Origin of the sequence: Blautia sp. AF32-4BH (assembly GCF_003460565.1) — a bacterium.
In the GTDB taxonomy this organism is placed as follows: Bacteria; Bacillota; Clostridia; order Lachnospirales; family Lachnospiraceae; genus Fusicatenibacter; species Fusicatenibacter saccharivorans.
This window is the reverse complement of sequence record NZ_QTVL01000019.1, coordinates 1-57,671: the sequence shown is the minus strand read 5'-3', so window position 1 is coordinate 57,671 and position 57,671 is coordinate 1. Positions and strand designations below refer to the sequence as shown.

Annotated in this window: 47 protein-coding genes, 2 tRNA genes, 1 pseudogene and 1 riboswitch (1 of these 51 running past the window's edge); of the genes and pseudogenes, 14 read left to right on the top strand and 36 right to left on the bottom strand. The window is 47.1% G+C overall.

Translation table 11 applies throughout. The annotated features are described in order from the left end of the window. The 3 genes from DWZ44_RS16350 to DWZ44_RS16340 form a co-directional block, all read right to left on the bottom strand. Nucleotides 1-101, bottom strand: partial view of a glutamate synthase subunit beta gene (locus DWZ44_RS16350; protein WP_022462356.1) — the 5' end (the start) only. It extends 1,384 nt beyond the left edge of the window; only the first 101 of its 1,485 coding nucleotides appear in the window; its start codon is at nt 99-101; the stop codon falls past the left edge of the window. 14 nt (nt 102-115) lie between these two features. Then, nucleotides 116-4,654 carry a glutamate synthase large subunit gene (gene gltB, locus DWZ44_RS16345; protein ID WP_117761555.1) on the bottom strand — a complete coding sequence of 1,513 codons (4,539 nt, stop codon included), beginning with the start codon at nt 4,652-4,654 and terminating at the stop codon, nt 116-118. Between the two features lie 229 nt (nt 4,655-4,883). Further along, nucleotides 4,884-6,494 (bottom strand): CTP synthase, encoded by a 1,611-nt coding sequence (locus DWZ44_RS16340; protein ID WP_117761556.1) that lies wholly within the window; start codon nt 6,492-6,494, stop codon nt 4,884-4,886. 464 nt (nt 6,495-6,958) lie between these two features. Here DWZ44_RS16340 and purF point away from each other — a divergent pair, with 464 nt between their 5' ends. The 4 genes from purF (at nt 6,959) to DWZ44_RS16320 (ending at nt 10,982) form a co-directional block, all read left to right on the top strand. Next, on the top strand, nt 6,959-8,395 hold the full coding sequence (gene purF / locus DWZ44_RS16335) for an amidophosphoribosyltransferase (RefSeq protein ID WP_117761558.1): 1,437 nt from the start codon (nt 6,959-6,961) through the stop codon (nt 8,393-8,395). Nucleotides 8,396-8,515: 120 nt separating this feature from the next. Further along, on the top strand, nt 8,516-10,216 hold the full coding sequence (locus DWZ44_RS16330; protein ID WP_158565941.1) for a S8 family peptidase: 1,701 nt from the start codon (nt 8,516-8,518) through the stop codon (nt 10,214-10,216). 146 nt (nt 10,217-10,362) lie between these two features. Further along, entirely contained in the window at nt 10,363-10,605 is a 243-nt protein-coding gene (locus tag DWZ44_RS16325) for a helix-turn-helix transcriptional regulator (protein ID WP_022462361.1), read from the top strand. A 92-nt stretch (nt 10,606-10,697) separates the two neighbouring features. After that, nucleotides 10,698-10,982, top strand: coding sequence for a hypothetical protein (locus tag DWZ44_RS16320; protein ID WP_055228247.1), 285 nt, complete (start codon nt 10,698-10,700; stop codon nt 10,980-10,982). Nucleotides 10,983-11,070: 88 nt separating this feature from the next. Here the strand turns inward: DWZ44_RS16320 and DWZ44_RS18505 are convergent, their stop codons facing one another. Further along, nucleotides 11,071-11,220, bottom strand: coding sequence for a hypothetical protein (locus tag DWZ44_RS18505; RefSeq protein WP_172680771.1), 150 nt, complete (start codon nt 11,218-11,220; stop codon nt 11,071-11,073). Between the two features lie 137 nt (nt 11,221-11,357). On the opposite strand from DWZ44_RS18505, the gene DWZ44_RS16310 reads away from it, so the two are divergent. Next, nucleotides 11,358-11,720, top strand: a complete 363-nt coding sequence (locus DWZ44_RS16310) for a hypothetical protein (RefSeq protein WP_055217741.1) — start codon at nt 11,358-11,360, stop codon at nt 11,718-11,720. Further along, nucleotides 11,717-12,016 (top strand): hypothetical protein, encoded by a 300-nt coding sequence (locus DWZ44_RS16305; RefSeq protein ID WP_022461427.1) that lies wholly within the window; start codon nt 11,717-11,719, stop codon nt 12,014-12,016. The genes DWZ44_RS16310 and DWZ44_RS16305 overlap by 4 nt, the downstream gene beginning before the upstream one ends. Nucleotides 12,017-12,092: 76 nt before the next feature. Here the strand turns inward: DWZ44_RS16305 and pgsA are convergent, their stop codons facing one another. The 5 genes from pgsA to DWZ44_RS16280 are packed head-to-tail and all read right to left on the bottom strand — an operon-like array spanning nt 12,093 to nt 15,132. Continuing rightward, nucleotides 12,093-12,629 carry a CDP-diacylglycerol--glycerol-3-phosphate 3-phosphatidyltransferase gene (gene pgsA, locus DWZ44_RS16300; RefSeq protein WP_055228244.1) on the bottom strand — a complete coding sequence of 179 codons (537 nt, stop codon included), beginning with the start codon at nt 12,627-12,629 and terminating at the stop codon, nt 12,093-12,095. Next, nucleotides 12,626-13,951 (bottom strand): 30S ribosomal protein S12 methylthiotransferase RimO, encoded by a 1,326-nt coding sequence (gene rimO, locus DWZ44_RS16295; protein WP_055217739.1) that lies wholly within the window; start codon nt 13,949-13,951, stop codon nt 12,626-12,628. The genes pgsA and rimO overlap by 4 nt, the downstream gene beginning before the upstream one ends. 1 nt (nt 13,952) lies before the next feature. Further along, on the bottom strand, nt 13,953-14,231 hold the full coding sequence (gene rpoZ, locus DWZ44_RS16290; protein WP_022461424.1) for a DNA-directed RNA polymerase subunit omega: 279 nt from the start codon (nt 14,229-14,231) through the stop codon (nt 13,953-13,955). 15 nt (nt 14,232-14,246) lie between these two features. Further along, entirely contained in the window at nt 14,247-14,861 is a 615-nt protein-coding gene (gene gmk / locus DWZ44_RS16285; RefSeq protein ID WP_022461423.1) for a guanylate kinase, read from the bottom strand. Further along, nucleotides 14,854-15,132: a DUF370 domain-containing protein gene (locus DWZ44_RS16280; RefSeq protein ID WP_055218332.1), complete on the bottom strand. Its 279-nt coding sequence runs from the start codon at nt 15,130-15,132 to the stop codon at nt 14,854-14,856. Before DWZ44_RS16280 ends, gmk begins: the two co-directional genes overlap by 8 nt. Nucleotides 15,133-15,283: 151 nt before the next feature. Between DWZ44_RS16280 and DWZ44_RS16275 the strand changes: the two genes are divergently transcribed. Together DWZ44_RS16275 and DWZ44_RS16270 are read left to right on the top strand one after the other, a co-directional pair. After that, nucleotides 15,284-17,026, top strand: coding sequence for an Rqc2 family fibronectin-binding protein (locus DWZ44_RS16275; RefSeq protein ID WP_117761560.1), 1,743 nt, complete (start codon nt 15,284-15,286; stop codon nt 17,024-17,026). Nucleotides 17,027-17,241: 215 nt separating this feature from the next. Next, complete coding sequence (locus DWZ44_RS16270; RefSeq protein ID WP_117761561.1) at nt 17,242-19,710, top strand: cation-translocating P-type ATPase; 2,469 nt, start codon at nt 17,242-17,244, stop codon at nt 19,708-19,710. 90 nt (nt 19,711-19,800) lie between these two features. Here DWZ44_RS16270 and DWZ44_RS16265 read toward each other — a convergent pair whose 3' ends face one another. From DWZ44_RS16265 to DWZ44_RS16255, 3 genes are all read right to left on the bottom strand, one after another. Beyond that, nucleotides 19,801-20,364 carry a TIGR01440 family protein gene (locus DWZ44_RS16265; protein WP_117761562.1) on the bottom strand — a complete coding sequence of 188 codons (564 nt, stop codon included), beginning with the start codon at nt 20,362-20,364 and terminating at the stop codon, nt 19,801-19,803. Nucleotides 20,365-20,458: 94 nt separating this feature from the next. Continuing rightward, on the bottom strand, nt 20,459-22,864 hold the full coding sequence (gene leuS / locus DWZ44_RS16260; RefSeq protein WP_117761563.1) for a leucine--tRNA ligase: 2,406 nt from the start codon (nt 22,862-22,864) through the stop codon (nt 20,459-20,461). A 232-nt stretch (nt 22,865-23,096) separates the two neighbouring features. After that, nucleotides 23,097-25,187, bottom strand: coding sequence for an elongation factor G (locus tag DWZ44_RS16255; RefSeq protein WP_022461417.1), 2,091 nt, complete (start codon nt 25,185-25,187; stop codon nt 23,097-23,099). Nucleotides 25,188-25,585: 398 nt separating this feature from the next. Here DWZ44_RS16255 and DWZ44_RS16250 point away from each other — a divergent pair, with 398 nt between their 5' ends. After that, nucleotides 25,586-26,698 carry a prephenate dehydrogenase gene (locus DWZ44_RS16250; RefSeq protein WP_117761564.1) on the top strand — a complete coding sequence of 371 codons (1,113 nt, stop codon included), beginning with the start codon at nt 25,586-25,588 and terminating at the stop codon, nt 26,696-26,698. A gap of 34 nt (nt 26,699-26,732) precedes the next feature. Further along, a complete protein-coding gene (gene aroA, locus DWZ44_RS16245) occupies nt 26,733-28,016 on the top strand; it encodes a 3-phosphoshikimate 1-carboxyvinyltransferase (protein WP_117805347.1) in 1,284 nt (427 codons plus the stop codon). A gap of 61 nt (nt 28,017-28,077) precedes the next feature. On the opposite strand, the gene DWZ44_RS16240 is transcribed toward aroA, so the two are convergent. The 18 genes and pseudogenes from DWZ44_RS16240 to DWZ44_RS19370 form a co-directional block, all read right to left on the bottom strand. Beyond that, the gene (locus DWZ44_RS16240; protein WP_243002131.1) at nt 28,078-28,989 is read right to left on the bottom strand and encodes a phosphatidylserine decarboxylase; all 912 of its coding nucleotides are present in this window, start codon (nt 28,987-28,989) and stop codon (nt 28,078-28,080) included. Continuing rightward, nucleotides 28,986-29,621 (bottom strand): CDP-alcohol phosphatidyltransferase family protein, encoded by a 636-nt coding sequence (locus DWZ44_RS16235; RefSeq protein WP_022461413.1) that lies wholly within the window; start codon nt 29,619-29,621, stop codon nt 28,986-28,988. Before DWZ44_RS16235 ends, DWZ44_RS16240 begins: the two co-directional genes overlap by 4 nt. Next, nucleotides 29,605-30,666, bottom strand: coding sequence for a lysylphosphatidylglycerol synthase transmembrane domain-containing protein (locus DWZ44_RS16230; protein ID WP_117805346.1), 1,062 nt, complete (start codon nt 30,664-30,666; stop codon nt 29,605-29,607). The genes DWZ44_RS16235 and DWZ44_RS16230 overlap by 17 nt, the downstream gene beginning before the upstream one ends. Then, nucleotides 30,656-31,330, bottom strand: coding sequence for a phosphatase PAP2 family protein (locus DWZ44_RS16225; RefSeq protein WP_022461411.1), 675 nt, complete (start codon nt 31,328-31,330; stop codon nt 30,656-30,658). The genes DWZ44_RS16230 and DWZ44_RS16225 overlap by 11 nt, the downstream gene beginning before the upstream one ends. 228 nt (nt 31,331-31,558) lie before the next feature. Then, on the bottom strand, nt 31,559-32,584 hold the full coding sequence (gene queA, locus DWZ44_RS16220) for a tRNA preQ1(34) S-adenosylmethionine ribosyltransferase-isomerase QueA (RefSeq protein ID WP_117805345.1): 1,026 nt from the start codon (nt 32,582-32,584) through the stop codon (nt 31,559-31,561). Nucleotides 32,585-32,729: 145 nt separating this feature from the next. Further along, on the bottom strand, nt 32,730-36,671 hold the full coding sequence (locus tag DWZ44_RS16215; protein WP_117805344.1) for an SbcC/MukB-like Walker B domain-containing protein: 3,942 nt from the start codon (nt 36,669-36,671) through the stop codon (nt 32,730-32,732). Continuing rightward, complete coding sequence (locus DWZ44_RS16210; protein ID WP_055228284.1) at nt 36,668-37,801, bottom strand: exonuclease SbcCD subunit D; 1,134 nt, start codon at nt 37,799-37,801, stop codon at nt 36,668-36,670. Before DWZ44_RS16210 ends, DWZ44_RS16215 begins: the two co-directional genes overlap by 4 nt. Nucleotides 37,802-37,915: 114 nt before the next feature. Next, a tRNA-Met gene (locus DWZ44_RS16205) sits at nt 37,916-37,989 on the bottom strand. 20 nt (nt 37,990-38,009) lie between these two features. Beyond that, a tRNA-Val gene (locus DWZ44_RS16200) sits at nt 38,010-38,082 on the bottom strand. Nucleotides 38,083-38,259: 177 nt separating this feature from the next. Further along, nucleotides 38,260-38,703: a DUF3021 family protein gene (locus DWZ44_RS16195; RefSeq protein ID WP_117805343.1), complete on the bottom strand. Its 444-nt coding sequence runs from the start codon at nt 38,701-38,703 to the stop codon at nt 38,260-38,262. 13 nt (nt 38,704-38,716) lie between these two features. Continuing rightward, on the bottom strand, nt 38,717-39,154 hold the full coding sequence (locus DWZ44_RS16190; RefSeq protein WP_117805342.1) for a LytTR family DNA-binding domain-containing protein: 438 nt from the start codon (nt 39,152-39,154) through the stop codon (nt 38,717-38,719). Nucleotides 39,155-39,256: 102 nt separating this feature from the next. Further along, entirely contained in the window at nt 39,257-39,733 is a 477-nt protein-coding gene (locus DWZ44_RS16185; protein WP_330411488.1) for an aldehyde dehydrogenase family protein, read from the bottom strand. A gap of 90 nt (nt 39,734-39,823) precedes the next feature. Then, nucleotides 39,824-39,955 (bottom strand): LytTR family DNA-binding domain-containing protein, encoded by a 132-nt coding sequence (locus DWZ44_RS19585; RefSeq protein WP_117802413.1) that lies wholly within the window; start codon nt 39,953-39,955, stop codon nt 39,824-39,826. Between the two features lie 9 nt (nt 39,956-39,964). After that, entirely contained in the window at nt 39,965-40,111 is a 147-nt protein-coding gene (locus DWZ44_RS18290; RefSeq protein ID WP_158565937.1) for a hypothetical protein, read from the bottom strand. Between the two features lie 49 nt (nt 40,112-40,160). After that, nucleotides 40,161-41,060 (bottom strand): ABC transporter permease, encoded by a 900-nt coding sequence (locus tag DWZ44_RS16175; RefSeq protein WP_117510201.1) that lies wholly within the window; start codon nt 41,058-41,060, stop codon nt 40,161-40,163. After that, complete coding sequence (locus tag DWZ44_RS16170; RefSeq protein WP_117510202.1) at nt 41,057-41,971, bottom strand: ABC transporter ATP-binding protein; 915 nt, start codon at nt 41,969-41,971, stop codon at nt 41,057-41,059. The genes DWZ44_RS16175 and DWZ44_RS16170 overlap by 4 nt, the downstream gene beginning before the upstream one ends. After that, nucleotides 41,971-42,174 (bottom strand): hypothetical protein, encoded by a 204-nt coding sequence (locus DWZ44_RS16165; protein ID WP_147326118.1) that lies wholly within the window; start codon nt 42,172-42,174, stop codon nt 41,971-41,973. The genes DWZ44_RS16170 and DWZ44_RS16165 overlap by 1 nt, the downstream gene beginning before the upstream one ends. 256 nt (nt 42,175-42,430) lie before the next feature. Continuing rightward, a pseudogene (locus tag DWZ44_RS19370) lies at nt 42,431-42,595 on the bottom strand (response regulator transcription factor); the annotation flags it as partial. Between the two features lie 45 nt (nt 42,596-42,640). Here DWZ44_RS19370 and DWZ44_RS16155 point away from each other — a divergent pair. Genes DWZ44_RS16155 through DWZ44_RS16145 form a run of 3 tightly spaced genes read left to right on the top strand, consistent with a single transcriptional unit; the run spans nt 42,641 to nt 44,642 of the window. Then, nucleotides 42,641-42,781, top strand: a complete 141-nt coding sequence (locus tag DWZ44_RS16155) for a CD1871A family CXXC motif-containing protein (RefSeq protein WP_117805340.1) — start codon at nt 42,641-42,643, stop codon at nt 42,779-42,781. After that, nucleotides 42,774-43,664 carry a 4Fe-4S binding protein gene (locus DWZ44_RS16150; RefSeq protein ID WP_117805339.1) on the top strand — a complete coding sequence of 297 codons (891 nt, stop codon included), beginning with the start codon at nt 42,774-42,776 and terminating at the stop codon, nt 43,662-43,664. The genes DWZ44_RS16155 and DWZ44_RS16150 overlap by 8 nt, the downstream gene beginning before the upstream one ends. Before the next feature lie 30 nt (nt 43,665-43,694). Continuing rightward, the gene (locus tag DWZ44_RS16145; protein ID WP_117805338.1) at nt 43,695-44,642 is read left to right on the top strand and encodes a TlpA disulfide reductase family protein; all 948 of its coding nucleotides are present in this window, start codon (nt 43,695-43,697) and stop codon (nt 44,640-44,642) included. A 72-nt stretch (nt 44,643-44,714) separates the two neighbouring features. On the opposite strand, the gene DWZ44_RS16140 is transcribed toward DWZ44_RS16145, so the two are convergent. The 4 genes from DWZ44_RS16140 to DWZ44_RS16125 form a co-directional block, all read right to left on the bottom strand. Continuing rightward, nucleotides 44,715-46,877, bottom strand: coding sequence for an ATP-binding protein (locus DWZ44_RS16140; protein ID WP_117805337.1), 2,163 nt, complete (start codon nt 46,875-46,877; stop codon nt 44,715-44,717). Continuing rightward, on the bottom strand, nt 46,861-47,676 hold the full coding sequence (locus DWZ44_RS16135; protein WP_117805336.1) for a substrate-binding periplasmic protein: 816 nt from the start codon (nt 47,674-47,676) through the stop codon (nt 46,861-46,863). The genes DWZ44_RS16140 and DWZ44_RS16135 overlap by 17 nt, the downstream gene beginning before the upstream one ends. 59 nt (nt 47,677-47,735) lie before the next feature. Beyond that, nucleotides 47,736-49,889, bottom strand: a complete 2,154-nt coding sequence (locus DWZ44_RS16130; RefSeq protein ID WP_117805335.1) for an ATP-binding protein — start codon at nt 49,887-49,889, stop codon at nt 47,736-47,738. 146 nt (nt 49,890-50,035) lie between these two features. Further along, nucleotides 50,036-51,880 (bottom strand): ABC transporter substrate-binding protein, encoded by a 1,845-nt coding sequence (locus tag DWZ44_RS16125; RefSeq protein ID WP_117805334.1) that lies wholly within the window; start codon nt 51,878-51,880, stop codon nt 50,036-50,038. Nucleotides 51,881-51,979: 99 nt separating this feature from the next. Continuing rightward, nucleotides 51,980-52,055, bottom strand: a riboswitch (cyclic di-GMP riboswitch). A 446-nt stretch (nt 52,056-52,501) separates the two neighbouring features. Between DWZ44_RS16125 and DWZ44_RS19580 the strand changes: the two genes are divergently transcribed. Continuing rightward, on the top strand, nt 52,502-52,708 hold the full coding sequence (locus DWZ44_RS19580; RefSeq protein ID WP_117510210.1) for a helix-turn-helix domain-containing protein: 207 nt from the start codon (nt 52,502-52,504) through the stop codon (nt 52,706-52,708). Between the two features lie 23 nt (nt 52,709-52,731). Here DWZ44_RS19580 and DWZ44_RS16110 read toward each other — a convergent pair whose 3' ends face one another. Both DWZ44_RS16110 and DWZ44_RS16105 read right to left on the bottom strand, forming a co-directional pair. Then, complete coding sequence (locus DWZ44_RS16110) at nt 52,732-55,146, bottom strand: glycoside hydrolase family 3 N-terminal domain-containing protein (RefSeq protein WP_117805333.1); 2,415 nt, start codon at nt 55,144-55,146, stop codon at nt 52,732-52,734. Then, nucleotides 55,147-57,570 carry a glycoside hydrolase family 3 protein gene (locus DWZ44_RS16105; RefSeq protein WP_117805332.1) on the bottom strand — a complete coding sequence of 808 codons (2,424 nt, stop codon included), beginning with the start codon at nt 57,568-57,570 and terminating at the stop codon, nt 55,147-55,149. Nucleotides 57,571-57,671 lie beyond the last annotated feature (101 nt).

Here is a 57,671-nt window from a genome sequence, read left to right as displayed (position 1 = left end):
AGCTGCAGATGAAATTCCTTAAAGTTTTTGATACGCTCAAGCGGGGCAACGGTGTTTCCCGTCTTGCGCTGATATTCCATAAATCCAGTTGGCTTACCCATAATTCTTCTTCCTCCTACTTACGCATGCTTTCGTAAAATGCTTCAATCTGTGCCTGTTCGCTGCTAAGGCCCTTGTCTTCCATCTGGGCACTCAGCATCATCATGCGCTTATAGTCATTCGGAATGATCTTCTTGAATTTCGGCAGATATTCGTCAAAGTGTGTGAGAATTTCTTTACCTTTTTCAGAGCCGGTGTGTGCGACGTGTTTTTCAATCATGTTTTTCAGCTCTGCAATATCGTATTTGCTTTCTACCAGTTCAATCGAAATCATTTCCTTGTTCAAATTGCGGTACAGGTTGCTCTTTTCATCCAGGACATAAGCGATACCGCCGCTCATGCCGGCTGCAAAGTTCTTTCCGGTTGCGCCGAGGACAACGACACGGCCGCCGGTCATATACTCGCATCCATGCTCACCGACACCCTCGACAACGGCGTAAGCACCGGAGTTTCTGACACAGAAACGCTCTCCTGCGATACCGTTGATGTACGCCTCACCGCTCGTTGCGCCGTAGAGGGCAACGTTTCCGACGATGATGTTTTCTTCCGGTTTATACTTTCTTGCTTTCGGCGGGTAGACAACCAGTTTTCCGCCAGAGAGGCCTTTTCCGAAGTAATCGTTCGAATCGCCCTCAAGTTCCAGGGTCAGTCCTTTTGGAATAAATGCTCCGAAGCTCTGTCCGCCGGCACCCTTGCACTGTACGGTGTACGTATCCGGCTCCAGAGAGGTGCCGAATTTTCTGGTGATCTCGGCACCAAGAATCGTTCCCACGGTACGATCGGTGTTGGTGATCTCGACTTTGACGGTCTTCTTCTCTTTCTTATCCATTGCCGGACCGAATTTCTTTAAGAGTACCTTCTCATCCAGGGTTGCGCCAAGTTTGAAGTCGTAAACATCTTTCGGATCGAACGTTACCTTCTCGCCTGCTTTTGCAAACGGATTGTTCAGGATCTGGCTTAAGTCTACGCGGTCTGCGTGCTCGTTCGTCACTTTATCATTTCTCTTTAAGAAGTCGGAACGGCCGACCATCTCGTCAACGGTGCGGAAGCCAAGTTTTGCCATGTATTCCCGCATCTCTTCTGCGATGAAGCGCATGAAGTTGATGACGTACTCCGGTTTGCCGCGGAAACGTTTGCGCAGCTCCGGGTTCTGGGTTGCAATACCCATCGGGCAGGTATCGAGGTTGCAGACACGCATCATAACGCATCCCATCGTTACAAGCGGTGCGGTCGCAAAACCGAATTCCTCGGCGCCAAGGAGTGCTGCAATCACAACGTCACGGCCGCTCATCAGCTTACCATCGGTCTCGATCATGACACGGTTACGGAGGCCGTTTTTGATCAGCGTCTGATGGGTCTCGGCAAGGCCTAACTCCCATGGAAGTCCTGCATTGTGGATGGAACTTCTCGGTGCTGCTCCCGTTCCTCCATCATATCCGGAAATCAGGATAACCTGTGCTCCGGCTTTTGCAACACCGGCTGCGACAGTACCAACACCTGCTTCGGATACCAGTTTAACGGAGATTCTTGCATTCACATTCGAGTTTTTCAGGTCATAAATCAGCTGTGCAAGGTCCTCGATGGAGTAGATGTCGTGGTGCGGCGGCGGGGAAATCAGGGATACACCCGGTGTGGAGTGACGTGTTTTTGCAATCCACGGGTAAACCTTTCCGGCCGGTAAGTGGCCGCCCTCGCCCGGTTTTGCACCCTGAGCCATCTTGATCTGGATCTCTTTTGCACTGACAAGGTATTTGCTGGTAACGCCGAATCTTCCCGATGCTACCTGTTTGATCGCGGAGCATCTCTCCGGGGATTCGAGACGGTCATCACTCTCACCGCCCTCACCAGTGTTGGATTTTCCATGCAGACGGTTCATGGCAATTGCCAGTGTCTCATGTGCCTCCTGAGAAATAGAACCGTAGGACATCGCACCTGTTTTGAATCGTTTTACGATAGAATCTACGCTCTCAACTTCTTCGAGCGGAACGCCCTGCTCCGGATAATCGAAGTCCATCAGGCTCCGCAGATAGCCGCTCTCCTCGCTGTCGACCATTGCTGTGTACTCTTTGAACATCTTGTAGTCGCCGCGTCTTGTGGACTCCTGCAGTGTATGAATGGTGCGCGGATTGTAGCGGTGCTCCTCGCCCTGGCTTCTCGATTTATGACGGCCGATACTGTCCAGTGTCAGATCGGTAGACAGCTCCAGCGGATCGAATGCCTGGGAATGACGCTCATCGACATCTTTTGCAATGTCTTCCAGGGTAATACCGCCGACACGGCTGACCGTACCGGTGAAGTATTTGTCGATGACATCTGCTGAGATACCGATGGCCTCGAAGATCTGGGAACCCTGATACGACTGGATCGTGGAGATACCCATCTTCGCTGCGATTTTTACGATACCAGAGATGACTGCGTGGTTGTAATCTTCAACGGCTGCGTAGTAATCTTTCTTGATCATGCCCTCTTCGATCAGCTCATGGATCGTGTCGAGTGCCAGATACGGGTTGATTGCGCAGGCACCGTAGCCGAGCAGTGTTGCGAAATGGTGCACCTCGCGCGGCTCGCCGGACTCCAGAATAATCGCAAGAGAAGTTCTCTTTTTCGTTTTTACCAGATGCTGATGAACCGCAGATACAGCCAGGAGGGATGGAATCGCCACATGGTTCTCATCGACGCCGCGGTCAGAGAGAATCAGGATGTTGGCTCCTGCCCGGTGTGCACGGTCAACCTCGACGAAAAGGCGGTCCATCGCACGGTCAAGCGGTGCGCTCTTGTAGTAGGTGATCGGAACGGTCACTGCCTTGAAGCCTTCGACTTTCATGTTCTTGATCTTCAGCATATCGGTATTGGTCAGGATCGGATTGTTGATCTTTAATACCTGGCAGTTCTTCGGCTCCTCCTCAAGCAGATTTCCGTCACGTCCGACGTAAACGCTTGTGGAAGTTACGATCTCCTCACGGATGCAGTCGATCGGCGGGTTCGTTACCTGTGCGAAGAGCTGTTTGAAATAGTTGAACAGCGGCTGATGCTCATGGGAGAGAACGGCAAGCGGGGTATCGATACCCATCGAAGCGGTTGCCTCGACACCGTTTAATGCCATCTTTCCGATGGAGGAACGGTACTCCTCGTAGGTGTAGCCGAACGCTTTCTGCAGGCGCATCCGCTCTTCTTTCGTGTACTCTTCGACCGGCAGATTCGGGATTTTGATATCCTTTAACTGTACCAGATAACTGTCGAGCCATTCGCCGTACGGCTGTTTCTTTGCGTAATATTCTTTGACTTCCTCATCGTTTAAGACTTTTCCCTGTACGGTGTTGACGAGAAGCATCTTGCCCGGATGGAGACGCTCTTTTAAGACGATTTTTTCTTCCGGAACTTCCAGAACACCGACCTCAGAGGAAAGGATCAGGAATCCATCGTTGGTGATGTAGTAACGGGAAGGACGAAGACCGTTGCGGTCGAGCACTGCTCCCATCACATCTCCGTCGGAGAACAGGATCGATGCCGGTCCGTCCCACGGCTCCATCATCGTTGCATAATACTGATAGAAATCACGTTTCTCCTGGGAAATCGTATCGTTGTTTGCCCATGGCTCCGGGATCGTGATCATGACAGCCAGCGGAAGATCCATACCGCTCATGGTCAGGAACTCGAGTGTATTGTCGAGCATTGCAGAGTCAGAACCCTGGGTGTTGACAACCGGCAGAACCTTGTGCAGTTCATCCTGCAGCATCGGAGAGGACATCGTCTCCTCACGGGCCAGCATCTTGTCGGCGTTTCCGCGGATGGTGTTGATCTCGCCGTTGTGTACGATGAAACGGTTCGGATGGGCTCTCTCCCAACTTGGGTTCGTGTTCGTGCTGAACCGGGAATGCACCATGGCGATTGCAGATTCATAATCGACATCCTGCAGATCGCGGAAGAAGGTGCGGAGCTGTCCTACGAGGAACATACCTTTGTATACGATGGTACGGCTGGAAAGGGATGGCACGTAGGTGTTGTCGTTGCTCTGTTCGAAAACACGGCGTACGACGTACAGACGACGGTCGAAAGCGATTCCCTTTTCCACATCCTCCGGTTTTTTGATGAATGCCTGCATGATGTAAGGCATACACTCTCTTGCCTTATGGCCGAGAACTTCCGGAACGGTCGGCACGTTTCTCCATCCAAGGAGTTCCAGTCCCTCTTTTTCCACGATGATCTCAAACATCTTTTTTGCCTGGTTCCGTTTCAGCTCATTTTGTGGGAAGAAGAATACGCCGACGCCGTATTCCCGTTCTCCGCCTAATGAAAAACCGAGGGTCGAACAGGCTTTGGAAAAGAATTTGTGCGATATCTGCAACAAGATTCCTACTCCGTCTCCTGTTTTACCCTCGGCGTCTTTGCCGGCTCTATGTTCAAGATTTTCTACGATTTTTAATGCGTTTTCTACGGTCGCATGGGATTTTTCACCTTTGATATTCACGACGGCTCCGATACCGCAGTTGTCGTGTTCAAAGGAAGAACGGTACAGCCCTTCTTCTCCCATGACACGCTCTTTGCTCTGTGTCATACGGCTTCCCTTCCTTTACTTTCCTTATTTTCGGTTATCCTTTGTCTTTTCTGAAAAGAATGGAGGGGAATCTTTTGTTCCCCGCCGTTCTTTCTGGATTGCCCTTACTATACTCTATTTTTTTCGTCCTGTAAAGAGCAAATTTAATTTTTATATAATTTTTTATATTTTTTCTTAACTTTCTTAGGTTATTACTGCATTTTACCTAATTTTTCATACCATTTATCGATTATTTTGCCGCATGGTACTCGGCTGCTGCTGCGATCAGGCCGCGGAACAGCGGATGCGGACGGTTCGGACGGGATTTGAACTCCGGATGTGCCTGCGTTGCGATGTAGAACGGATGATCTGAAAGTTCTACCATCTCAACGATTCTTCCGTCCGGAGAAACACCGGAGAGAACCATGCCGTTTTCGGTCAGTGCTTTCCGGAAATCGTTGTTTACTTCATAGCGGTGGCGGTGACGCTCGGAAATCTCTTTCTCACCGTACAACTCCTGTGCTTTCGATCCGTCTGCCAGGACGCATGGATATGCGCCGAGACGTAACGTACCGCCGATATCCTCGATTCCATCCTGATCCGGCATCAGTGCGATCACCGGGTGCATGGTGTTCGGGTTCATCTCGATGCTGTGTGCGTCGTGGTAACCGAGAATGTTTCTTGCATATTCAACAATCGTCAGCTGCATGCCGAGGCAGAGGCCGAGGAACGGAATCTTGTTCTCTCTTGCATATCGAATCGCTGTGATCATGCCTTCGATACCGCGGTTTCCGAATCCGCCCGGTACCAGAACACCGTCCACATCGCTCAGATACTCTGCCACGTTCTCCTCGGTTACCAGCTCGGAATCCACCCATTTCAGGTGTACGTTTGCATGGCTTGCAATTCCGCCGTGTTTTAATGCCTCAACAACGCTCAGGTATGCATCATGCAGCTGGATATACTTTCCGACGAGCGCAATCGTCACCTCTTTGTTCGGATGGCGGAGTGCTTCTACCATATGGGTCCAGTCGGACAGATCCGGTTCCGGGCATGGAAGGTGAAGGCTCTCGCAGACAACCTGCGCCAGGTTCTCTTTCTCCATGGCAAGCGGAGCTTCATACAGATACTCCACGTCCAGGTTCTGCAGAACATGGCTTGACGGAACGTTGCAGAACAGAGCAATTTTATCTTTGATCTCGGTGGTCAGCGGATGCTCGGACCGACATACGATGACATCCGGCTGAATACCGATTCCCTGCAGCTCTTTTACGCTCGCCTGCGTCGGTTTTGTTTTCATTTCACCGGAAGCTTTCAGATATGGAATCAGGGTAACGTGGATCAGAATGGCGTTCTCGTGTCCGACGTCATGCTGGAACTGGCGGATTGCCTCCAAAAACGGCTGGCTCTCGATATCGCCGACGGTTCCGCCGACCTCAATGATGGCAATACGCTCCTCGTCTACTTCTTTTCCGCGGTAGAAACGGCTCTTGATTTCGTTTGTAATGTGCGGAATGACCTGTACGGTGCCTCCGCCGAAATCACCGTGGCGTTCTTTCTGCAGAACAGACCAGTATACTTTTCCGGTCGTCACGTTGGAATTTTTATCCAGGCTCTCGTCGATGAAACGCTCGTAGTGGCCGAGATCGAGGTCTGTCTCTGTGCCGTCATCGGTAACGAAAACCTCGCCGTGCTGAATCGGGTTCATCGTACCCGGGTCAACGTTGATGTACGGGTCAAATTTCTGCATCGTCACTTTGTATCCTCGGGCTTTTAAAAGCCGTCCAAGGGACGCCGCCGTGATTCCCTTTCCAAGGCCGGAGACTACTCCGCCTGTCACAAAGACATATTTTACTGCCATATTGATTTCCTCCTGTTTTTCTCTTCTGATATTTTCTTTTCCGTCACAAGTTTCTCTAAAAGGAAATGTCGCCTGCCGGCGACATCTCTATGATGAAAGCCAGTTACTCCGCGCCTGCGTCGCTCCCGCAACTGCTGACAACATTCGTAATCCGGGCTATCGCCCTACTTACTCATGTCGTCTTGCCCGGCCAATATCTATGAATTCGCTCATGCAAGCATGGCTCATCCATAGCTGCTGTCCGGGGCTTTCATTCAAAATCAAAAACGATTATAACACATCTCGAATTTCCTGCAACTTTTTTTTACTATTTTTTATTATTTTCGACATTTTCCACGAAATCCTAAATTTCTGCACCATATTTTATACATATCACGATTTTCTTGACATCATCCGCAAAAATGAGTATGATAATCAATGTTTTTAAAACATGCAGGTCTACAACTGAAAAAAGGAGAATACCTATGCAGCCATCGTCAAACAATTGTTATGATACCGGTCTCCGGGAGGAATGTGGTGTTTTCGGCATTTACGATCTGGATGGTGCCGACGTCAGTCCTTCGATCTACTATGGCCTTTCCGCCCTGCAGCACAGAGGACAAGAGTCCTGCGGAATTGCCGTCTCTGACACCAGCGGTCCAAAGGGCCATGTGAAATCCTACAAAGGCCTTGGCCTTGTCAACGAAGTTTTCAAAGAATCCAAATTAGAAGAGCTGTCCGGCAATATCGGCATCGGCCATGTCCGGTACTCTACCACCGGTTCCACTACCGTAGAGAATGCACAGCCGCTCGTTCTGAATTATCTGAAAGGCTCCCTCGCCCTTGCGCACAACGGAAATCTGGTCAACGCTATGGAACTGCGCGAGCAGATGGAAAACACCGGCGCAATTTTTCACACTTCGATTGACTCTGAAATCATCGCCTACGGCATTGCGCGGGAACGCGTTCATTCCAAAACGGTAGAAGAAGCGATTCTGCGCACGGTAAAAGAAATCCGCGGCGCCTATGCCCTTGTCATCATGAGCCCGAGAAAACTCATCGGCGTGCGCGACCCATACGGCTTAAAACCGCTCTGCATCGGAAAGCGGGACAACGCCTGGGTTCTCGCCTCGGAAAGCTGCGCCCTCACTTCGATCGGCGCTGAATTCGTCCGCGATGTCGCTCCGGGAGAAATTGTAACGTTTGACAAAACCGGAAATCTGAAATCCGAATTTATGCCGGTTGACGTAAAAAAAGCGCATTGTATTTTTGAATATATTTATTTTGCCCGCCTCGACAGCAAAATAGACAACATCAGTGTCTATGAAGCCAGAATCCGCGGCGGCGCAACGCTTGCAAAGACCTATCCGGTTGACGCAGATCTTGTCTGCGGCGTTCCGGACTCCGGACTTGCCTCCGCAAAAGGCTATTCCGAAGAATCCGGCATTCCGTTCGGTCTTGCCTTCCACAAAAACAGCTATGTCGGCCGTACCTTTATCAAACCGACACAAAAGGAACGGGAATCCAGCGTAAAAATCAAGCTGAGTGTTCTGGAATCCGTCGTAAAAGGAAAACGAATTGTCCTCGTTGACGATTCCATTGTCCGCGGAACAACGATTTCGAATCTGATTACGATGCTGCGAAAAGCCGGTGCGACCGAGGTTCATGTCCGTATCAGTTCCCCGCCGTTCCTGTATCCATGCTATTTTGGAACCGATGTGCCTTCCAACAAGCAGTTGATCGCAAGCTCCCATTCCACCGAGGAAATCCGCCAGCAGATCGGAGCGGACTCCCTGGGCTACATGCCGATCGAAAAGCTCCAGAACATGGTCGGTGACCTGCCGATCTGTCGTGCATGCTTCGACAGTCATTATCCGATGGAAGTACCAAAGCAGGATATCAGCGCTCTTCTGGAAAGCTGATTTCGTTTTCTTTCCCCTTACCGTGCAGATCTTGCACCCGGTAGGGGGATTTCTTTTTTGAGCATGCATACTTTTCTGTATGGTTTGCATACAATACCTTCAAAAACAAAGGATCTCTTTATGGATCTTACGGACATCATCTATTCCAACGATTACATCAACATTCTGATTCAGAATTACGTGGCACAGTCCGAGCGGTACCAGATGCTCTTTCCGGAATCCAGTGCCCTTCTTACACTGAATTCGCAGTATTCCGTTCTCTTTCTCGAGCGCAGCCTGCTCCCGGAAAATCTCTTTGGTGAAATTCTTTTTACCGGACTCCCGAAACTTTTCACGCCGCTTTCCACCCTCTCTTTAGAAGTCTCCGGCATTGTACAGACGCAGAATCTCTACGGCGGCGGGTATACCGGCAAAAATGTAATCCTGGGTTTTCTGGACACCGGCATCGATTACCGCCACCCCGCCTTTCTGCGCAGCAACGGTCAGAGCCGGATTCTTTCCATCTGGGATCAGACCGACCGCACAGGCACACCGCCGCCGCAGTTTCCCTATGGCAGTCTCTACGAAAAGTCAGACCTTGACGATGCGCTTCGAAGCAGGGATCCTCTTTCTGTCGTTCCGGTCACGGATCCGGACGGACACGGAACATACGTCGCCGGAGTCGCTGGCGGTACTCCGAATGCGTCCGCCGGCTTTCTCGGTGCTGCACCGGAAGCCGATTTCGCTGTTGTTAAGTTAAAACCGGCGAAACAGAATCTGAAAGACTTTTATCTTGTCTCCACCAATGCTCCTGTCTTTGAAGAAGATGATCTTCTCTCTGCGATGCGTTTTCTAAACGAAGTCGCAGCCAGGGAGGGAAAACCACTGGTCATCTGTCTGGCACTTGGAACAAATCAGGGAAGTCATTCCGGAACCCTTCCCATCGCTCTGACGCTGGCGCGCTACGGAAATACGCCGGGCATTATTCCGGTCTGCGCCACCGGCAACGAGGGAAACGCCGCTCACCATTATTATGGCTCCGTATCCGAAAATGACTCCCCGAAAAATGTGGAGTTTCTCGTTTCCGAAGGCAGCCGCGGTTTTGTCCTGGAGTTCTGGGGACAGGTTCCGCAGCTTTTTTCCGTCGGATTCCGCTCTCCCGGCGGAGAAACGATTCCGCGGATTCCCGTCTCTTTGACTCAGGAACAGAGGATCACCTTTGTTCTGGAACGCACCGTCATCTACGTCAACTACGAAGTCGTTCAGACGACGACCGGCAGCCAGCTCATCCTGATCCGCATGCTGGATCCGACGCCCGGCATCTGGACACTTCAGGTTTACCGCGCCTTTCCTTCCCCGCCCGATTTCCACGTCTGGCTTCCGATTACCGGATTTTCCACTTCCGATGTGATCTTTCTGGAACCCGACCCGTACACGACACTGACGACACCCTCCGCCACCGTTCCCGTTCTGTCTCCCTCCACCTATCAGGCATCCAATAACAGTTTTTCACCGGAATCCGGACGCGGCTTTACCCGGCTTGGTGAAATCAAACCCGATTTTGCTTCCCCCGGGATTTCCGTCACCGGACCGGGACCAGCAGGCTCCTACGAAAACCGGAGCGGCGCAAGCGCGTCCGCTGCTATTACATCCGGTGCTGCCGCTCTCTTCCTGCAATGGGGCATTCAACGCACCCCATCCCGCTATTTTACGGCGCAGGAGCTGAAAAACTATCTGATCCGCGGCGCTGGCCGAACTGATACCATTACTTATCCAAGCCGCGAGTGGGGATACGGAAGATTGCAGTTATATCAGAGCTTTCTAAGCCTTATGACAAACTGATTTTCCCGCTCACAGGTTTGCTTCTATGGTATATCCGTTTGTTGATGCAAACTTTTAATGTGCAACTGCCTTGTTTTTGATTGTTTTCCGTTGTATCATTACGTATTATCATTATATTTATAAAACTAAAAGGGGGATTCCTGACTATGAATTACGAACGCTTGAACGATCTTCGCCTTCTTGGACTTACGATTGCCTACTATCGAAGAGCAAAAGGAATGACGCAGGCCGAACTTGCCGAGGCGGTACATATCAGTCGTACCCATATGAGCAACATCGAAGCGCCAAATACAAAAACCTCTATTTCGTTGAATCTTCTGTTCGATATCGCTGAGGCACTTGACATTCCGGTGAAAGAGCTTTTTGATTTTCAGGGACGCAGTCTGTAGGGTCTTTGAATTTTTCTCTTTAAGAGTAACCCCGCCCGGCAGTTTTTCATATCATGAATTGTAAGCAAAATGATTCCTTTGGAGGAACAAACATGAGTGATTTAGCTGCTACAAACTGTGGATGCGGATGTGACAACGGCTGTGGCTGCGATAATGGATGCGGTGTTTCCAACAACAACCTGTTCGGAAACAATGGCTGCAGTATTATCTGGATTCTGCTTCTCCTCTCCTGCTGCGGCGGATGTGGATGCGGAAACAACAACAATGGCTGCAATTCCGACTGCTGGCTCGTTCTGATTCTTCTGTTCTGCTGCGGCGGATGGAACAACAACGGCTGTGGATGCGGCAACAGCAATAACTGTGGATGCGGCTGCTGACCTTTTTTCAGTCCTCCCAGATGTTCGGGCAGAAAAAGCCCCGGGTGCGGATCAACCGCCCCGGGGCTTTTTTCACCAGAATTCTCTTTCAGCGAAACCGTTTCGGTTTCCGTGCTTCTCTTTCCCGCTTTTCCATCTCTTCTCTTTTTTCTTTTTTTCTCATACATTCCAGATCTATTTCATAAAAGGCATTCCCTTCGAGTACCTGTTTTCTTTTTGCTGTTTCTTTTCCATCCATTTTCCGGCGGTCTCCTTTTTCTTTCTTCCTCTTATCATATGTTTTTTCCCGCCTTCTGTCATTTTTTCCGGCCTGGAACATAAGATAAAGAGAAATAAAAAGACAAATGCAGGAATGCTGCCAGGAAGGATCTTAATTTGAATCAGGAACAGGAACAAAATGTGGAACAGATGACACCGCTGGACCAGATGATCGCACAGGATCAGCTTCAGATGCTGAAGGCTGCCATTCCCTACGCCTCCTTCGGCCTGCAGCCCTCCCTTGCGATTTTGAGCAAATGGCTCGAGCTCCAGCGGACCATTCAGCTTTTTTCCCGTCCGGCCGACCTTTCCATGATGTCTGTTGATGCCCCGCACGTCTCTCCGCTTGAGATGCTGCAGGATATTTCCCGTTTTGCCGCCGGTCCGCAGCGGGATCTTCTCTCCCAGATGTTTCAGACCATGCAGATGGTCCAGATGCTTCAGAATATAAATCCCGGAAATGAGGAGGATCTGCTATGAGTTCGGATGATAAGCAAAACGACTGGTCGCAGGACCCCTCTCTTTCCGGAATTGACTTTGCCCGGCTTCAGGCACTGCAGCAGATGGCCTCTCAGAGCCGTGGAAAATCCCAGGCGGAAATGATGCCGTTTCTTCTCTCCCTGATGCAGGGAAATCAGGGCGGCGCACAGTTTTCCGCCTCCGAGGCGGACCTGATCATCTCTGCCATCAAAGCCGGAAAATCCAAACAGGAAGCGGCAAAAATTGACCAGATGGTACGCCTCTTCCGCTCCGCTGCTTCCGGGAAAAAACGCTGAAAAACTACAAACCAAAAAACGCTGCCGGTCTGGAATCCCAAACCGGTCAGCGTTTTTATTCTGTGCTTTTTCCTGCCTAGTTCTGCATGGAAAGCACGTTTTTATTTTTTACCAGGTAATCAATCAGAGAAACAACGGTCAGAATCAGTGCAACCCAGATCAGCACGGTATTCAGCACGGAAAGTGCCGGAATGTCAGCGATCAGAAGAATGATCATAATCATCTGGCTGATTGTTTTCGATTTTCCCCACCAGCTTGCTGCGATGACAATTCCATTGTCCGAAGCAACCAGGCGGAAACCGCTGATGATAAATTCTCTTGCGATGATAATAATAACCATCCACGCCGGAAGCTTGTCCAGCTCTACAAAGCAGATCAGTGCAGAGCATACCAGCAGCTTATCTGCCAGCGGATCCATAAACTTTCCGAAATCGGTAATCAGATTGTCACGTCTTGCAATGTAGCCGTCCAGCGTATCCGTGATGCTGGCAGCGGCAAAGATTACCAGTGCAATCCATTTGGACGCGCTTCCGCCCACGCCAGACAGCAGGAAGAACACGAAAAACGGAATCATAATTACCCGCAGAATCGTTAATTTGTTTGGTAAATTCATTGGCTTATCTCTCCTATCAGATCATATTCCAGAGCACCGGTAATTTTCACTCTTACGAAGTCGCCGGATACGAGTGTTTCCGGTGTATTGACAAATACATAGCCGTCTACACCCGGTGCGTCCGCCTGGCTTCTGCCCACATAGGCATCCTCATCCGCCACTTTGCCCTCGATCATAACAAGAAGCTCCTGGCCGATCCTGCGCTCGCCGAGTTCTGCAGAGATATCCTGCTGCAGCTCCATCAGTTCTGCCTGACGGTCCAGTTTTACCTCCTCGTCGATCTGATGCTCCATCGCAGCAGCCGGTGTTCCCTCCTCCGGAGAGTAGGTGAATACGCCGAGACGGTCGAACTCCATGTCGTTGATAAACTCGAGGAGTTCTTTGTGCTGCTCTTTTGTCTCTCCCGGGAATCCTGTGATCAGCGTGGTGCGCAGTGTGATATCCGGCATCTCGCTTCTCAGGAAATCAATTTTGTCGATCAGCTCCTGTTTGGATGTTCTGCGACCCATGCGGCGCAGGATCTCATCGTTGGCATGCTGAATCGGCAGATCCAGGTAGTGACAGACTTTCGGCTCTTCCTTCATCGTCTGAACGAGTTCCGGATAGATGTCCTCCGGATAGCAGTACAGAATCCGGATCCAGTAGAGCTCCTGAATTTTGCAGAGCTCTTTTAACAGAAGGTGGAGAGACGGCTTTCCGTACAGATCGATACCATAAATGGTTGTCTCCTGCGCAACGAGAACGAGCTCTTTGACACCCTGTTCTGCCATCGTCTTCGCTTCTGCTATCAGTTCCTCCATCGGAACGGAGCGGTACGGTCCGCGCAGCTTCGGAATGATGCAGTAGGTACAGTGCTTGTCACAGCCCTCTGCAATTTTCAGATATTCGTAATGGCCGCCTGTCGTTACAACGCGCTGTGCGTCAATTTTCGGCAGTCCTTTCAGATCGGCATACTCCTGGAAGCGGTCGCCGCCGAGGACATCCTGAATGGCATCCAGGATTTTGTCATAGCTGTTCGTTCCAAGTACGGCGTCAACCTCCGGAATCTCCTCAATGATTTCATCGCGGTAGCGCTCTGCCATACAGCCCGTTACCAGAAGAACCTTACAGCTTCCCGCTGTACGGTACTTCGCCATTTCAAGAATATTTTGAATGCTTTCTTCTTTGGCGTCGTGGATAAAGCAGCATGTGTTTATCACGATAACCTCTGCATCTTCCTCGGAATCGGTGATCTCGAAGCCATGCTCTACCAGAAGACCCAGCATATGCTCGGAATCTACCAGGTTTTTATCGCATCCAAGGGAAATAAACAGAATTTTCATATTATTCAATTACTGGCTCCTCTTTTGTTTCCTCTTCCGCTTCAACTTCAGATTCCGGAAGGATTGTAACCTCTCCTTTGTACATCTCCTCTACGGCGATGGAAAGCGGTTTCATGCCTTTTTTCACTTTTACAAGCGGTTCAGCTCCGCCGATGATCTGTCTTGCACGTTTGCTTGTTGCAAGTACCAGAGAGTAACGGCTGCTGACAACCGGTGCCTCGTCCAGATCCTGGCCCTCGTTAATAGTTGCAATCAGTTCCTGATAAGATGGATGAATCATAATAAATGCTCCTTTCTATTTTTCCAGACTTTTTTTCATCTGTTCGATAAAGTCTTTCTGGTTGCTGCTCATGAAATGCTGGCTCTGAATGGTCTCATGCATCTGTTTTACGCAGGTTTCGAGGTCGTCGTTGATCAGGACATAATCGTACTGGTCCATGCCCTGTGCTTCCTCTTTTGCACGCTCCATTCTGCCTTTGATGACTTCTTCTGTTTCCGTTCCGCGTCCCCGGAGGCGTCGTTCCAGCTCCTCGGCGGTCGGCGGTGTGATGAACACAAGAAGGGTGTCCGGACGTTTTTCCTTGACCTGAAGTGCTCCCTGGATTTCAATCTCAAGCAGAACATCTTTTCCGGCATCCAGCTGCTCCTCTACGTATGCCTTCGGCGTTCCGTAGGAATGTTTTACGTAACGCGCATACTCGAGGAAGGCATCCTCTTCTACCATGCGGTCAAACTCTTCTTCTGTACGGAAAAAGTACGATACGCCGTCTTCCTCGCCCGGACGCGGGTCTCTTGTGGTGACGGAGATGGACAGCGCATAGTTGTCGTACTCCTCCATCAGGCGTTTCATCAGTGTTCCTTTTCCTGCTCCGGAAAAACCGGATACTACAGTAAGTATTCCTCTACTCATTTTCAGATTCCCCTCGCTCTTTTTCTGTTTCCCAGCCGCCGTTGAATCTACGGCTGATCGTTTCCGGCTGCAAAGCCGAAAGGATGATAAATTCTTCTCCGGTGATGAGCACTGCTTTCGTGCGTCTTCCCTGCGTCGCATCGATGATGCGGTTGCTTTCCTTTGCACGCTGCACCATACGCTTGACGGGCGCCGCCTCGGGACTCACCACTGCTATTATTTTATCCGAATTTACGACATTGCCGAATCCGATGTTGATCAGTTTTGCCACAATCCGTCCTTTCCTGTACCTTCTGAAGTCTTTTTCAGAAAATACATCTACCCATACGGATTTATTATAATTCATTCAGAAAGCCTAGTCAAATCTTTTTTTCTGTATTATAATGAAAATACTAGAATTTCAAACAAAGGAGATATTTTCTATGGCTTTTGATGGAATTACCATTGCAAATATTGCACAGGAACTGAATCAGACCATCGTCGGCGGAAAGATCAACAAGATCGCACAGCCGGAAAACGACGAGCTGATGATTACAATAAAAAACAACCGTACCGTTTACCGTCTTCTCCTCTCGGCAAGTGCTTCGCTTCCGCTGATCTACCTGACGGACAACAATAAGCCCGGCCCGATGACCGCACCGAATTTCTGTATGCTGCTCCGCAAACACATCGGCAGCGCCCGCATTCTCTCCGTTACCCAGCCGGGACTCGAGCGTATTCTTATTTTTGAGCTCGAGCATTTGAACGAACTCGGCGATATCTGCCGCAAGAAGCTGATTGTGGAGATCATGGGAAAACACAGCAACCTGATCTTCTGTCAGGAGGACAATACGATCCTTGACAGTATCAAACATATTTCCGCCAACATGAGTTCTGTCCGTGAGGTTCTTCCGGGCCGCACCTGGTTCATTCCGCACACGCAGGATAAGAAAGATCCGCTCACGATCACAGAAGAAGAATTTTTCGATTTCGTCTGCACGAAACCGATGGCTGCCGCAAAGGCAATCTACACTTCCCTTACCGGCTTCAGCCCGCTGATGGCGGAGGAAGTCTGCTGCCGCGCCGGCATCGACGGCGGATTTGCGGTCAATGCACTCGAAGAAAATGCGAAGCTTCATCTGTTCCGCACCTTCTCTTATCTGATTGAGGATATCAAAAACGGCGCATTTACGCCGAACATCGTATACCAGGGCGATGAGCCGAAAGAATTTTCCGCACTGAAACTGACGCAGTATCAGGATTTGCGGGAGGAAACATACGATTCGATCTCCGGTGTACTGGAAACATACTATGCCATGAAAAACCGCATCACCCGCATCCGTCAGAAATCTTCCGATCTGCGCCGTGTCGTCAATACCGCACTCGAACGGAATGTCAAAAAATACGACCTGCAGCAGAAACAGTTAAAAGACACCGACAAGCGGGAAAAATACCGGATTTACGGTGAGCTTTTAAATACGTACGGCTACAGCTGCCAGCCGGGCGATACTTCGCTGAACGCCGTCAATTACTATAACGGCGAGGAAATCACGATTCCACTCGACGGAACGCTCTCTGCCGGCGAAAATGCAAAAAAATACTTCGACCGCTACGGAAAGCTGAAGCGGACCCGTGAGGCACTCGAGGAACTTCTTGTCGAGACGAAAGAGGAAATCGACCATCTCGAATCCATCAGCACGGCGCTTGATATTGCGCTCGATGAGGCGGATCTGGTGCAGTTAAAAGAAGAGCTGATCGAGTACGGCTACATCCGCCGCAAGGGACCGACAGGGAAAAAGCAGAAAATCACCTCCCATCCGTTCCACTACCGCTCTTCCGAGGGCTTTGACATTTATGTCGGCAAGAACAACTTCCAGAACGAGGAACTTTCGTTTAAATTCGCCTCCGGCAACGACTGGTGGTTCCACGCGAAAGGCCAGCCGGGCAGCCATGTCATCGTAAAGACGAACGGTAAAGAGCTGCCGGATTCCGTCTACGAAGAGGCCGCTGCTCTCGCCGCCTATTACTCGAAAGGCAGACAGGCACCGAAGGTGGAAATCGACTACACCTTAAAGAAAAACCTGCGCAAACCAAACGGAAGCAAACCGGGCTTCGTTGTTTATTACACCAATTACTCCATGATGGCGGAGCCGAACATCCGCAATCTTCAGGAAGTACAGGACTAAATTCAGAATACAAAAGACTTTTCGCACATTCCTATCTGTTCCTCTTTGCGAAAAGTCTTTTTTTCGTAAAATTTAATACTTCCTTCATTTCTTTTTCGATGCTCTATGGTATACTTCTTAGTATGGAAAAAGATTCCAGACGTGATCTTTTTCAAACAAACCACAGTGAGGCTGTCTCTTCTTTATCAGGACGGCCGGAGAGGAATATAACTGTTATGAACAAAACAATTCCCGAAATCATTCACCGCCGTGTTCCAACGACGCGTTATGAGGCAGACCCTTCCGAAGGCCTTTCCGCCGAGCAGGTTGCCGAGTACCGCGAGAACGGCTGGACCAACCGTGCGGTGGAACCTCCGTCCAAGACAACGGCCGAGATCGTAAAGAGCAATGTCTGTACGTATTTCAACCTGATTTTTCTGATTATTGCCATCTTTCTGATCCTTGCCGGTTCGTTCCGGGATCTTACGTTTCTGCCGGTCATCATCGCGAACACGCTGATCGGTATTGTACAGGAGATCAAGGCGAAAAAGACGCTGGAAAAGCTGTCTGTTTTAAACGCGCCGAAGGCTACTGCGATCCGTGACGGGGCTGAGGTAACACTCGCCGCGGAAGATCTCGTACTCGATGATATTGTTGTATTTACCGCAGGAAAACAGATCTGCGCTGATGCCGTCGTGCTTGAAGGTGAGGTACAGGTCAACGAATCGCTGCTTACCGGTGAATCCGATGAGATTACCAAGCGCCCGGGCGACGAGCTGATGTCCGGAAGTTTTATCGTCTCCGGAAGCTGCAAGAGCCGTCTGACCCAGGTCGGTGAAGATTCCTACATTTCCCGTCTGACCCTCGAGGCAAAGGCCATGAAAGAGGGCGAACAGTCCGAGATGATCCGCTCCCTCAACAAGCTGGTAAAGGTTGTCGGCATTCTGATCATTCCGATCGGTCTTCTGCTCTTCGGCCAGCAGTTTTTCGTCTCCCACGAAACGTTCCGTGAGAGCATTACCTCGATGGTGGCCGCCGTGCTCGGCATGATCCCAGAAGGTCTTTACCTGCTTGCAAGCGTTGCCCTTGCCGTCAGCGTTATGCGGCTGGCTTCGCAGAAGGTTCTCGTGCATGATATGAAATGTATCGAGACGCTGGCTCGCGTCAACGTGCTCTGTGTCGATAAGACGGGAACCATCACCGAGACAAATATGAAAGTACATGATCTGATTCTGGTCGGCTCCAGTTCAGTCCCTGATACAGAATCCGGCAAAAATGCTCCCGCACTGCAGAAAGAAGAGCTTTCCCTTGCGGTCGGTGATTTCGCATCTGCCATGTCAAACGACAACATTACTATGGCGGCACTGAAAGAATATTTTAAAGACAACAACGGCAAAACTGCCGTTTCGATGACTTCGTTCTCCTCGGAATTCAAGTATTCCAGTGTGACATTTTCGGATGTCTCCTACGTGCTCGGTGCCCCGGAGTTCGTTCTCCGCGATGATTTTGCACGCTATCAGAGTGAAATTGAAGCGTATACCTCAAAGGGATTCCGTCTCCTCGTCTTCGGCACATCCGAAACTGTACCGGATGGAAAAGCACTCTCCGGCCGTGTCACGCCGCTTGGCTACGTGCTTCTCTCCAATCCGATCCGAAAAGAAGCACCGGAAACGTTCCGCTACTTCGAAGATCAGGGTGTCCATGTCAAGGTCATCTCCGGTGATACTCCGGTAACGGTATCTGAGGTTGCCCGCCAGGCAGGGATTGCACACGCAGAGGATTATATTGATGCTTCCACTCTAAAGACACCGGAAGAGCTCGAAGAAGCAATCCTGAAATACACCGTGTTCGGCCGTGTCACACCAGACCAAAAACGCCAGTTTGTCCAGGCTTTAAAGAAAAACGGCAAGACCGTTGCGATGACCGGCGATGGTGTCAACGATGTGCTCGCATTAAAGGATGCCGACTGCTCCGTTGCGATGGCATCCGGAAGTGACGCTGCCGCACAGGCTGCACAGCTCGTTCTGCTGGACAACGACTTTTCGAAGATGCCTTCTGTCGTACTGGAAGGCCGCCGCGTTGTCAACAACCTGCAGCGCTCGGGAACGCTGTTCCTGGTAAAGAACATTTTCTCGTTCCTGCTGTCCATCTTCTCACTGATCTCGATGGTGACGTATCCGCTGGAGCCGTCCCAGATCTCGCTGATCAGTATGTTTACGATCGGTATTCCAGGCTTCCTGCTCTCGCTGATGCCGAACAAAAACCGGATCGCGGGCCACTTTATCACGAACATTCTGACACGGGCCCTGCCTGCGGCGCTGACCGACTTTTTGATGGTCGCAACACTCGTCGTCTTCGGCCAGGAATTTGCGGTCGGCTCGGAAGATATTTCGACCGCTTCCACCGTACTGCTCGCCATTGTCGGTTTTATGATTCTCTACCGGATCAGCAAGCCGCTCAACTGGATGCGCTGGACGATCCTGATCGGCTCGATTATTGCCTTCATTTTCTGCAGTACCTATCTGAACCAACTGTTCGCCATTTCTGATATGTCCAGAAAATGTATCATGCTGCTGGTCGTATTCTCTGTCGCAACAGAGCCGGTTCTGCGATATTTGAGCATCCTCGTGGATTCCATTTCCTCTTTTTACCGGAAGCAGAAAATTTTCTTCCTGCGAAAACGGGAAGCGAGAAAAGCGAAATAAAACGTAAAACCAACCATCAAAAATGCCGTACAGCGTTGGAAATTTTTCCTCCGCCTGTACGGCATTTTTTGATTTACAAATCACAGTTTCTTACTTTCTCATCTCCGGATCTTCCGCGTAATGCGTCCGCTCGCCGCCGATGTATTTCGGTCTTGTCCGCGCGCAGACAACGTGCGCATCTCCGATCGTTTTCTGCGATACCCGGACCGGAACGGCTACTGCCTTCAGCTGCATGCCGATCAGCACATCACCGATATCAATACCTGCATGCGCCTGCACACGCTCTACGGTGACAGCGTCCTCCAATCCATAGTATGCCGCCATCGCAAACGATCCGCCGCCATGCAGCCACGGTACCGCGCAGACCGGCTCGTAACCGTATTTTTCTGCCGCCGCACGCTCCAGAACAACCGCGCGGTTCAGATGCTCACAGCACTGCGCCGCCAGATACAGCCCATGCTCCTTCGTACACGCATACAGCGCCTCAAACACCGCCTGCCCGATCTCCTGGCTGGAATCCGTTCCAAGCTTACTGTTGTGAATTTCACTCGAAGAACATCCCACTACCAGAGTCTGTCCCGGTTTCATCTGCGCCGTCGTAATCAGCTCCTCTGCGACGGCACGCGCTTCCTGTCTGATTGTTTTAAGATCCATTTTGTATCCCTCCTTGCTAAACAGCAATATTTATGCAAAAGGAGACTGACTCTTTTTCCAAGAATCAGCCTCCTTTCTTCAGCTTACATAATTATTATTTCTGAACGATATTCACAATTCTTCCCGGTACGTAAATTTCTTTTACGATGTTTCCGGTCAGTTTGTCTGCAACTGCCTCTTTTGCAGCGGCGATTGCGGTCTCTTTATCTGCATCTTTGGCGATTTTGATCGTTCCGCGCATTTTACCGTTGATCTGAACAGCGATCTCGGCTACTGCCTCTACCGTCTTCTCCTCGTCAAACTCCGGCCATGCGGTCTGATACAGACGGCCTTCGTATCCAAGGTCTGCCCACAGTTCCTCGGTCATATGCGGTGCAACCGGATTCAGCAGGATCAGAAGGGTTTCGAACTCTTTTCTCGTTACTTTTCCGGCTTTGTAGAACTCGTTGACCAGGGTCATCATGGCTGCGATCGCTGTGTTGTATTTCAGGGACTCATAGTCGCTGGATACTTTCTTGATGGTCTGGTGCATTTTGGACTCCAGCTCTTTGGAGTAGGAATCTCCGTCTACCAGGCTGTCCTGCAGTTTCCATACACGCTCGAGGAAACGACGGCATCCTTTTACGCCTTCCTGAGACCAGGATGCACTTAAGTCGAAGGCACCGATGAACATCTCGTACGTACGCAGGGTATCTGCACCGAACTCAGCTACGATATCATCCGGGTTGACAACGTTTCCACGGGATTTACTCATCTTCTCGCCGTTCTCGCCGAGGATCATTCCGTGGGAAGTACGTTTCTGATACGGTTCCGGGCAGGTAACTACGCCCTGATCGTACAGGAATTTATGCCAGAAACGGGAATACAGAAGGTGAAGGGTGGTGTGCTCCATTCCTCCGTTGTACCAGTCAACCGGCAGCCAGTATTTCATAGCTTCTTTGCTTGCCAGAGCCTCTTTGTTCTTCGGATCGGTATAGCGGATGTAATACCAGGAAGAACCAGCCCACTGCGGCATGGTATCGGTCTCACGTTTTGCAGGTCCTCCGCAGCACGGGCAGGTGGTGTTGACCCAGTCTGTCATGGCAGCCAGCGGAGACTCGCCGTTATCGGTCGGCATGTAGCTCTCTACATCCGGCAGCTCCAGCGGAAGGGATTCTTCCGGAACCGGAACGTAACCGCATTTGTCGCAGTGTACGATCGGAATCGGCTCACCCCAGTAACGCTGACGGGAGAATACCCAGTCACGCAGCTTATAGTTTGTTTTTGCTTTTCCAACGTGGTTCTCTTCGAGCCACTCAAGAATTTTCTTTTTTGCTTCCGCAACGGAAAGTCCGTTCAGGAAACCGGAGTTGACAAGAGTTCCCTCTGCAACGTCGGTGTAAACTTCGTTCTGTACGTCGCCGCCTGCAACAACCTCGATGATCGGCATGTTGAATTTCTTTGCGAACTCCCAGTCACGCTCATCGTGTGCCGGTACTGCCATGATGGCGCCGGTGCCGTAGCTCATCAGTACATAATCGGAAATCCAGATCGGGATCTCTTTTCCATTAACCGGGTTGACTGCGGAAAGTCCGTCGATCATGACACCGGTCTTGTCTTTTGCAAGCTCGGAACGCTCGAAATCGGATTTTCTGGCTGCCATCTCACGGTATGCGCAGACCTCATCCCAGTTCTTGATCTCATCTTTGTACTGGTCGATGTACGGATGCTCCGGGGAGAGTACCATGTACGTAACACCGAACAGGGTATCCGGGCGTGTGGTATAGATAGTCAGCTTCTCCGGTTTATCTTTCAGGGAGAAATCAACCTCTGCTCCGTGGGAACGTCCGATCCAGTTTTTCTGGGAAGTTTTGACACGCTCAATATAGTCAACGCCGTCCAGACCGTCGATCAGCTTGTCTGCATACTCGGTGATCTTCAGCATCCACTCGCTCTTTACTTTGCGGACAACCGGGCTTCCGCAGCGCTCGCACACGCCGTTTACAACTTCCTCGTTTGCAAGACCTACCTTACAGGAAGTACACCAGTTGATCGGCATTTCTTTTTTATATGCCAGTCCGGCTTTGAAAAGTTTCAGGAAAATCCACTGGGTCCAGTGATAGTATTCCGGATCCGTCGTGTTGATCTCTCTGTCCCAGTCGAAGGAATATCCAAGAGACTGAAGCTGGTCTTTGAAGTGATGTACGTTGTTTTTGGTAACGATCTTCGGATGAATGTGGTTTTTGATCGCATAGTTCTCCGTTGGAAGACCAAATGCATCCCAGCCCATCGGATACAGAACGTTGTAACCCTGCATTCTGCGCTTTCTGGCTACAATGTCCAGTGCGGTGTACGGACGCGGATGACCTACGTGAAGTCCCTGTCCTGACGGATACGGGAACTCAACGAGTGCATAGTATTTTGGTTTTGTATAATCATCTGTGGCGGCAAAGGCTTTCTCGTCCTGCCAGATCTTCTGCCACTTTTTCTCAATGTTCTGTGGCTCATATCTTTTACTCATAGGTAACCTCCTGCATGTTCAAGTTCAAAGTTCTTTTTTCTCACACTGCCGCATAGGACAGCATGCACATTTGAACATATAGCTGTATTCTATCACTCTTTCCCTGTTTTTACAATTTATTTTTTCCTATATCCTCCGTTTTTCTTCAAAAACCGCAGAAAAATCCGGTTTCCGGGCAATTCTGCTCCCGAAACCGGATTTTCTCTGTTTTATCACACTATTTTATAAAGCTTTATTCTTCTGCTTTTTCAACCTTCGAAGCTCTTGCTTCAATCTCTTTTGCCTGGATATCGGACGGAGCCTGCTCATATCTCGCAAACTCATAGGAGAAATCACCGCTTCCGCCTGTCATGGAGCGGAGTGTTGTGCCGTATCCGTAGATCTCAAGTTCCGGAACATCAGCCTCGATAATCGTATGGCCCTTGTGATCCGGGTTCATGCCGAGCACACGGCCGCGGCGTTTGTTGAGATCGCCCATGATATCGCCGGTGTATTTATCGTCTACAGTGATCTTCATCGAAACGATCGGCTCAAGGAGAACCGGGGATGCTTCCATAAAGCCTTTCTTGAACGCCTGGATCGCTGCGGTCTTGAATGCCATCTCGGAGGAGTCTACCGGATGATAAGAACCATCATACAGAACGGCTTTGACGCCGACTACCGGATAAGCAGCCAGAGGGCCTTTCTGTACGGCTTCCTGGATACCTTTTTCAACAGCCGGGAAATAGTTCTTCGGAACGGCGCCGCCGACAACTTCCTGCTCGAAAACGTATGGTTTTTCGAGATCTCCGGAAGCGGAGAAGCGCATTTTTACATGACCGTACTGGCCGTGGCCGCCGGACTGTTTTTTGTATTTTGCTTCTACATCCGAATTTTTGCGGATCGTCTCGCGGAAGGCTACCTTCGGACGGGACAGCTCTACTTCTACTTTGTAGCGCTCCAGCAGCTTGCTAACGATAATATCGATGTGCTGGTCGCCCATGCCGTACAGCAATGTCTGATGGTTTGCAGAATCATTGACTGCCTTCATAGTCAGGTCTTCCTGCATCATCTTGGCAAAGGCCTGGGAGATCTTATCTACATCGGCTTTGTTCTTCGGTTTATATCGTTTTGCGGTGTACGGAGTCGAAACATCCGGTTTTCCGTAGCGGACCTGATTGTTCTTTGTCGCAAGGGAATCGCCTGTTCTTGCATCGCCGAGTTTTGCGATGGCACCGATATCTCCTGCATGAAGCTCCGGTACTTCGATCGGCTTGGAGCCTTCGAGCACGTACAGCTTGCTCAGTTTTTCTTCGGATTCCTGATCTACATTATAGAGCACATCATCGCTTTTAATAACGCCGGAGCAAACCTTAATCATTGAATATTTTCCAAGGAACGGATCCACGATCGTCTTGAAAATGGTCGCGCTCTTCGGTTTCGCGAAGTCGTAATTTGCCTCGAAAATTTCGTTCGTATTGAGATTGATGCCGGCACACGGACGGGTGGACGGATCCGGGAAGTATCCGCAGATATCATCCAGAAGGTTCGATACGCCCTGCAGATTGACCGGGGAGCCCATGCATACCGGAACGATGGTGCCGTCTCCTACGTTCATGGCAAGCGCTGCGGAAATCTCTGCTACCGAGAACTCTTCTCCGCCAAAGTAGCGGTCCATAAACTCTTCACTTGTTTCTGCCACGGATTCCATCAGGGTTTCACGGTACTTCTCCAGATATTCTACGGAGTAATCCGGAATCGGGCATTCTTCTTTTTTATCTTTTTCGATATATCTGCGGCCTTTGTTCTTTACAATATTGATATATCCTACAAATTTACCGTTTTCACGCAGAGGCATATGAAGCGGTGCGATTCGTTTTCCGTACAGTTCGGTGAGCTGCTCAACGACTTCTCGGTAGCTGACATCGTCCTGATCCATTTCCGTTACGAAGATCATACGCGGAAGATTGTATTTCTCGCAGAGTTCCCATGCTTTCTGGGTTCCGACCTGCACGCCGGCCTTTCCGGATACCACGATTACAGCGGCATCTGCTGCGGAAGCGGCTTCCTGTGCTTCTCCTACGAAATCAAACATTCCAGGAGTATCCAGAACATTGATCTTATTTTTTCCCCATACGACCGGGACAAGCGTTGTGGAAATAGAGCATTTGCGCTTGATTTCTTCTTTGTCAAAATCGCTGACGGTATTTCCGTCTGTCACTTTTCCGAGACGGTTTGTCATACCGGAAAGATAAGCCATAGCTTCGGTCAGACTTGTCTTTCCGGAGCCGCTGTGCCCCAGCAGCACCACATTTCTGATTCGGTCAGTTCTAAAAACGTCCATATGTAATACCTCCCATGTAAGTAAATTTGCAGATTGCAAGGCCGCTCTTATTCGCCTTTCTGCTTTTTATCAAGATTCACGTCTTCCGTTCCTCTTATCATAGTCACTATTCTACTAAAGTTTTTGCTTTTTTGCAAGTATATTATTCATATTTCACAATATATTTCTGAATTTTTAAATTTTGTATGTATTTTAGCTGGTTATTCTGCCCTTCTTCCGCTTTTCTATCTGGCTTTTCTGTGGAATCTGCCGGATTTTGCAAAACAAGCAAAATTGCTGCCTTTCAAAAATGCTTTGTCGCTTTAAAGCAAGAAATCTTTGACATTTGATTTCAGATGCTTTACAATGTCTTTTATACGATTTACCTACGAAAATTGTCAGAAAGGACTACTTGAATTATGTGTGATACATCCGAAAAAATCTGTATCGGCTTTATCGGCCTTGGCCTCATCGGCGGCTCCATTGCAAAAACCCTCAGAAAGGTTCACCCGGAGTATAAACTGATGGCCTACTGCCGCACCAAAGCGACGATCGAAGAGGCAATTCAGGAAGGCGTGATTGATATCGCGCTGGAAGAACGGGACGACCGCTTTGCCGACTGTGACTATATCTTCTTATGTGCTCCTGTCAGCACCAACATCTCCTATCTTCCGTTCGTAAAAGGCATCGCAAAACCGGGCTGTATCATCACAGACGTCGGAAGTGTAAAAGGAGAAATCCATCAGGCGGTTGAGACCCTCGGCATGACGCACCAGTTTATCGGCGGCCATCCGATGGCAGGCTCCGAAAAGACGGGATATTCCAGCGCCACCGATTACCTGCTGGAAAATGCTTACTATATGATTACACCCGGACCAGATGTTGAGATCGCGACAGTTTCCGCTTTCGTTGATCTTGTCCAGTCCTTAAAGGCGATCCCGATGGTTTTAACATACGAAGAGCACGACTACATCACCGCAGGTGTCAGTCATCTGCCGCATATCGTTGCCGCTACCCTGGTCAATGCACTCGCATCCCTGGACACACCGGAAGAGCAGATGAAAACCGTTGCTGCAGGCGGCTTCAAGGACATCACCCGCATCGCTTCCTCCTCCCCGGAGGTATGGCAGCAGATCTGTCTCTCAAACCAGAAGCAGCTCTCGAATGTGCTGGATTCCTATATCCGCCTTCTCGTCCAGGCAAAGTATCTGGTCGATAACAAAAAGGGGCACGAGCTCTACAATATGTTTGAAAATTCCCGCGAATACCGGAATTCCATGGAAGATTCTTCCTATGGACCGACAAAGAAAGAATACGTCGTTTACTGCGACCTGCTCGATGAAGCCGGCGGAATCGCAGCCGTTACAACAATTCTTGCCATCAACCAGATCAGTATTAAAAATATCGGCATTACGCATAACCGCGAGTTCGAAGAGGGTGCTCTCCGCATTGAATTTTATGAAGAGCAGGCAGGCATTCTTGCCCGGAAGGTCTTAAAAGACCATGGCTATACCATTCATATCCGCAATTAAAAGCGCGTATATCTTGACAGGAGGAAGTTACGTTATGCAGTTCCAGAAAGCAGTACGTCCTCTGCGCGGAGAAATCTCCGTGCCGGGCGATAAATCCATTTCCCACCGCGCCGTCATGTTCGGTGCCATTTCAGAGGGAACCACAGAAGTCACAAACTTTTTACAGGGTGCCGACTGTCTCTCCACCATCTCCTGCTTCCGCAGTATGGGCATTGAGATCGAGAACACGCCGGAGCGCATCCTCGTTCATGGAAAAGGCCTGCACGGGCTTTCGGCTCCGTCCGCCGTTCTCGACTGCGGAAACAGCGGAACAACGACACGCCTGATCTCCGGCATTCTTTCCGGCCAGAACTTTTCCAGTACACTGACCGGTGACACCTCCATTCAGAAACGGCCGATGGGACGCATCATCAATCCGCTGACCCAGATGGGCGCTTCCATCCGCAGTATTCCGGAAAACGGCTGTGCGCCGCTTGCGATCAACGGCCATCCGCTCCACGCCATCTCCTATCTTTCGCCGGTCGCATCCGCACAGGTCAAATCGTGTGTCCTGCTTGCCGGACTGTATGCTGACGGAAAAACAAGCGTTACCGAACCGGCTCTTTCCAGAAACCATACGGAGCTGATGCTGAAATTCTTCGGCGCCGACGTTGCCTCCGAAGGGCTGACCGCATCGGTTCTGCCGGACCCGGATCTCCATGGAAATCTCGTCCGTGTGCCGGGAGATATTTCCTCCGCCGCCTACTTCATCGCCGCCGCGCTGATAGTTCCAGGCTCTGAGGTGCTCCTGAAAAATGTCGGCATCAACCCGACCCGCGACGGTATACTCCGCGTCTGCCGCGCCATGGGTGCTGACATCACACTTCTGAATGAGCAGAACTCCGGCGGAGAACCGGTTGCAGACCTTCTCGTGCGCTATACGCCGTCTCTTTCCGGCACCGTCATCGAGGGCGAACTGATCCCGACCCTGATCGATGAAATCCCGATCATCGCGGTTCTTGCCGCCACAGCGAACGGTACAACCGTGATCCGGAATGCGGAGGAGCTGAAAGTCAAAGAATCGAACCGTCTTGATATCATGGTAAACGAACTCACCGCGATGGGTGTTTCCTTGGAAGGCACGGACGACGGCATGATCATTGAGGGCGGAAAACCATTCCACGGCGCCCAAATCGACAGCCGCCTCGACCACCGCATTGCGATGTCGTTTGCAATCGCTTCGCTTGCCGCAGAGACACCGACGGAAATCCTGCGCGCCGGCTGTGTGGATATCTCGTATCCGACATTCTACCAGGATCTGGCACGGCTGCAGGCATAAAAAACGTTTAAACAAAAAATGGATTGTGAAGATCATTTCCTCACAATCCATTTTTTTGCTTTTACCCTGTTCTTCCGGCCGTTCCAACCGTTTCTCCCTGCCGTACCCGCGTTTCGATTCCAAGCCGCGAATAATTCCAGATCCGTTTTTCCGGCACTGCGCTTCCCTTCTGTGCCAGAACGATCACTGTCGAACCACCGAAGGCAAAATAGCCTTTCTCTTCGCCGCGCTGTACACGTCTCGCCGCTCCGGCATTTTCATTGACAATCTTTCCGACCATCATCGCGCCGACCTCCATCTGCAGCAGTGTGCCGAAATTTGCGGACTGCAGCAGCGTGTAGGTTCTCGTATTTTCTTTATAGATCGGGCAAAAATCATTCGCCGCCGGATTGACCGTGTGGAGCACGCCCTCAATCCGCCGTTCCGTCGAACAGACGCCGTCATCTACAAAGAGATACCGGTGATAATCGTCCACGGAAAGCCGGAACAGAAATAACGTTCCGCCCTCATACCGTTTTGCCAGCTTCCGGTCGCGCAGAAGCTGTTCCAGCGTATATTCTGTGTTCTTGATCTCAAACTTCCCGTTCTCATGAATCGGATAAACCGTAAGCCGCGCATCACACGGGCTGATAAAATCCTGCGGCGCATTGGAAAACGGACGTGCATCCATTTTCAACTTCCGCACAAAGAAATCATTGAACGAGATAAACTGCTTTGCGGTACATTCCTTCAGTGAAATATGATTTTTCTTTACAAACGGTGCAACCAGCGGCACCGATAAGCGGCTGTCCAGAAAGCAGCCTGCCGCACGAGATACAAATGGCTGAACCAGCGGCTGCATCGCGGCTCTTCCGGCGGCATGGCTGTACATCATGTGTAGAAAACGGTCCTGCATATCATTTTCCTCGCGGATCAGATCAAGCTTTGGATGATTTTTCCCCTGTTTTCGGTAAGGATAAGCGCAGAGTCTCAAATCGTTCTTCCTCCCTTCCAGATCAGAAGTCCGCGGAGCACAGCCACTCCAACGACCGCTACCAGCACAGCAAGCTCTTTATTCGTCGGCTTGCGGAAGCGGAAATCCGTGATAAATAGAACACCGACCGCCAGCACCAGCAGATGCAGCCAGATTAGAAAGTATCCGCGGCAGAGCGGCGCAAAGACGAACAGCAGCGGCAGAGCCACTGACATCGAGGTAATCGGCAGTCCCTGGTAATATTTCCGGTTCTCCGAAGTTTCATTCTGACGCTTCTCTTCCATTACGTTAAAATATCCCAGACGGATCACGCCCGCAAGACCGTAGAAAATAAGAATCGGAATGCTGTAAAAATGTGTCATGCCAAGCTCATAGCAGAGCACGATCGGAAAGACACCGAAACAGACCACATCGCAGAGCGAATCGATCTGAATGCCGAACCGCTTTTCATCTTCTGTCCTGTTTTTCTTCGTCCGAGCAATTTTTCCATCGAACATATCGCACAGTCCGGAAAAAGCAAGACAAAAAATCGCCCAGTTAAAGTGTCCCCGCGTTGCAAGAAAAATGCCGCTGATGGACGATGCAAAGCTGATATATGTTAATATTACGGTATAATCATAGAACCCTATCATATGTAGTTCCCCCTCTTTTTTCTCTTTTCGTATTCCCGATCGTAAGCTGTGCGACGATGGTAAAGACTGCACTCACCAGCAGTTCCCCGTAGTAGCCGAGCCCTCTGGAAAGCACCATTGCCGGAAGAAGCAGCGTGCTTCCAAAGACCGGCGGGAAAATTTTCAGGAACAGTGTCTCGCTGATTCCCATTCCTCCCGGAAGCGGCAGCATGTCAACCGATACGGAAATGACCGCCTGCAGCAGCACAATGGCAATAAAGGAAATGCCTGATAAATGAAAAGCGCGGTATACAAACCATGTTGCTGCAAATAAAGCAAACCTCTGTGCAAAGGTAATCGCAAGGACATTGACCAGCACCATTTTGTGGGTGCCAAGATACGCTGCCGTATTCTGGTAGACTTCCATGGAAGCTTCCAGTTTTTTCAGGCGGCTTTCTTTTCGTTTCATCAAATGCAGTTTTTCCACGATTTTCAGTCCCAAAACCAGAATTGTCCGCGCAAGCGCCGGATGAAAAACCAGAATAAGCATGGCTGTGACACAGAAGACATTCAGACCGATTCCCAGATAGAAAACCGGAAGGATTTCCGTCAGATACCGGTGCAGGAAGCCCTGTCCGAACAGAACAAGCCCAAGTCCCACCACGACCAGCACCGCTTTGTAGGTGATCGTGACGATCATCAGAATCACCGTTGATACCGGAAGAGATATTTTCTCCTTTTTCATATAGTAGAGCTGCATCGGCTGGCCGCCGCTTGCGGACGGTGTGATACAGCTGAAAAAGAATCCGACGGAAGAAAACAGAAAACATGTCCGCTTCTTCACCGGAATCTGGAAGGAATGCATCATGTACCAGATGATGATCGATTCTCCCCAGATAAAAAACACGACACAGAACAGTCCCGGCAACAGCCACCGCACATCTGCCCGCCGCATTGCTTCCATCATTGCGCCAAGGTCTTCGCCGTGGAAAACACCGTATATCGTCAACGCAAAAATCACAACGAGAAAAACGGTATTCACGATCATTTTTTTCTTACTCTGCACGGCGTTTCCACCTCCTTCGTTCCAATATCATGCCATACCATGCACCAAGATGCGTGCGTCCCGCGATCTGCCACGTCACTTCTGCCAGAAGCGCTCCGCCAATCACATCTGCAATCACATGCTGCTTTGTTGTCAGCGTAGAGACAAACACGGCAAGTGCCGCCCAGAAAGAGAACCGCTGATACCAGCGCGGAATCTCCCGTCTTCCACGGACTGCGATATAGCAGAACCAGCTGTTCAGGCAGTGAATCGATGGGAACAAATTGTCCGCCGCATCCATCTGGTAGAGCAAGGCAAGCATCTGATTCCAGAATCCCTGTTCCGGGATCGACGGCCTTACGTTCGTTGTCGGCAGCAGCAGATAAAATGCCATACAGACAAGCCGCGCCAGAACATCTGCTGCAAAGAACCGCCAGACAAATTCTTTCTCTCTGCTTGCGGCAATCAGATAATTTACAATCCAGACCAGATAACAGCCAAAATAAATCACGATCGTCCACGGGATCACCGGGATCTGCTGGTCCAGCACCGTTTCTATATTGTAATGTTTCCACGAACTGGTAAACGGCCGCGTTCCAAAATAAGCGATAAAATTCGCTGTCAGCGTCAGAATTAGCGGCAGGATACCATAGTATGGAAACTTTCTTCTCTCGTCTCTCTTCAAAATCCGTCCTCCCTTGTCTCAAACACGTATCAGTATACGCAAAAACATTCCCTGACACAACCCAGTTCCGCTCGTTTTCAGAAACCTTAATAAAATCTTCTGTTTTTCGGCAGGGAAAAAGAAAGATTTAGAAGATTCGCTGGACAAAAAGCGACCATATAGGGCTTCGCGGGTGTTCCTATATGGTCGTTTTCTTTCAGCATCGTATTTTTGTCATAAACGAATTTTTTATTCAATCATCATGGCATCGCCGAAGGAGAAAAAGCGGTATTTTTCTCTTACAGCCTCTTCATAAGCTGCCATAATATGCTCTTTTCCAGCCAGTGCCGATACCAGCATCACCAGTGTGGACTCCGGCAGATGGAAATTGGTGATCAGTCCGTCGATCATCTTGAAGCAGTAACCCGGATAGATAAAGATCTCGGTCCAGCCGCTTCCGGCTTTTAAAATGCCGTCCTCGCCGGTTGCCGACTCCAGAGTACGGCAGCTCGTTGTTCCGACTGCGATCACACGGCCGCCTGCTGCTTTCGTATCGTTGATCAGTTTTGCCTGATCTTCTTCTACCACATAGAACTCAGAGTGCATGTGATGCTGGGTGACATCCTCCACTTTCACCGGACGGAAGGTGCCAAGGCCGACATGCAGGGTAACGTGTGCAATTTTCACACCGGCATCCTGCACCTGCTGCAAAAGCTCTTTCGTAAAATGCAGTCCGGCGGTCGGAGCTGCTGCGGAGCCTTCGTGTTTTGCGTATACCGTCTGATAACGGTTCTTGTCCTGCAGTTTATGTGTGATATATGGCGGCAGCGGCATTTCACCAAGCTGATCCAGAATTTCTTCAAAAATGCCTTCATAGTGAAACTTGATCAGGCGGTTTCCTTCATCCACGATATCGACTACTTCGCCTGTCAGAATTCCGTCTCCAAATGAGATTACGGTTCCGACCTTGCATTTTTTGCCCGGTTTTACCAGCGTTTCCCAGATGTCGTTTTCTTTTCTCTTTAAAAGAAGAATCTCAATTGCCGCATCCGTTCCGACTTTGGAACCATAAAGACGCGCCGGAATTACCTTCGTATCATTGATGACCAGACAGTCGCCTGGTTTCAGATACTGCAGAATATCACGGAAATGACCATGCTTATATTCACCTGTCGTTTTATCCAGATGCATCAGGCGGGAAGCGCTGCGGTCTTCCAGCGGATCCTGTGCAATCAGTTCTTTTGGCAGATCATAATAAAAATCTGATGTTCTCATTTGTTTCCTCCATTCTATGGCAGCCGGCATGATTCGCCGGATTTGCTCTGTTCATTCAACTTTTTTTGCCCAACGGATCCATTATAGCATTTTCCGTACTTTCTGACAAGGAATTCTCTCGAATCCCAATCATCTCCTGTGTGGTCTACTCGATCACTGCCCGGCTTCCTACACCATCCCGGCTTCGATTTTTCGTCACAATGATTTTTTTCTCAATCCGCTCTTTTAACTTGGGCACATGAGAAATAATTCCGACCAGACAGTTTCCATCCGCCAGACCTTCCAGTGCTTTCACCGCCTGATTCAGGGACTCTTCATCGAGAGAACCAAAACCTTCGTCCACAAACATGGAATCTAACCGGATTCCTCCTGCATACGACTGAATTTCATCTGACAGGCCAAGTGCCAGCGAAAGCGATGCCTGAAACGATTCGCCGCCGGAGAGCGTGCGGACACTCCGCTCCGTTCCGTTATAATGGTCAATCACATTCAGTTCCAATCCGGCTTTTTCTTTCTTATTCGTGCCGTCTTCCTGCCGTTTCAGCTCATACTGTCCCTGGCTCATCGTCAGGAAACGCACATTGGCTTTTCGCAGAATCCGGTCAAAATACGCCATCTGCACATACGTTTCCAGTTCAATCTTTTGCTTTCCGCTCACATTTCCACATGCGGTATCCGCAAGCGCATTGACCCATTTGTACTCTTCTTCCACGGTCTGCATCTGACTTTGCTGATTCCGAATGGCATCATATGTGTTCTGATTCGTATTTGCCGCGTGATACTGCTCGTTATAACGCTGATCCAGAACCTGTTTCTGTTCGGAAAGTCCCCTTAAATCTTCCTGTAATTCTATTTCTGACGGGAGCGGCTGTTCCTGTGAATCCGCTGTTTCTAACGCCTGAATCGCCGTAAGCGCCGCCTGTACTTCCATCAGTTTTTTCTGTATGGCATCCAGTTCCTCTTTTGCTGTTTTCTGTGCTTCTTCCAGCCGTTCTTTCTGTGCTTCCCAGGCTGCAATATGTTCCAGAAGTTCTGTTTCTTCTTTTCCCGCAAGCTGCGCCTCTTTTTCCCGGATCCTTTCCAGCAGTGCTTTTCTTTCAGCCTTTTGTTCCGTTTCCCGCAGCTCTTTTTTGCGAATTTCCTGTTCTCTTTGCTCCGTTTTCTGTGTTTCCTCCTGGATTTCCTGTCGGATCTTTTTCAGTTCCTCCTGTTCTGCAAGAATACATTGCTTCTGTTCTGTCAGTTCTTTTCGCTTTTGTTTCAGCCAGTGCTGTTCCCATACAGACCGAATCCACAGTTCTCTTTCTGCATCTGCAAGTTTTTCTGCGATTTCCGATCCCGTAAATTCATTTATCTGTTTTTTCACCGTTTCTGCACTTACCAGATCCTTCAGCTGCTCCTTCCCTTCTCTAGGCTTGCCTTCGGATTTCGCTCCTGTTTTCTGCTGATCCTGTTCTGCCCAGATCGCTCTCTGCTCTTCCAGATTTTCCAGCAGTTTCTCTTCTTGTTCCTTCCATCTCTTCCGATCGCTTTGCAGTACTTCAAGACGGCTCCGCACCTTCTGCAGCCGCTCATGATCCTCTTTCCGCTCAGCTTCCGCTTTTTTCTGCCGTGCGATACATTCTGCACGGCGGCTCACCTTTGCCCGCGTGGCAGCAATCTCTCCCTCACACTGTTTCTGTCTGTTTTTCCGGAAGGAAATCACCTGGGCAATCTGATCAGCCAGGGATTTTCTGTCCTCGCTCTCCCCCGGACCCTTTCTTTGCGCAGGATTCTTTTTCTCCATAAAAGCAGTCGTTTTTTGCGCCTCCGCAATTTCTTTTTCCAACTGTTCTTCCAGTGCTCTTTTGGTTCCTTCTGCCCGGCCAAGCTGTGTCTGTTCCGCTGCAATGGTCTTTTTTATGCTTTCCAGTCTTTTCTGCCGTTCTGTCTGTCTTTTTTCCAGTTCCGCATATTCCATCTGACGTACTTTCTGTGTTTCTTCTTCCTTCCGAAGCTGCTCTGCCTTCTCGACCGCTTCCTGTTGAAATAAAACATCCGGCATCTGTGAAAGTCGCTTCTGTTCGTGTTCTTTCTGACTCTCGGGCAGTTCTCTTAACAGCCATTCCGTTAGCTGTGCACGTTTTTCCTTTACCTGTCTGCGGCAGCTGCCCGCAGCCTCGCTTTGTCCCGCAGCTGCTTCCTCCTGCATCCGAAGTTCTTCTTTCTTGTGATCCAGCGTTTCTTTATCTGGCGTATGTTCTGCTCGTCTGGCAGGCTGCGGATGATGAATAGCGCCGCAGACCGGGCATGGTTCTCCCTCTGTCAGTTTTTCTGCCAGAATTCCCGCCTGTGCATCCAGAAATAAAGATTCCATCGCCTGATATGTTTCCCGTAAAGCATCTCTCTTTTTGATTTCACGCTGGTATGCACCTTGCTTTTCTTCCAGTTCTTTGCGTCCCTGCTCCCAGCTTTCCAGCAGATTTTCCAGCGTTTCCAGCTTCTGGTGGTATTTTTCCTGCAGCAGCGCGGCTCCGTCTCTTTCGGCCAGATGTTCTGCCGTTGTCGCGATATCCGCCTGTAAGTTCTCTTCTTCCTTTCGCAGTTGTGTCACCTGCGCGGCAATCTGCGTCCTTTCAGCCGTCGTTCTCTCCAGCTGTTTTTTCGTTTCTTCTAAAGTGTGGATTTTCTGTTCCAGATTTTTCTTTTCATCCAGCAGTTTTTCGCAGACCTGATCCTGCCCGGCCAGCCTTTCTGCCTCTTCGGCTGCCCTGGCCGCTGTCTCCTCTGTTTCTTTTATTTTTTTACAAAGAACGCTTTCCTCTTCTTTGTTTGCCGTTTCCTCTTTGACTGCGCCTGCAATTGTCTCGCAGTATGCTTCCATCTGCTGTATCTGCTCTGCGGCATACGCTTCTTTTTGTTCCGTCCGTGCAAGTTTCACCTCCGCATCAGAGAGACGTTCTTCCCGTGCTTTCTTCTGTTCCAGGACTTTTTTTGCACGCTCCTGCTCTGTCTGAAGCTGTTCTTTTGCTTCTGTTGCTGCCTGCAGTTCCTTTTGCAGCTGTGTCATTGCACTTTGCTCCTGCTGCACTTTTCGCAGCAGTTCCAGACACACTTTTTCTTCCCGAATCCGCTCTTCCAACTGCTTACAAATCTCTGCCTCTTTCTCTGCCTGCTCACTTCTCTTTTTCTTTTCTTCTTCCTTCGGAAGCAGAGTCTCCCATTCTTTTTCTTTCTGCTCTTTCTCTTTTTGTCTCGTCTGTCGCTCTTTTATTTTTCCCAAAAGCTGGTTTTTCTTTTCGATCTCTTCATTTAGCGTACTCTGCTCGTCTTGCAGCGCCTTTAATTTCTCATCGTCCCATTCGATGCAGCGTGCAAGCAGTTCCATACCGCGCATAACCTGGCCGTCGAATTTATTTTTCTTCAGCCGGTCAAACTCTGTTTTCCATTCTGCCTCTTCCGGGCAGACAACATTTTCCAGATACTGGCTGATGCTGCGTTTCTTTTCATCGTATATTTTCCAGCGCTCCTTTGCTGCTTCCCGCAGACGCTTCTGCAGCTCCTGATAAATCTCTGTGTGAAACATTTTCCGGAAAATTTCACTCCGATCCGCTGTTCCTGTCAGCAGAAGCTTCTGGAAATCTCCCTGCGCAATCATCGCAATCTGTCGGAACTGACGCTGATCCAGCCCGAGAAGTTCTGTCACTTTCTTTGTCACTTCCGAAGTTTTCGTAACCGGCTGCCGCTCATCCGGAAAAATCAGTTCTGCATTCGCTTTCTCCATCGTCATGCCCTGTCCGCGGTCCTTCGGGCGCAGATATTCCGGGTTTCTCTTTACCGTATAGTCCTTTCCCTGATACGTAAACGTAAGCTCTACGAAGGTACGCACCTCCGGTTTTGCATACTTACTGCGGAACATTTCGCCTTTCCGGATTTCACCGCTCGCTTCCCCGTAAAGCGCAAACGTGATGGCATCAAAAATCGTTGTTTTTCCCGCGCCGGTGTCCCCCGTAATCAGATACAGACCGCCGCCAAGCCGGTCAAAATCAAGTTCCATCCGGTCCGCATACGGTCCGAATGCACTGATGACTAATTTCTTTGGTTTCATGCCTTCATCCCCCGTAACAATTCTTCCACCAGCGCTTTCTGCTGTGCGGTCATGCTCTGATTATTCTGTAATTCATAAAATTCCCGGAACAGTTCCAGTTCTGATTTTTCCTCCACTCGTTCCGCCGTGCCAATGTCTGCAGCAGACCGGGTTCTTTTGTTATCGTACTCCAGGCGCATCAGGTTCGGATAGATCGTTCGGAGTTTTGCCATTCCATCCGGCACATCTTCTTCATCCGTCAACGTCACCAGAAGGTAATCCTCGCAGTCGCTGTTCTCATAAAATGTTTTTGCCGTGACTTCCAGATACGTCCCCCGGATTTTCCTGAGATCGTGCAAGGGCTTTAATGGAATTGTTCTAAGCTCCACCGTTCCTTTTTCTTTTAATTCGATCACCGTAATCGTTTTTTCCTGTCCTGCTTCCGAAAAAGAATATTTCAGCGGCGAACCGCAATAGCGAACCGTATCTCTTTCCACCTTCTGTGGGCTGTGGATGTGCCCCAGTGCAGCATAATCAAACTTTTCAAACAATTCTGCCGGAATCTGATCCAAGTCGCCAACCTGCAGTTCTTCTGCATCACATCGTTTTGCCCCGGTTACGAACTGGTGGGCCAGAATCACATTTCGATCCTGTTCATCAACCAGATCCTGTTCCAGTGCAATCCGAACTGCATCCGCTGTACACATTACTTCTTCCGCACGCTCCGGCAGGGCATGACGCACCACCGCAGGCCGTAAAAACGGAAGCAGATGAATCCACACCGTGCCATACGCATCCTGCAGCGGAATTTTCTCTATCGTTCCATTGTATACCTTTGAAAAATAGATCCCGCTTTTTCCCATCAGGCTGGATCCAAATGCCAGACGCTCGGCGGAATCATGGTTTCCACTGATGATAAAAGTGGGAATCCGATTGGTGGAAAGCTCTGTCAGAAACGCATCAAAAACCTGAACCGCTTCTGCACTTGGAATCGTACTGTCGTAAATATCTCCGGAAAGCAGTACGCCATCTGGTCTCTCTCTTTTTGCAGCATGCAGAATCTGCGACAAAATGTACTTCTGATCCTCGATCATCGAAAATTCATTGACTCGCTTTCCGATGTGGAGATCGGATAAGTGGAATAATTTCATAAGCGCCTCCCTGTCATTTTCCATGGTATTGTAATCTGCAGGGCCCGCCACTGGCAGCCCCCTCCGAACGTAAAACAACAAAAGCCCCTGCTTTCGCAGGAGCTCTCTCTTTCGTAGCGAGAGGGGGATTCGAACCCTCGACACCGCGGGTATGAACCGCGTGCTCTAGCCAACTGAGCTATCTCGCCATACTATATTTTTAGAAGTATGGGGCCTACAGGGCTCGAACCTGTGACCCTCTGCTTGTAAGGCAGATGCTCTCCCAGCTGAGCTAAGACCCCATATCTGTTTTCTAGCAGTTCTTACGTCCTGCTGACAATATGTATATTAGCACGCTTTGTTCTGTTTGTCAACGATATTTTTTGAAATTTTTCAAATTTTTTCTTTTGTTTCTACAATACCAGCGATTTCATGTCCTTCCGGCATACGCTGTCTTTAACTATCCAAAGTTATTTTTTCTATGCATCTTTCCGCTTTCTCATCTCTTTCAGTTTCTGGTTCATGCTTTCCGCCACCATATGGTCATTTACATATACGATCAGATTCACCGTAACATAAACTCCAATAATCAAAACCTCCATCAGCACGACCATTTTAGCTTTGCTGAAGTAAAACCATCCGAATGCTCTGCCAAGTCCCAGGACAGCACAATTGGCATAGATAAAATAGATGATCTGCCGTGCAATCATGCCCTGTTTGGATACTTCTTTTCCTTCCTCATCCGGGTACATCAGAATCGGGATGGAGCATACAGCGGAAACCAGAAGAATCTGCCAGAGAATCATGACACTGATCTGGGCATCCAGACCGCACATCACAGTAATATAGATCGCGGATGCAAGCAGAACGCACACGGTAATTTTCGAAAAAATATTTGCAAGAATTTTTATTTTATTCATCATTGTTTTCGCCTCCCTACAATCCCAGTCGTTCTTTCAGAACCGGCACATACTGCCGGGAAATAATCACTTTTTCCTCATTTTCGAGTAACGCTTCAAATCTGCCGCCAAAAGCAGGCGACAGATGCCGGATTTTGTCCAGATTTAGAATCATGGATTTGGAGGCCCGCATAAATGGAAAAGACACCAGCTGTTCTTCTAACTGATACAGTTTTTCTTTAACTTCATAAACATTCTTTTGTCCATAGGCAAAAACCTTATTGTCCGTTGCCTCAAAATAAAAAATATCCGGAAGTGCCAGAAGAGTAATTCCTTTTGCATCGTATCCCGTAATTTTCCGATCCCCGTTTTTCAGTTTGCAGATCAGATGGTTGATATCATCCGTCAGCACACGGCATTTGATGATGATTTCTTCCTCTTCGTCCGGAAATGGATTGATGATCGTTATCTTCACATTGGTCCCCTCTTTTCTTTTCCCTATCCTCTTTTATATCGAATTTTCTTGGAGATGTCTATCCCTTGTATGGTATGCTGTATAAAAATATTCGAATCAGTTTCAACTTTTTTGCTGTATACGGCTGATAGCGGATCGGAAAATCCATCCATGTCTTTTTATCCACGATGCTGCGCTTCCTGTGAAAAAAATCTTATCAAATTTTTCCTGTAAAAGTACCTGATTTTCCTCCCGTCCGCCTAAAACAACGGTAACATATTCCGGTGGAAAACATTCTTCTAACAGATCTTTCAGGGCATTTGCACTAGCCGGTGCATAAGCACTTGGTTTTACCACCGCAGTATTTCCTGCCGCAATGGCATCTACCAGCGGTTCTAACGTCAGCAGAACAGGGTAATTCCACGGGCTCATAATCAGCACATTGCCATAAGGAGAAGGGCTTTGATAACTTTTTGCAGCGAACTGCGCCAGTCCAATCTCACACATCACACTCTCCGTCTTGCTCTTTCCAAGATCCGTATGCAGCGCTTTGCAGAGGATCTGCTCCTGTTTTTGCAAGGCCATTTCCAATCTGCTCAAAGCCTCCATCCGCACATACAAACGCCCATTTAATGCGGTACGAACCGAAACAATACGATCCGCATTTACAATCGTTGTCTTTGATGCACGCTACATACATTTTCTTGTTATTTTCTCTTCCAGCTGATACAGTCTGCTTTTAATTTCATAAAACTTATTTGACGTATAAGCAAACACCTTGTTTTGCACTGCCTCGAAATATAAAATATCTTCTGTTCTTATGGAAACACATTATTTCTTTTCTGTGTATCCCCGGATAGATTCCCCTTTGCTTCTTACATACTCTTTTATTTCTGCAAATTCTTTCGTAAAATTTACATATTCGAGTATAACGCCCTCTTTTTCCGGGTCATCGATCTCTCTTTCTGTAATATTCATAACTGTCTCTTTTCTCATTTTTTATTCATTCTATAGTCGAAGGATATATTTACTTCCCATCTTTCTCCGGAAGAGCTGTCATGCACAAAAAAATAATTCCAAATACCACAACACATCCAACCATAAGCATCACCATCTGATTTACACTTACTACAGACCCCTGGAACTTCGGGTTACAATCCAGTGTATCACGAATCGCAGTAATCATTTCTTCTGGCAGCTGATTGTTCTCCATCTCTTCGAAGATTCCACGGAGCATATGATTTTTCAGCAGAGAAGTTCCGTAGGTACTTGGCAGATACGACAGTACTTTCTGCAGGCCGCTGCCGAAATTTGAAATCGGCATGTAAGCTCCGCATAAAAATCCATACCCGGCACTTACGATCGTTCCCACTGCGGATAACTGACCCTGGGTTGTCAGTGGAAAACTGACGATGCTTGACAACGTGCTTCCAAAGAGTACCAGTAAAATTTCATCGAGAAGAACCCAGAATACATCTACAGCGCTCATATACCAGCCCATTTTGTACATATAGCCAAGGCATAATACAAGCGCAAGCCCATTCACCAGCAGGGAATTGACTACAGTAGATAAAAAATACCCAAGATAAAGCTGTGCTTTGCTGATTGGCGATACATTAAAATCTTTCCTTGTTCCGTTTGCCCGGTCCTGTACCATCGTAAGATTCACGCAGAATGTCACAGTCACACAGCTGACTGCCAGAAGAGCCGCGGCAAGCTGTGCGGCCACCGTTCCATCGACCAGTTTGTCTGAGATTGTAATCATGTCCGGGATCGCGGACACAAAGGAATCTCTGTATACGTTTGCCAGAAATGTAGCATACAGCAAAATCAGAATTCCCGGAGTAATTAAAGCCGAAAAAAACATTCCTCTGTCTTTAAAAAACAATTTTCTGTTTCGACTTATAAGTGCAAATACTGCCTTCATCTGTGCTCACCTCCCAATGTTTTTCCTGTTACAGCAAGAAATACATCATCCATTCTGCCCTTTACCACTTCATAATCACGGAATATTTCCTGATGTTCCACGATCAGCCGGGTAGCCTCTGCGGTATTTTTTACTTTTAACTGATAGCCATCCCGGATCTTTTTATACTCTCTGCCCAGTGTTTTGATTTCTTCTCCTGTCACACCATAAACAGACATAGTGTCCTGCACATACTCATTTTTCAGCTCAAAAGGAGTTCCTTCCGCCACGATGCTTCCTTTATCCAGAATCACCACATAACCGGCATTTGCAGCTTCTTCCATGTAGTGCGTAGTCAGAAAAACTGTCAGCTTTTCTTCCACTCGAAGTTTTTCAATGATATCCCAGATCAAAAGCCGCGTCTGTGGGTCAAGTCCTGTCGTTGGTTCATCTAAAATCAGAAGTTCGGGCCGATGCAGCAAGGCTCTTGCAATATCAATTCTTCTTCTCTGTCCGCCGGACAGTTTTCCGACCGGCCGGTTCAGATAATCTCCGAAATCAAAAATCTCCACTAGTTCCCGCAATCTTTTTTCAAACGCTTTTCCTGTTATTCCATAAAGCGCTGCTCTGTTTTTCAGATTTTCCCTGACGGTAAGTGGCTTGTCCAGCACACTGTCCTGAAATACCACGCCAAGCATTGTTCCAACTTTCCTTCCGATCTTATCCAGATCTGTGCCCTGGATCTGAACCGTTCCGCTGTCTTTGCGAAGCTGCCCGCAGATGATCGAAATCGTTGTGCTCTTCCCTGCCCCGTTTACACCAAGGAATGCAAAGAACTCTCCTTTTTTCACCTGAAAACTCAGATCATTGACTGCTTTTACATCACCAAAGCTTTTCTTTAAATGAGTGATTTTAATCATATCTGTTTCCATTACGCCTGCCCTCTCCTTTGATTTCTTTGCTGTTCCACATAAAAAATATCAGACAATTTCAATTGATACAAAACGTGATTTTTATATCCACATACCGATGTTTGTCCAAATACAGCTTCCCGAACATTCTGCACCCAGGATGCTTCCCTGTTGTGGCAATATACCATAACATGTTCTTCCTGCTTTGGATCAATCTGTTCCACCTCACATTTCATCCATCTCACCCCCAGTTATTCCTATTTCTTTTATATATGATTTTACAGCATTCGTCCAGTCTGCATGATGTAAAATGCAGAAATTCGCGGGTAAGATGCCAATTTCTGTTGTCTGCTCGTCTGGCGCATAGGAATTCATAAAAATAAGTGGAAAGCCATGTCAATGGACATGCAACTTTCCACTTATTCATTTTCATAAATTTTTTAATCACTTGAAACTCCACGTCATGAATTCCCGCTTATCTTCCTCTCCGTCATTACACGTGTCTACCTCATAACCTGCCTGGTGCAGACTTTTCACAATCATATCACATAATTTCTTCTCATCTTCAACAACTAATAATCTCAATTTATTTTTCTCCATTTTCTTAACAGGAATTTTACGCCCTCTATTGTATAATGCAAACATCGAAAGGTCAATACACGGACTTTGAACATTGAAAGGAGTATTTTAATGAAATCTGAAAAAGCAACACAAATTCTTTTACTTGCAGCCGGTTTGGTGTTTTTCCTTGTCGAGATCTTCCGCGAAGAAGCAGCGGTTGTTCTTAGTAAGGCAATAAAATTATGTATGGAGTGTGTAGGAATTGGATAAGAAAATGAAATCAAACAAAAACTTTCTGGCCCGCTTCCGCGGATGGATTCAGGCAGCTGCTACACTGCTGACCAACATTCACATCCCGAATCTGTTTAAAGGGAAAATTTATCAGGGAAATGTAAAAACGATGTGCGTCCCGGGACTAAACTGTTACTCTTGTCCTGCCGCCACAGGTGCCTGTCCGATTGGAGCTTTTCAAGCCGTGGTCGGTTCTTCAAAATTCAAATTTACCTACTGCATCACCGGATTTTTCATCCTGTTAGGTGTTCTGTTAGGGCGGTTTATCTGTGGATTCCTCTGTCCGTTTGGATGGTTCCAGGATCTGCTGCATAAGCTTCCGGGCAAGAAACTTTCCACCGCAAAACTGAAGCCTCTGCGGTATCTGAAATATGTGATTCTGGTCGTCTTTGTTATACTGCTTCCGGCATTTGTAACCAATTCACTTGGTATGGGAGATCCTTTCTTCTGCAAATACATTTGCCCACAGGGCGTACTTGAAGGCGCAATTCCGCTGGCACTTGCCAACTCAGGAATCCGTGCCGCACTCGGACATTTATTTACATTTAAGTTCACAATCCTTGCGCTTTTCATCATCCTGAGCATCTTGTTTTACCGTCCATTTTGTAAATGGATCTGCCCGCTGGGTGCTATTTACTCACTGTTTAACAAGGTATCTTTTCTTAAGATTCAGGTTGATCATGAGAAATGTGTTGGCTGCCAGAAATGTAGTCGTGTCTGTAAGATGGATGTCAATGTAGTAGACACACCAAACCATCCGGAGTGTATCCGATGCGGAGAATGTATGAAAGCCTGTCCGACTGATGCAATCTGCTATCATTACGGATTTTCAACTAAGAAACAGGCTGAAAATAAAAACTAATAAAACGTAATTTAAAGGAGATTTAAAATCATGAAAAACAAAACGCTTAGAACAAACTCAATGAAATTAAAAACGGTAATTGCTGCATCCCTTGCCATTTCTGTACTTTTTGCGTTTACAGGCTGCGGAAATTCCTCCTCAACAGACAATACAAACACAAAACAGGAATCTTCTTCCACAACAGAAACGGGCAGCGCAGACGAGCTGAACGAAAAACGGAATGACCTTTACCAGCAGGAAAACCAGCTTTTTGTTGATCACAAAGATGCATGGGACAAAGCCTTTGGTCTTATGAACAAGAACACTGCCGGTGATGCCATGAGCGAAAACTATGCTGATTCCCTCGCAAGCACAGTGGAATCTAACAAAGACTCTTTCTCTGAAGAAGAATATGAAACTCTGTGCAAAGACATCGAGACAATCCGCGGAATTGAAGAAGAAATTGCCAAGCTTGAGAAAGAGATTGCTGCATCCGATTCCTCTGACAGCTCTTCCTCCAAATCAGACGAATCCACAGCTGTATTCAAAGGTTTCAAAGGAAAAGATCTGGATGGAAACGATGTAGATGACAGTCTTTTCGCTAAAAATAAAGTTACAGTTGTAAATTTCTGGTTCAGTGGATGCAAGCCATGTGTCGGAGAGCTCTCTAAGCTGAATGAATTAAATGAGAAACTCAAAGAAATGGGTGGCGAAGTTGTTGGTATCAACATGGATACTTTAGACAACAATGAAGCCGGAATCAAAGAGGCAAAAGAAATCCTGAAAGCTCAGGGCGCTTCCTACAAGAACCTGACTTTCGATTCTAATTCAACAGTTGGAAACTATGCTGGAAAAGGAAACATCATGGCATTTCCTACAACCGTTCTTGTAGATAAAGACGGAAATATCGTTGGGGAACCTTTCATGGGTGGCATTGACGATCAGTCAAACTACGATCAGCTGATGAAGCAGATTCAGTCCGTACTGGACCAGAAATAATTACATAAATATCCTAGTTAGGGGGCAGTTACTGTTTGCAGTAACTGCCCCCTAACATTCTTATAACATCTTTTATTTCACCAATTTATGAATTACTTTTATCAGTAATTCCACATCAACTGGCTTAGCAACATGTTCATCCATCCCTGCTACTTTTGCTTTTATTCTGTCCTCCGTGAACGCATTTGCTGTCATTGCAATGATCGGTACCTCCTTTGCATCCTCTCTGTCCAGAGACCTGATCATCTTTGTGGCTTCATAACCATTCATTACAGGCATCATAATGTCCATAAGAATGACATCAAATTCACCAGGTTCACTTTTTCTGAACAGCTCAACCGCTTCCTGCCCATTCCACGCTTTAATCACGTCCGCGCCCTCATTCTGAAGCATAAATTCAGCGATTTCCATATTCAGCTCATTATCTTCCGCCAGAAGAATATGCAATCCCTTTATAGATTTTTCGGATACCTCCTTCTGTTCTTCACGTTTATCCGCATCCGGATCTATTTTAAATGGAACCCGGATCACAAATGTCGTCCCTACGCCTTTTTCACTTTCAAAAGTAATGGTTCCACCCATTTTCTCGACCAGCTTCCTTGCAATGGCCATTCCCAGTCCGGTTCCGACAAACTTTGTGCGGCTTCCTGTATGTTCCTGTGCAAATGGTTCAAAAATATGTTTCTGGAACTCCTCAGTCATTCCGATTCCTGTATCCCGGCAGATAAATTCCATTGTCGTCATTCCTGGCTGTTCGGATGGGATTTCCATGCAGCTAAGATAAATATGTCCATTTTCTCTGTTATATTTCACTGCATTGGACAGGATATTCATCATCACACGTTTTACATACCCCGGACTTCCAATAAGATCACGGTGTATGATTTCTTTTTTCTCCCATACAATCCGGATATTCTGTTCTGCAGCAATCTGTTCAATTACAACAAGCACTTCCTCAGAGATTTTGCTCAGATTAAATGGACTCTCTTCCAGAACAACTTCACCCGACTCCAGCTTACTCATGTCCAGAACATCATTTACCAGTTCCAGCAACAGATTGGATGCCGCTTTAACCTTTGTTCTGTATTCCTTCTGCTTCTCCATATCATCTGCATAATGGTCTGCCATATTGATCAAACCGTAGATTCCATTAATCGGAGTCCTGATATCGTGGCTCATACGATGAAGGAACTCTGTTTTTGCCTCATTGGCGGCTTCTGCCTTTTTTGCTGCTGTCAGAAGTTCTGCTTTATATTTTTCATCTTTTTCAAATTCTTGTTTCCGGTGCGCCAGATTGGTTCTGTATGTCCAGAACCAGAATATGCCGGACATCAGAAAATAAAGAAAAATAACACCTATAACACTTAATGGAAGATTACGAAACACTTCCGTATCCGGAAAATATGCGTAGATATAATAATCACGCTGTTTCAGCATGATTCCATAACATCCAATTCCTTCCTTCCTAAAATGATAGATATGCTGACTGTCTGTATGCTTTTTCATTGCCTGAACAACTTCGTTGTCGGCTGTATTCTGTCCCAACAGGCTCTCATTATTGCTGGCAACAACGATTCCGTCGTCTGCAACGATAATCGTTCCATCTTTCTGGATACTATAACCATTTAAAAGCCCCTGTATCGTCAGCGTATAGTTTCTGGCAAATTCAGGAGATGTGTAATAATAGATTGCAACGATACCCGGTGCACCTTTTCTGGCGCAGGCTGCAATGTCAATAAAGGATCCATCTTCCCTGGTAAACCGTTCCGAATAGCTTCTTTCTTCATATCCGGCAAAATCCATGATAATTTCTTTTTGCAGATACTCCGTAATCTCATTAGCCAGAGACTCATCCGTGCTGTATTCACAGTCCGTCTTTCCTTCTGCATCCAGTACAATGATACCATCCACCCATAGAGTCTGCAGGTTTTCCTTCAGGAAATCCCGGCTTAGCTGACCGCCGTTTTCTATTTCCATATCGATATTCGTACTCATCTGTCTGGCACTTTCAATGGCACGGAGAAGACTTTTGGATTCCGAAGATTCATTATAATGGGTGTAGGTGGAACACTGCACTTTGACATAATTTACAATCTCTACCATTCTTTTCTCTGCTTCCGCTTTCTCCGCATGAAAGAAATAAAACAGAGAGACTGCTGCCACACAGATTCCAATCAGACCACCGATCAGCTGGATTCGTTTTTCTCTTTTCATTCTCTTAATATCCAAGATCATCCACCTCCAGATACTTCTGGGGATCATCCAGATATTTTTCAATAATTTTCAGGGATGTGCCATCCTGCCGCATTTCTTCCAGAGTCTGGCTCATCTGCTCACAGATTCCTCTGTCATCATCTTTTGCAAAAGCAACACCTATCCCGGTGATCATCAAAGGTTCTTCCAGGATTCGAAAGCTTACGTCATAATCCTTCATATACTGGACAACAGATTCCTCATGCGCAGCGACTGCATCTACATATCCTTTTCCCAGAAATGTATAGATCAGCTCCCTGTGTCCCAGGCTGATCAGATTGCCCAGCTTTGGGATTCTCTCATCCGTCCGGTTCAGAAAGATACCTTCCGGTTTGGTCGTGGACTGAACAGCCAGGTTCTTTCCCGCCAGGTCACTCAGTTTATAGAGATCACTGTTCTCATTTACAGCGACCACCTGCCGGCTTGCTATATATGGTCCCGCCCAGCGGTAATCGTCAAGGCGTCCTTCCATGGAAAAGCAGCCCATGATACAGTCAATCTCTCCGCTCTCCACCAGTTCTTTTTTCTTCTCCCAGTTGATCTGGACAACCTCCACCTGATATCCCATTCTTTTGAAAGCTTCCGCAGCCAGTTCTACATCGATTCCCGTCGGTACACCATCCTCATTCAGATAATTGTATGGTGGATAGCTGTCGCTGCCGAGGGTAATAACAGGCTTTTCGGTTTTTTCTTTCGTGTTATCTGTGTTTTTACACCCCGCCAGGGTGACTGCTAAAATCCCTGCAAGCAGAATGCCTGCAATCACTCTTTTTCCTTTCATTTTCTGTCTATCCCTAACTCTCCTTTTTGATTCTTCTATGTCCGGTTACTTTCCATTCGTCACTGTACAGTGACCTGCGGTTCGGTACCCCCCCCCCCGCCTGATTTTATACTTCTTATCGTCTTTTCCAGCACCTTCATCTCAACCGGTTTTGAAACATGTGCATTCATACCGGCTGCCAGAGAATGCTGAATGTCCTCTGAGAATGCATTGGCAGTCATGGCAATAATCGGAATCGTTTTTGCCAGTTTATGGGAACTTTTGCGGATTGCCTTCGTTGCCTCATAACCATTCATAACAGGCATCTGCACATCCATCAGGATCATGTCATAATCACCTGGAGCAGACTGCTCAAATGCTTTCAAAATCTCTTCGCCATTTTCACAGATGGTACATTCCGCACCTTCAATCTTTAACAGTTCCGTCAGGATCTCTGCGTTCAGCTCATTATCCTCTGCACACAGGAATCTCATTCCTTGAAGGATATTACCATCCTGCTCATCTGTTTCTTCTTGTGCCGCCAGAGCAACCGTTCTATCCTCTGCAATTTTCAGATCCAAGAGAACCTCAAAACAGCTTCCCTGTCCCAATTCACTCTCCACATCAATGGTACCTCCCATTGCCTCAACCAGATTCTTAGTAATCGCCATTCCAAGTCCTGTTCCCTGTATTTTATTTGTAAGGGAACTTTCCGCACGGGTAAACGCATCAAAAATTGTATCCTTGAAATCTGCCGACATTCCCATACCATTATCGCTAACTAAGAAACGGTACTTTGCATAGACAGATGACTTTGTCTCACATTCTTCTACAAAGAACTGAATTTTCCCACCTTCCTGGGTATACTTCACTGCATTGGAAAGCAGGTTGCTGAAAATCTGCATCAGGTGAACCTGATCCCCATTCACCCATTCATGCTGAATATTTTCTTTTATGATTGTAAGGGTCTGCTGCTTTTCATATATTTGAGTATGAAATATAGTGTTAAGTTCCTGTACAAGATCCAGAATAGAAAAGTCAGAATATTTGAAGACTGTTTTTCCTGCCTCAATCTTGCTCATATCCAGAACGTCATTGATAATTCCCAACAGATGCTGTGATGAAATATCTATTTTATCTGCATACTCTATAACTTTTGCTTTATTACCTGCATCATGTCTGATCAAAGATGTGATACCAATGATTGCATTCATAGGTGTGCGAATATCATGTGACATATTAGACAGGAAATCCGTTTTCGCCTTATTTGCATTTTCAGCTGTCTGTAAAGCCTCTGTTGCAACGTTCTTTGCCTTTTTCAGTTTTTGATTGACTACTTCCATTTCCTTCATTGTTTGTAAATGAAGTTCATTATTTCTTTTTTCATATTCTGCTTTTTGATCTGCAAGACTAAGTCTGGAAATACTGTAGAATAATCCGGCAAAAAGTAAAAGTATAAAACCTGCCATGAGTATTGTTGTAAACAACACCGTTTTCTGGTAATCCATCAGCACATTGTCCACAACTCCCTTGGCCACAATGCACACCAAAATGGTGTTGTTGCTTTCTATCGGGCAATACCCCAGATAATAGGGGTTCTGTTTTCCCAAAAGTGCAACTCCGGATTCTCTGTTATCAAACTTCTTTTTGAACAAATCAGCCTCTTCTTCTGTAATAGCCTGTTCCCCTTTTAAATGTTTTAACAAAGAATAATTACGCAGGTATTTATCTCCACTCTGGTTCGTATACGTAATATTTCCGTCATGATCCAGCATGAACAAATATGCTTTTCCATGATAACCTTTCAATTTTAACATGGAATCCAGTTTCGAATGATCATACACAGTTCCAATTGCCGTATAAGTTTCTCCATTGATCGTGTATTCCTGACATGGAATCGCAACCAGATAACCGTCTTTTTTCTTCTGATCATAATCAAGACGCACCAGTTTTCCAATATTGTATCCGTTCTTTAAGTCCAGCAGAAGTTTACTTGGCATATCAATCCGCATTTTTGTTCCACCTGCTGATATTGCCTGACCATTTTCCTGAAGGAATATAAGAGTACTTTCCGATTCTTTTTCCCATGCTTCAAAGAAATTTTTGTTCGTATCCGTTTCAAGAGACAGTTCCCTCTCATGAAGTAAGAATTCCTCAACCAACTGCAGCTGGCTGTAGTATCCGCTCACCTGAAGATCATAGGTCTGCTGTATCTGTTCAACAACAGCTCCCATACTGCTTTTTCCATTTTCGCTGATATACTTATTAGACTTACTTATAAGATACTTGATACAAACTAAGCTTAAAAGAATCATAAGTAGTATAAGCAACAGCCTTGTTATTTTTTTTCTTTTGTTTACCTTTTGTTCTATCTCCACTTTTACTGTTCAACCTCTATATAGTCTTCCGGTGCTGACGGCTGCTGTCCATTTGACATTGCTTCGGTCCATGCACTTGATAATGTTGTATCTTTAAGCTGCTCAATCTCACATTTCAGATTTATTTTTTTCAAAACAGACATTGTGGTGTCTGTAAGAAGAATCGAGTATTCCTTTTCTTTGTCTATTTTCTTATCATTAACTGTTAAGTCCTTTAACGAAAATCCACTTTCCTCTTGATTGACGATCATTTTCATACCGGATGCAATTGGTAATTCGTATTTATTGGTTACGTAAAAATTCTCATCAGCATCAGCAAGATAATTTTCCACGAGTTCATAAACCTGTTTACCATTGATTTTTGCAACATATAATGGTGTATCTGAACTCTTCGCTGTCATCATGCCAACCCGGCTGCTGGTGCATTCTCCTTTGTACATAGAAGAAGTGAAATAATAATATGGTGCCAGAGCCAGCTGTGCATCATTTTCTTCTCTGATCGTAGTTAAAATGGAAGATGCTGCATCACGGCCATTTCTATCGTTCAGTGAAATGGAATATTCATTTTCAAAATTCACCGTTGCTTTTTCTTCTGGATCTTTACGATTCATTACACTGCGAAAAGTATCATAAGCCTGTATTTCATCCATTTCCCCTGACAGTAATCCGTGAACAGCCTCAAGACTTGCATCAAATGATTTTTGGGCGGAATATCGGATATAAACAGCATTATGATTAATTTCCTCTTCCAGTCCAGGCACATCCTGCATCATGGTTGGAACATCTGTATTCAATGAAATAACACCGCTTCCATCCGCAATCAGCTTTTGCCCCTCTTCTGAAATCATACAATCCAGCACATCCAGCGCAGTATCCAGTTTCTCCCGGTCTTTTTCCAGGTTTTTGTTAAATGCAATGTTTAAGGACGGAGTCATGTACACATAGGATTCATCCGATGTCTGTGAAAAGTAAGGAATACGGATCAGCTCCGCATCCATCTGTTTCTGCAGCTGCTGCATAACCGTCGGATGTCCATGAAACATTGCTGATTTTCCTTCGACAAACATCTGGGTTCCTGTATTGATATCAATATTGATATCTTCTTTACCAAAATGCGAGTCCTTAAGAAACTGACTGGTTTCTGAAAAAATACGTTTCCATAATACATCATCAAACTTTACTTCATCCGCTGCAGTCTCTGCACCGTTTCGCCATTCAATACCATCCAGGCTTGTAAACTCACCGATTGCCGCCGCCTGGATGATTTCATTATTAGACCAGTCTTCCCCAAGATCCATGGAATACGGTTTTATGCCATTATCATAAAACTGCTGACAGGCCTGTACATATTCCTCATAATTTTCTGGAATCTTTACGCCATACTGATCAAACAGTGTTTTGTTGGCAATGATCGTCTGCGGAATACCACAGATTGGCAGCCACTGGATTTCATCCTCCGCATTCTTATAATATTGCACCGCATAAGAATAATACTTGGAAACAACATCATAAGAAGCAAAATCCATAAGATAAGGCTGTAAGTCCTGTGCATCTGTTCCAGAAAATCGACGTACTGTTATAATATCCGGTAATTCATCATGTTCTTTAAAATAACTGTATAAATCGGTATCATTGTTACCTATAATAAATTCAATATCCTGATCTGGAAACTGTTCATGGATATAGGGTGCAATATTTTTCATCAAACGATTTTCCCACAGATAAACGGTAAGATGATCATCATTTATAGATACTTCTTTCTTTGACTGTCCACATCCAGACAAGACAGCAGATGCTACAAGTACACCTGACACCACTGCTATCAGACAACGTTTTGCCTTTTTCATACTTTTATTTTCCTCATTCTTTCCTGATAAAATCATTATTGTTACGTCTATGAAATAACACCGTAAAAAAGCACCGTCAGACAGACAGTGCATCTCATTTTATGCAACTGGCTGCCATTTTACAGGCCCTGTAGCTTTGCGTCCCAGACTTTCATCTGGTTTGCCAATTTCCTTATTATAGCTTTAATCTTATGTAAAAAACTGATTTTATTATACTTTAGTGTTCTACTATACACAAGAAAAAAATTAACATTTTAACGTTCAAAAACAAAAAAAGAACAGCCGATACATATACTCGAACTGTTCTCTTACTTCCGAAGTCCACGCAGCATTGACATTACTGTTTCCTGCTCATTTGTACTCAGATCATTCCATATCCCTAGAACTTCTTTCTGTTTTTCTGTCAGATTCTCTGAATTATCTTCCCGAAAAAACTGCGATAATGTCACGCCCAAAGCTACACATATTTTTTCAAGTGTGATCAGCGACGGCAGGTTTTCCTGCTCTGGTTCATATGGTACTTACAATTCCACGTTGTATGTGATAAACTATTATTGTCCATTTGGACTACCTTTACAATCCTTTTTACAACAAATATACTTATTATATCGAAAAAATAATATGAAAATATCTGCAGAAATTATTAAGATATTGCCAAAACATAGAAAACAAATCACGGAGATAACAGAAACCACACTTCCCATCGGACAGATCGCCCTGCAGACCGGCTTCAGCCAGCAGTCCTATTTCGGAAAATGTTTCCGTGAAAAAATGAACTGCTCCCCACGGGAATACCGCAAGAATAGAACCGAATGCCGCTTTGTATAAAATGGCATCCGGTTCTGTTCTTTTTATTTCGCTGCGGCACTTGCCCAAAACGCTCTGTTTCTTCCCGCAACCCATTTATTTTCTTTCACACAGTAGCTTCCTCTTAAACGAATATCTTCTGAAGAACTTCCGACCTCTACTGCATATCGTCCTTTTTCCACTTTCCAGTGCATATCAATGTCCAGAAAAGCCATTTGATCCGTTTTCACCTCAAAGCATACCGTTTTCTTTTCGCCCTTTCGCAGGTGAATGCGCTTAAAACCTGCCAGTTCTTTTACTGGTCTTGTCAGGCTGGCATATTCATCTCGTAAATAAAGCTGGACGACCTCATCTCCTTCACAGCTTCCCGTGTTCTCAACAGCGCAGGAGATCTGAACCGTATCTGCTGCCTTTTCATTTCCCATCGAGATATGTAAATCCGAATATGTAAATGTTGTATACGACAGTCCGTATCCAAAATAATATCTCGGTCTGTGCGGCATATTCACATAATTGGCAAAACCGATACTGCCGCTCTGATCCCAGGAGGAACCATATGGATGATTGTAATAAACCGGAAGCTGTCCCACTCCATAAGCAACGGTAACCGGAAGTTTTCCTCCCGGATTATATATTCCGGTTAAAATATCAACTACTGCTTCTGCTCCTGTTTCCGATGGACTCCATGCTTCCAGAATAGCATCTAAATATTCCTCTGCAGCATCACTGGAAATCGGTCTTCCATCAAAGTGAACGCCAACCAATGGTTTTCCAAGCTGCGCAGCCTTGCGAATAAATGCATCCTGACATTTTGGAAGGTTAATATCAGTACTGTCAATTCCTTCTCCCATTGATGCCATGGAACACGTTCCGTGCTTACCGCCAAGCGTCAGTATCACAATGTCTGCCTGCTTTGCTGCCTGCAGCGCTTCTTCAAAATGACTTTCGTCGTTTCCTGCAATCGGATAGCCATATGCATATAAAATCTCACTTTCCGGAAAGCGGATTTGGAATTCTTCATACAGATTTCTGCATTGCGGTTTCTGTCTTTTCAGGATCTGATCAAACTGCTCTGTCTCATCAGATTGAATATTGGTTCCCGGAACCGTAATAATCTCATCTGCATCTGCCTGTACAACTCCGCTTACACCTGCAATAGAATTGGCAATCGCATAGGTAGACTCCATCATGCACATATGTGTGTATCCACCAAACATTTTTCTGGCATACCCGGCATGCGGTCCGATCACCGCGATTTTTTTCCCTTTTGCCGCAATCGGCAATACGCCGTCATTTTTCAGCAGTACCATGGATTCTCTGGCCGACCGCAGGGAAGTGTTCCTGTCTGCTTCCTGCATTACAAGAGCATGAAGCTCTTTTCCTTCCAGCGCATAGGGATTTTCAAATAAGCCCATTCTGAATTTTCCCTCCAGAACCCGCAAAACCGCTGTATCCAAAATATGGATATCCAGTTTTCCACTTGAAAACATCTCTTTTAATTTCTCATTATAGCCAGTACAGGACGGCATCTCGATATCCATTCCCGCATGAAGACACATCGCACCGGCTTCTTCAAATGTTTCTCCAATATGATGTACACTATGCGCATTTCCCACTGCACCGTAATCGCTGATGCACATGCCGTCAAATCCCATTTTTTCCCGAAGCAGTTTCGTAAGCATGTTATGAGAAGCAGATACATCTTCTCCATTCACAGAGCAATAACAAGGCATAATACCTTTCAGATCTGACTCTGTGATTGCTGCCTGGAAAGGTTTTGCAAACACTTCTTCTAAAAGTCGCGTCGGCGTTTCGCTGTGTGTTCCATGAATTCCACCCTGCGAATTATGAAAAGCCACAAAATGTTTTGCCACACTTTCTGCTTTTCTTGAAGCAACTGTATTCTTTTGTATTCCTTTCGTATACGCTGCCCCCATCGCACTTACAAGGGAAGCATCTTCTCCATAACTTTCTCCAAAACGGCCCATACGCGGATCTCTTGCCACATCCAGAACCGGTGCCAGTATATGGGTAATACCACAGGCCGTTTCCTGTCTGCTCACAATTTCTGCAATCTGTTCTTCCAGCTTGGGATCAAAGCTTGCTCCCCTGCCAATCCCAGACGGAAAACTGGTGGAGTCCTGAATGAAGGCCCCGCACAATCCTTCCATATGAAAGATTGCCGGTATTTGATGGGCACTGTTTTCCATCACAATCTTCTGCACTTTTCTCTGCCATGCAGCCACTTCATCAAGTGTCTCCATCCTGCGCATTTCCAGCGTGCTTACTTCTCCCATTCCGTATTTTGTCTCCTGCTGAATTTTTTCAAAGTTATAGGCATCCTGATCAAAAGGAAAAACACAGTTAATCTGTGCCATCTTTTCGTCAAGGCTCATTTCTTTGAGCAGAAGAGAGGCTCTTTCTTTGGCACCCAGTGTATGATCCCTATATGATTTCATTTAAATACGCTCCCCTTTCTCAAATAACTTCAGAACATGTAACAATCTTGCAACACTCCTTTCCAGATCTTTTCTGGTAATCCGTCTCTCCTGATAGGCCTGCAAAATCTGCCGGATCACCGGCGGGCCACCCGGCATCACGATATCATTTCCCGCTGCCACAGCATCGCCGCCATCTGCGACAATATCCATATCGCCCCAGTCAGTAACGACAACACCATCAAAGTTCCATTCTTCCCGTAAAATATGCGTACACAAATCTCGATTTCCAGCTGCAAGAACCCCATTAATTTTATTAAACGATGTCATAATAAAAGATACTCCGGCATCTCGAACCAACATTTCAAAAGGTTTCAGATAAAGTTCCCGCAATGCACGTTCCGTAAGGATGGAATCTACCGCATCGTACCGCTTCTTCGCACTTCCTCTTCGATACGTTTCCTGTTCATTCACGGCAAAATGTTTGGGGCAGACGCGGACAGGATGATTTTCCTGAACGCCCTTTGTAATCTGGACCGCACAGATTCCGGTCAGATAAGGATCCTCCGAAAAATATTCAAAATTTCGCCCGCAAAGCGGATTCCGGTGCAGATTGACTGCTGGTGCCAGCCATACGTCAACCGCTTTCTTTTCGCACTCTGCGCCAACCGCATTTCCAAACGCTTCCCACAGTTCTTTATTGAATGCGCAGGAAATCAGCATAGCCGTTGGCCAGGCCCCCGTTCCCACACCTGCCGGTCCATCTTTATAAAAAATGGAATGAATACCTTTTTCTGGCATAGCCGGGGAGACATATCCTTTTGCTCCGACTGGATGATCGTTTTTGGTCAGTGGATTTCCCTGACCATCCAATATGGTTTCCGGCTGTTCCTGTTTGCTGAACGCTGCAAATGGAATTCCAGGTCCATACCCCACACACAATGCAGCCAGCTGTTCGATACTGAAATTTTTTACTTGTTCCATTTCATCCCGTAAAAGATCATATCTTTCCTGCTCTTTTAAACCATCGGTCTCTTCTTTTTTCTTTTCATGCATTCGGACCTTTTTTCGTCCTTCTCTTGCAGATAGTACCTGCAAATGCTCTACATTGCAGTTTTGTACGCAAAGACGATTCACACATTTTTTAATTACGTAATCTTCTCTTATCTGGATTTCTCCTGCAAAAATTGTCTCACGGGATGAATTTCCGATAAAAAACTGATATTTTCCCTTTTCCAGGATATATGATGCAGATGTCTCAACATATCCTGCCAGATCCTGCATGGATATTCGAATCGAAATATTCTGCTTCTCCCCCGGAGCAAGAAGTCTCGTTTTTGCAAAGCCTTTTAATTCTTTTTCCGGTTTTTCCGACTCTGTACCAGAACAGGACAAATAAAGCTGTATCGTTTCTTTTCCTGCATAATTTCCGGAATTTGTTACCTCCGTAATAAATTCCAGCTCTTCTTTTTCCTGTTTCATCTCTTTTGGAAGAATCGTAAACGATGTGTAAGACATTCCATATCCAAAGGAGTACAATACCTGTTTCCGAAAGGTATCAAAATAGCGATACCCCAGATAAATGTCTTCCTGATACACCGTTACCGGGCTTTTCGTATATCCTGTACTTCCATTTGCCTTTGCATCCAGTCCATAATTTTCGTAAGTTAAAATTTCATCTTCCTGTTCTTTATTCCAGGTGAAATTTTCTGCTGTCGGGTAGTCTTTGAAAGACTCTGCCATGGAAAAACTTAATTTGCCAGATGGATTCACAGCCCCCGTCAGAATATCAGCTAATGCTCCGCAGCCTTCTTCGCCCGGAATTCCCAGAAACACCACGGCCTTAATTGCGGAATAGGCGTTCACCCACTGCATATCGATCATTCCATTAATATTCAGTACAACGATCACATGTGGAAAAACACAGCACACTTGTTCCAGCAGTTCTTTTTCGGATTCGGTAAGTTCATAATCACCTTCGATATGTCTGTCACATTCTTCCCCACCGGCATTCCTTCCCAGCACAAAAACAGCGGTATCGGTAAACTCCCTGGCTTTCTGCATCAGCTGCTCCGGAATGTGATACTCTGTCCACATCGGCTGATATTTTCCAAAGATCTCATACATAAAACCACAGTTCATATTTTCTACATTTGTGATATCAATACCGTCAATCACAAACTTTTCCGATTCGTTTTTTTGATGGCTGGTATAAAATTGTTTTAACCCTGCTTCTGCACAGATTCCTCTTTTTTCACATTCACATAAGAGATTCTTGTTTGCAAGGGATTTGGATGCTCCCGAACCGTTTCCCGAAAAAATGGTTTCTATCTGTGCCCGTCCCAAAAAAGCCACCTTTTTTTCTTTTAATGGCAAGATCTGCTCTTCATTTTTCAAAAGAACAATTGATTCTTCCACAAGTTCCTGAAAAATACTTTTTTTCATCTCTTTTCCTTTCTTTCTGCTGATGTCTTCGTAAACAAGCCTCTTTTGTCTAAGTTAGCAACCACCAGTTCAACTGGTGGTTTATTATTAGCCCTCCAAAG

Bases quoted from the DNA above. Each gene is read 5' to 3' on its own strand.
- gltB (WP_117761555.1), bottom strand. From the start codon at position 4,654: ATGACACAGAGCAAAGAGCGTGTCATGGGAGAAGAAGGGCTGTACCGT.
- DWZ44_RS16340 (WP_117761556.1), bottom strand. From the start codon at position 6,494: ATGGCAGTAAAATATGTCTTTGTGACAGGCGGAGTAGTCTCCGGCCTT.
- purF (WP_117761558.1), top strand. From the start codon at position 6,959: ATGCAGCCATCGTCAAACAATTGTTATGATACCGGTCTCCGGGAGGAA.
- DWZ44_RS16330 (WP_158565941.1), top strand. From the start codon at position 8,516: ATGGATCTTACGGACATCATCTATTCCAACGATTACATCAACATTCTG.
- DWZ44_RS16325 (WP_022462361.1), top strand. From the start codon at position 10,363: ATGAATTACGAACGCTTGAACGATCTTCGCCTTCTTGGACTTACGATT.
- DWZ44_RS16320 (WP_055228247.1), top strand. From the start codon at position 10,698: ATGAGTGATTTAGCTGCTACAAACTGTGGATGCGGATGTGACAACGGC.
- DWZ44_RS18505 (WP_172680771.1), bottom strand. From the start codon at position 11,220: ATGGATGGAAAAGAAACAGCAAAAAGAAAACAGGTACTCGAAGGGAAT.
- DWZ44_RS16305 (WP_022461427.1), top strand. From the start codon at position 11,717: ATGAGTTCGGATGATAAGCAAAACGACTGGTCGCAGGACCCCTCTCTT.
- pgsA (WP_055228244.1), bottom strand. From the start codon at position 12,629: ATGAATTTACCAAACAAATTAACGATTCTGCGGGTAATTATGATTCCG.
- rimO (WP_055217739.1), bottom strand. From the start codon at position 13,951: ATGAAAATTCTGTTTATTTCCCTTGGATGCGATAAAAACCTGGTAGAT.
- rpoZ (WP_022461424.1), bottom strand. From the start codon at position 14,231: ATGATTCATCCATCTTATCAGGAACTGATTGCAACTATTAACGAGGGC.
- gmk (WP_022461423.1), bottom strand. From the start codon at position 14,861: ATGAGTAGAGGAATACTTACTGTAGTATCCGGTTTTTCCGGAGCAGGA.
- DWZ44_RS16275 (WP_117761560.1), top strand. From the start codon at position 15,284: ATGGCTTTTGATGGAATTACCATTGCAAATATTGCACAGGAACTGAAT.
- DWZ44_RS16270 (WP_117761561.1), top strand. From the start codon at position 17,242: ATGAACAAAACAATTCCCGAAATCATTCACCGCCGTGTTCCAACGACG.
- DWZ44_RS16265 (WP_117761562.1), bottom strand. From the start codon at position 20,364: ATGGATCTTAAAACAATCAGACAGGAAGCGCGTGCCGTCGCAGAGGAG.
- leuS (WP_117761563.1), bottom strand. From the start codon at position 22,864: ATGAGTAAAAGATATGAGCCACAGAACATTGAGAAAAAGTGGCAGAAG.
- DWZ44_RS16255 (WP_022461417.1), bottom strand. From the start codon at position 25,187: ATGGACGTTTTTAGAACTGACCGAATCAGAAATGTGGTGCTGCTGGGG.
- DWZ44_RS16250 (WP_117761564.1), top strand. From the start codon at position 25,586: ATGTGTGATACATCCGAAAAAATCTGTATCGGCTTTATCGGCCTTGGC.
- aroA (WP_117805347.1), top strand. From the start codon at position 26,733: ATGCAGTTCCAGAAAGCAGTACGTCCTCTGCGCGGAGAAATCTCCGTG.
- DWZ44_RS16235 (WP_022461413.1), bottom strand. From the start codon at position 29,621: ATGATAGGGTTCTATGATTATACCGTAATATTAACATATATCAGCTTT.
- queA (WP_117805345.1), bottom strand. From the start codon at position 32,584: ATGAGAACATCAGATTTTTATTATGATCTGCCAAAAGAACTGATTGCA.
- DWZ44_RS16215 (WP_117805344.1), bottom strand. From the start codon at position 36,671: ATGAAACCAAAGAAATTAGTCATCAGTGCATTCGGACCGTATGCGGAC.
- DWZ44_RS16210 (WP_055228284.1), bottom strand. From the start codon at position 37,801: ATGAAATTATTCCACTTATCCGATCTCCACATCGGAAAGCGAGTCAAT.
- DWZ44_RS16195 (WP_117805343.1), bottom strand. From the start codon at position 38,703: ATGATGAATAAAATAAAAATTCTTGCAAATATTTTTTCGAAAATTACC.
- DWZ44_RS18290 (WP_158565937.1), bottom strand. From the start codon at position 40,111: ATGAATATTACAGAAAGAGAGATCGATGACCCGGAAAAAGAGGGCGTT.
- DWZ44_RS16175 (WP_117510201.1), bottom strand. From the start codon at position 41,060: ATGAAGGCAGTATTTGCACTTATAAGTCGAAACAGAAAATTGTTTTTT.
- DWZ44_RS16170 (WP_117510202.1), bottom strand. From the start codon at position 41,971: ATGGAAACAGATATGATTAAAATCACTCATTTAAAGAAAAGCTTTGGT.
- DWZ44_RS16155 (WP_117805340.1), top strand. From the start codon at position 42,641: ATGAAATCTGAAAAAGCAACACAAATTCTTTTACTTGCAGCCGGTTTG.
- DWZ44_RS16145 (WP_117805338.1), top strand. From the start codon at position 43,695: ATGAAAAACAAAACGCTTAGAACAAACTCAATGAAATTAAAAACGGTA.
- DWZ44_RS16140 (WP_117805337.1), bottom strand. From the start codon at position 46,877: ATGATCTTGGATATTAAGAGAATGAAAAGAGAAAAACGAATCCAGCTG.
- DWZ44_RS16135 (WP_117805336.1), bottom strand. From the start codon at position 47,676: ATGAAAGGAAAAAGAGTGATTGCAGGCATTCTGCTTGCAGGGATTTTA.
- DWZ44_RS16130 (WP_117805335.1), bottom strand. From the start codon at position 49,889: ATGGGAGCTGTTGTTGAACAGATACAGCAGACCTATGATCTTCAGGTG.
- DWZ44_RS16125 (WP_117805334.1), bottom strand. From the start codon at position 51,880: ATGAAAAAGGCAAAACGTTGTCTGATAGCAGTGGTGTCAGGTGTACTT.
- DWZ44_RS19580 (WP_117510210.1), top strand. From the start codon at position 52,502: ATGAAAATATCTGCAGAAATTATTAAGATATTGCCAAAACATAGAAAA.
- DWZ44_RS16110 (WP_117805333.1), bottom strand. From the start codon at position 55,146: ATGAAATCATATAGGGATCATACACTGGGTGCCAAAGAAAGAGCCTCT.
- DWZ44_RS16105 (WP_117805332.1), bottom strand. From the start codon at position 57,570: ATGAAAAAAAGTATTTTTCAGGAACTTGTGGAAGAATCAATTGTTCTT.